This is a genomic window from Thalassotalea agariperforans, from assembly GCF_053470345.1.
In genome coordinates this window covers 1-55,252 of sequence record NZ_JBQMWH010000001.1, presented here as the reverse complement: position 1 = coordinate 55,252, position 55,252 = coordinate 1, and the positions used below count along the sequence as shown (strand labels likewise).

At 38.3% G+C, this 55,252-nt stretch carries 71 protein-coding genes and 2 rRNA genes (1 of these 73 cut by a window edge); 23 read left to right on the top strand and 50 right to left on the bottom strand.

The annotated features are described in order from the left end of the window. Positions 1-68, top strand: the final stretch of a protein-coding gene (ispB, locus tag ACSLUO_RS00365; RefSeq protein WP_448245329.1) for an octaprenyl diphosphate synthase. Its footprint begins 904 nt before the window's first position; the window shows 68 of its 972 coding nt (coding positions 905-972); its start codon lies beyond the left edge, outside the window; its stop codon occupies positions 66-68. Positions 69-80: 12 nt separating this feature from the next. Beyond that, on the top strand, positions 81-647 hold the full coding sequence (locus tag ACSLUO_RS00360; RefSeq protein WP_448245328.1) for a paraquat-inducible protein A: 567 nt from the start codon (positions 81-83) through the stop codon (positions 645-647). A gap of 189 nt (positions 648-836) precedes the next feature. Here the strand turns inward: ACSLUO_RS00360 and mdh are convergent, their stop codons facing one another. After that, positions 837-1,772, bottom strand: coding sequence for a malate dehydrogenase (gene mdh / locus ACSLUO_RS00355; RefSeq protein WP_448245327.1), 936 nt, complete (start codon positions 1,770-1,772; stop codon positions 837-839). Between the two features lie 184 nt (positions 1,773-1,956). On the opposite strand from mdh, the gene argR reads away from it, so the two are divergent. The 3 genes from argR to ACSLUO_RS00340 all read left to right on the top strand — a co-directional run bounded on the left by argR (position 1,957) and on the right by ACSLUO_RS00340 (position 4,528). Continuing rightward, positions 1,957-2,430, top strand: coding sequence for a transcriptional regulator ArgR (gene argR / locus ACSLUO_RS00350; protein ID WP_448245326.1), 474 nt, complete (start codon positions 1,957-1,959; stop codon positions 2,428-2,430). Positions 2,431-2,870: 440 nt separating this feature from the next. Continuing rightward, on the top strand, positions 2,871-3,497 hold the full coding sequence (locus tag ACSLUO_RS00345) for a KwaA family protein (RefSeq protein ID WP_448245325.1): 627 nt from the start codon (positions 2,871-2,873) through the stop codon (positions 3,495-3,497). Between the two features lie 2 nt (positions 3,498-3,499). Beyond that, entirely contained in the window at positions 3,500-4,528 is a 1,029-nt protein-coding gene (locus ACSLUO_RS00340; protein ID WP_448245324.1) for a Kiwa anti-phage protein KwaB-like domain-containing protein, read from the top strand. 155 nt (positions 4,529-4,683) lie between these two features. On the opposite strand, the gene ACSLUO_RS00335 is transcribed toward ACSLUO_RS00340, so the two are convergent. Continuing rightward, on the bottom strand, positions 4,684-5,175 hold the full coding sequence (locus tag ACSLUO_RS00335) for a DUF2938 domain-containing protein (protein WP_448245323.1): 492 nt from the start codon (positions 5,173-5,175) through the stop codon (positions 4,684-4,686). A 76-nt stretch (positions 5,176-5,251) separates the two neighbouring features. Here ACSLUO_RS00335 and ACSLUO_RS00330 point away from each other — a divergent pair, with 76 nt between their 5' ends. The 4 genes from ACSLUO_RS00330 to ACSLUO_RS00315 all read left to right on the top strand — a co-directional run bounded on the left by ACSLUO_RS00330 (position 5,252) and on the right by ACSLUO_RS00315 (position 8,028). Next, the gene (locus ACSLUO_RS00330) at positions 5,252-5,710 is read left to right on the top strand and encodes a helix-turn-helix domain-containing protein (RefSeq protein WP_448245322.1); all 459 of its coding nucleotides are present in this window, start codon (positions 5,252-5,254) and stop codon (positions 5,708-5,710) included. 37 nt (positions 5,711-5,747) lie between these two features. Beyond that, complete coding sequence (locus ACSLUO_RS00325) at positions 5,748-6,197, top strand: hypothetical protein (protein WP_448246143.1); 450 nt, start codon at positions 5,748-5,750, stop codon at positions 6,195-6,197. Then, on the top strand, positions 6,187-7,203 hold the full coding sequence (locus ACSLUO_RS00320; RefSeq protein WP_448245321.1) for a S41 family peptidase: 1,017 nt from the start codon (positions 6,187-6,189) through the stop codon (positions 7,201-7,203). The genes ACSLUO_RS00325 and ACSLUO_RS00320 overlap by 11 nt, the downstream gene beginning before the upstream one ends. 333 nt (positions 7,204-7,536) lie before the next feature. Further along, positions 7,537-8,028, top strand: coding sequence for a hypothetical protein (locus tag ACSLUO_RS00315; RefSeq protein WP_448245320.1), 492 nt, complete (start codon positions 7,537-7,539; stop codon positions 8,026-8,028). 89 nt (positions 8,029-8,117) lie between these two features. On the opposite strand, the gene ACSLUO_RS00310 is transcribed toward ACSLUO_RS00315, so the two are convergent. Together ACSLUO_RS00310 and ACSLUO_RS00305 are read right to left on the bottom strand one after the other, a co-directional pair. Then, positions 8,118-8,543, bottom strand: coding sequence for a potassium channel family protein (locus ACSLUO_RS00310; RefSeq protein WP_448246141.1), 426 nt, complete (start codon positions 8,541-8,543; stop codon positions 8,118-8,120). 35 nt (positions 8,544-8,578) lie between these two features. Further along, on the bottom strand, positions 8,579-10,186 hold the full coding sequence (locus tag ACSLUO_RS00305; RefSeq protein ID WP_448245319.1) for an NAD(P)/FAD-dependent oxidoreductase: 1,608 nt from the start codon (positions 10,184-10,186) through the stop codon (positions 8,579-8,581). Between the two features lie 144 nt (positions 10,187-10,330). Here ACSLUO_RS00305 and fdxA point away from each other — a divergent pair, with 144 nt between their 5' ends. Further along, positions 10,331-10,657, top strand: a complete 327-nt coding sequence (gene fdxA / locus ACSLUO_RS00300) for a ferredoxin FdxA (RefSeq protein WP_448245318.1) — start codon at positions 10,331-10,333, stop codon at positions 10,655-10,657. Between the two features lie 85 nt (positions 10,658-10,742). On the opposite strand, the gene ACSLUO_RS00295 is transcribed toward fdxA, so the two are convergent. From ACSLUO_RS00295 to ACSLUO_RS00275, 5 genes are all read right to left on the bottom strand, one after another. Further along, positions 10,743-11,690, bottom strand: coding sequence for a Dyp-type peroxidase (locus ACSLUO_RS00295; RefSeq protein ID WP_448245317.1), 948 nt, complete (start codon positions 11,688-11,690; stop codon positions 10,743-10,745). Between the two features lie 561 nt (positions 11,691-12,251). Continuing rightward, positions 12,252-13,529 carry an ammonium transporter AmtB gene (gene amtB, locus ACSLUO_RS00290; RefSeq protein ID WP_448245316.1) on the bottom strand — a complete coding sequence of 426 codons (1,278 nt, stop codon included), beginning with the start codon at positions 13,527-13,529 and terminating at the stop codon, positions 12,252-12,254. A gap of 13 nt (positions 13,530-13,542) precedes the next feature. After that, positions 13,543-13,881, bottom strand: a complete 339-nt coding sequence (glnK, locus tag ACSLUO_RS00285; protein WP_448245315.1) for a P-II family nitrogen regulator — start codon at positions 13,879-13,881, stop codon at positions 13,543-13,545. Between the two features lie 357 nt (positions 13,882-14,238). Next, positions 14,239-15,081 carry an HDOD domain-containing protein gene (locus tag ACSLUO_RS00280; protein ID WP_448245314.1) on the bottom strand — a complete coding sequence of 281 codons (843 nt, stop codon included), beginning with the start codon at positions 15,079-15,081 and terminating at the stop codon, positions 14,239-14,241. Positions 15,082-15,170: 89 nt separating this feature from the next. Next, a complete protein-coding gene (locus tag ACSLUO_RS00275; protein ID WP_448246140.1) occupies positions 15,171-15,992 on the bottom strand; it encodes a DUF2797 domain-containing protein in 822 nt (273 codons plus the stop codon). Positions 15,993-16,106: 114 nt separating this feature from the next. Between ACSLUO_RS00275 and ACSLUO_RS00270 the strand changes: the two genes are divergently transcribed. Together ACSLUO_RS00270 and ACSLUO_RS00265 are read left to right on the top strand one after the other, a co-directional pair. Continuing rightward, positions 16,107-16,391 (top strand): GIY-YIG nuclease family protein, encoded by a 285-nt coding sequence (locus ACSLUO_RS00270; protein WP_448245313.1) that lies wholly within the window; start codon positions 16,107-16,109, stop codon positions 16,389-16,391. 106 nt (positions 16,392-16,497) lie between these two features. After that, positions 16,498-17,205: a DUF3581 family protein gene (locus tag ACSLUO_RS00265; RefSeq protein WP_448245312.1), complete on the top strand. Its 708-nt coding sequence runs from the start codon at positions 16,498-16,500 to the stop codon at positions 17,203-17,205. Positions 17,206-17,262: 57 nt separating this feature from the next. On the opposite strand, the gene ACSLUO_RS00260 is transcribed toward ACSLUO_RS00265, so the two are convergent. Beyond that, a complete protein-coding gene (locus ACSLUO_RS00260) occupies positions 17,263-17,769 on the bottom strand; it encodes a hypothetical protein (RefSeq protein ID WP_448245311.1) in 507 nt (168 codons plus the stop codon). 136 nt (positions 17,770-17,905) lie between these two features. Here ACSLUO_RS00260 and ACSLUO_RS00255 point away from each other — a divergent pair, with 136 nt between their 5' ends. After that, positions 17,906-18,736 (top strand): DNA ligase, encoded by an 831-nt coding sequence (locus ACSLUO_RS00255; protein ID WP_448245310.1) that lies wholly within the window; start codon positions 17,906-17,908, stop codon positions 18,734-18,736. On the opposite strand, the gene ACSLUO_RS00250 is transcribed toward ACSLUO_RS00255, so the two are convergent. From ACSLUO_RS00250 to rpsJ, 33 genes are all read right to left on the bottom strand, one after another. Further along, positions 18,720-19,607, bottom strand: a complete 888-nt coding sequence (locus ACSLUO_RS00250; RefSeq protein ID WP_448245309.1) for a class I SAM-dependent methyltransferase — start codon at positions 19,605-19,607, stop codon at positions 18,720-18,722. The two genes, ACSLUO_RS00255 and ACSLUO_RS00250, sit on opposite strands and share 17 nt — an antisense overlap. 23 nt (positions 19,608-19,630) lie before the next feature. Further along, positions 19,631-21,055 (bottom strand): sodium-dependent transporter, encoded by a 1,425-nt coding sequence (locus ACSLUO_RS00245; RefSeq protein WP_448245308.1) that lies wholly within the window; start codon positions 21,053-21,055, stop codon positions 19,631-19,633. A gap of 44 nt (positions 21,056-21,099) precedes the next feature. After that, the gene (locus tag ACSLUO_RS00240; RefSeq protein WP_448245307.1) at positions 21,100-21,936 is read right to left on the bottom strand and encodes an HDOD domain-containing protein; all 837 of its coding nucleotides are present in this window, start codon (positions 21,934-21,936) and stop codon (positions 21,100-21,102) included. Positions 21,937-22,024: 88 nt separating this feature from the next. After that, positions 22,025-24,577, bottom strand: coding sequence for a sensor domain-containing phosphodiesterase (locus ACSLUO_RS00235; protein WP_448245306.1), 2,553 nt, complete (start codon positions 24,575-24,577; stop codon positions 22,025-22,027). Between the two features lie 57 nt (positions 24,578-24,634). Next, the gene (locus ACSLUO_RS00230) at positions 24,635-24,949 is read right to left on the bottom strand and encodes a hypothetical protein (protein WP_448245305.1); all 315 of its coding nucleotides are present in this window, start codon (positions 24,947-24,949) and stop codon (positions 24,635-24,637) included. A 143-nt stretch (positions 24,950-25,092) separates the two neighbouring features. Continuing rightward, positions 25,093-25,500: a 50S ribosomal protein L17 gene (rplQ, locus tag ACSLUO_RS00225; protein WP_448245304.1), complete on the bottom strand. Its 408-nt coding sequence runs from the start codon at positions 25,498-25,500 to the stop codon at positions 25,093-25,095. 40 nt (positions 25,501-25,540) lie between these two features. Then, a complete protein-coding gene (locus tag ACSLUO_RS00220; RefSeq protein ID WP_448245303.1) occupies positions 25,541-26,530 on the bottom strand; it encodes a DNA-directed RNA polymerase subunit alpha in 990 nt (329 codons plus the stop codon). Between the two features lie 26 nt (positions 26,531-26,556). After that, positions 26,557-27,177, bottom strand: a complete 621-nt coding sequence (gene rpsD, locus ACSLUO_RS00215) for a 30S ribosomal protein S4 (protein ID WP_448245302.1) — start codon at positions 27,175-27,177, stop codon at positions 26,557-26,559. 21 nt (positions 27,178-27,198) lie between these two features. After that, a complete protein-coding gene (gene rpsK / locus ACSLUO_RS00210) occupies positions 27,199-27,588 on the bottom strand; it encodes a 30S ribosomal protein S11 (RefSeq protein ID WP_193022430.1) in 390 nt (129 codons plus the stop codon). An 11-nt stretch (positions 27,589-27,599) separates the two neighbouring features. Further along, positions 27,600-27,956 carry a 30S ribosomal protein S13 gene (rpsM, locus tag ACSLUO_RS00205; RefSeq protein ID WP_448245301.1) on the bottom strand — a complete coding sequence of 119 codons (357 nt, stop codon included), beginning with the start codon at positions 27,954-27,956 and terminating at the stop codon, positions 27,600-27,602. A 152-nt stretch (positions 27,957-28,108) separates the two neighbouring features. Further along, positions 28,109-28,225 carry a 50S ribosomal protein L36 gene (gene rpmJ, locus ACSLUO_RS00200; protein WP_448245300.1) on the bottom strand — a complete coding sequence of 39 codons (117 nt, stop codon included), beginning with the start codon at positions 28,223-28,225 and terminating at the stop codon, positions 28,109-28,111. A 17-nt stretch (positions 28,226-28,242) separates the two neighbouring features. Beyond that, positions 28,243-29,568 (bottom strand): preprotein translocase subunit SecY, encoded by a 1,326-nt coding sequence (gene secY, locus ACSLUO_RS00195; protein ID WP_448245299.1) that lies wholly within the window; start codon positions 29,566-29,568, stop codon positions 28,243-28,245. Between the two features lie 8 nt (positions 29,569-29,576). After that, positions 29,577-30,011, bottom strand: coding sequence for a 50S ribosomal protein L15 (gene rplO, locus ACSLUO_RS00190; protein WP_448245298.1), 435 nt, complete (start codon positions 30,009-30,011; stop codon positions 29,577-29,579). A gap of 2 nt (positions 30,012-30,013) precedes the next feature. Next, a complete protein-coding gene (gene rpmD / locus ACSLUO_RS00185; protein WP_448245297.1) occupies positions 30,014-30,193 on the bottom strand; it encodes a 50S ribosomal protein L30 in 180 nt (59 codons plus the stop codon). 6 nt (positions 30,194-30,199) lie between these two features. Further along, positions 30,200-30,703 (bottom strand): 30S ribosomal protein S5, encoded by a 504-nt coding sequence (rpsE, locus tag ACSLUO_RS00180; protein WP_448245296.1) that lies wholly within the window; start codon positions 30,701-30,703, stop codon positions 30,200-30,202. Positions 30,704-30,712: 9 nt separating this feature from the next. Continuing rightward, positions 30,713-31,066, bottom strand: coding sequence for a 50S ribosomal protein L18 (rplR, locus tag ACSLUO_RS00175; RefSeq protein ID WP_448245295.1), 354 nt, complete (start codon positions 31,064-31,066; stop codon positions 30,713-30,715). Positions 31,067-31,075: 9 nt separating this feature from the next. Further along, on the bottom strand, positions 31,076-31,609 hold the full coding sequence (gene rplF, locus ACSLUO_RS00170) for a 50S ribosomal protein L6 (RefSeq protein ID WP_448245294.1): 534 nt from the start codon (positions 31,607-31,609) through the stop codon (positions 31,076-31,078). An 11-nt stretch (positions 31,610-31,620) separates the two neighbouring features. Then, positions 31,621-32,013, bottom strand: a complete 393-nt coding sequence (gene rpsH, locus ACSLUO_RS00165) for a 30S ribosomal protein S8 (protein WP_448246138.1) — start codon at positions 32,011-32,013, stop codon at positions 31,621-31,623. A gap of 15 nt (positions 32,014-32,028) precedes the next feature. Further along, positions 32,029-32,334 carry a 30S ribosomal protein S14 gene (rpsN, locus tag ACSLUO_RS00160; RefSeq protein ID WP_448245293.1) on the bottom strand — a complete coding sequence of 102 codons (306 nt, stop codon included), beginning with the start codon at positions 32,332-32,334 and terminating at the stop codon, positions 32,029-32,031. 11 nt (positions 32,335-32,345) lie between these two features. Beyond that, entirely contained in the window at positions 32,346-32,885 is a 540-nt protein-coding gene (rplE, locus tag ACSLUO_RS00155) for a 50S ribosomal protein L5 (RefSeq protein ID WP_448245292.1), read from the bottom strand. A 14-nt stretch (positions 32,886-32,899) separates the two neighbouring features. After that, positions 32,900-33,214, bottom strand: a complete 315-nt coding sequence (gene rplX, locus ACSLUO_RS00150) for a 50S ribosomal protein L24 (RefSeq protein WP_448245291.1) — start codon at positions 33,212-33,214, stop codon at positions 32,900-32,902. A gap of 12 nt (positions 33,215-33,226) precedes the next feature. Continuing rightward, positions 33,227-33,595 carry a 50S ribosomal protein L14 gene (gene rplN / locus ACSLUO_RS00145; protein ID WP_448246137.1) on the bottom strand — a complete coding sequence of 123 codons (369 nt, stop codon included), beginning with the start codon at positions 33,593-33,595 and terminating at the stop codon, positions 33,227-33,229. A gap of 264 nt (positions 33,596-33,859) precedes the next feature. Further along, on the bottom strand, positions 33,860-34,111 hold the full coding sequence (rpsQ, locus tag ACSLUO_RS00140; protein WP_448245290.1) for a 30S ribosomal protein S17: 252 nt from the start codon (positions 34,109-34,111) through the stop codon (positions 33,860-33,862). Next, positions 34,111-34,302 (bottom strand): 50S ribosomal protein L29, encoded by a 192-nt coding sequence (rpmC, locus tag ACSLUO_RS00135; protein WP_448245289.1) that lies wholly within the window; start codon positions 34,300-34,302, stop codon positions 34,111-34,113. The genes rpsQ and rpmC overlap by 1 nt, the downstream gene beginning before the upstream one ends. Further along, positions 34,302-34,715: a 50S ribosomal protein L16 gene (gene rplP / locus ACSLUO_RS00130; protein ID WP_448245288.1), complete on the bottom strand. Its 414-nt coding sequence runs from the start codon at positions 34,713-34,715 to the stop codon at positions 34,302-34,304. Before rplP ends, rpmC begins: the two co-directional genes overlap by 1 nt. A gap of 11 nt (positions 34,716-34,726) precedes the next feature. Then, positions 34,727-35,422, bottom strand: coding sequence for a 30S ribosomal protein S3 (gene rpsC, locus ACSLUO_RS00125; protein ID WP_448245287.1), 696 nt, complete (start codon positions 35,420-35,422; stop codon positions 34,727-34,729). An 11-nt stretch (positions 35,423-35,433) separates the two neighbouring features. After that, a complete protein-coding gene (gene rplV, locus ACSLUO_RS00120) occupies positions 35,434-35,766 on the bottom strand; it encodes a 50S ribosomal protein L22 (protein ID WP_448245286.1) in 333 nt (110 codons plus the stop codon). 11 nt (positions 35,767-35,777) lie between these two features. After that, positions 35,778-36,053 carry a 30S ribosomal protein S19 gene (gene rpsS / locus ACSLUO_RS00115; protein ID WP_184425255.1) on the bottom strand — a complete coding sequence of 92 codons (276 nt, stop codon included), beginning with the start codon at positions 36,051-36,053 and terminating at the stop codon, positions 35,778-35,780. A gap of 26 nt (positions 36,054-36,079) precedes the next feature. Next, positions 36,080-36,904 (bottom strand): 50S ribosomal protein L2, encoded by an 825-nt coding sequence (rplB, locus tag ACSLUO_RS00110; protein WP_448245285.1) that lies wholly within the window; start codon positions 36,902-36,904, stop codon positions 36,080-36,082. Between the two features lie 12 nt (positions 36,905-36,916). Continuing rightward, positions 36,917-37,219, bottom strand: a complete 303-nt coding sequence (rplW, locus tag ACSLUO_RS00105) for a 50S ribosomal protein L23 (RefSeq protein ID WP_448245284.1) — start codon at positions 37,217-37,219, stop codon at positions 36,917-36,919. Beyond that, positions 37,216-37,821, bottom strand: a complete 606-nt coding sequence (gene rplD / locus ACSLUO_RS00100) for a 50S ribosomal protein L4 (protein ID WP_448245283.1) — start codon at positions 37,819-37,821, stop codon at positions 37,216-37,218. Before rplD ends, rplW begins: the two co-directional genes overlap by 4 nt. Positions 37,822-37,838: 17 nt before the next feature. After that, a complete protein-coding gene (rplC, locus tag ACSLUO_RS00095) occupies positions 37,839-38,477 on the bottom strand; it encodes a 50S ribosomal protein L3 (RefSeq protein ID WP_448245282.1) in 639 nt (212 codons plus the stop codon). 14 nt (positions 38,478-38,491) lie between these two features. Then, on the bottom strand, positions 38,492-38,803 hold the full coding sequence (gene rpsJ / locus ACSLUO_RS00090; RefSeq protein WP_057179762.1) for a 30S ribosomal protein S10: 312 nt from the start codon (positions 38,801-38,803) through the stop codon (positions 38,492-38,494). Here rpsJ and ACSLUO_RS00085 point away from each other — a divergent pair. The 5 genes from ACSLUO_RS00085 (at position 38,802) to rluF (ending at position 43,272) form a co-directional block, all read left to right on the top strand. Next, entirely contained in the window at positions 38,802-38,948 is a 147-nt protein-coding gene (locus ACSLUO_RS00085; protein ID WP_448245281.1) for a hypothetical protein, read from the top strand. The genes rpsJ and ACSLUO_RS00085 overlap by 2 nt on opposite strands. Positions 38,949-39,145: 197 nt before the next feature. Continuing rightward, positions 39,146-39,370 (top strand): hypothetical protein, encoded by a 225-nt coding sequence (locus ACSLUO_RS00080; protein ID WP_448245280.1) that lies wholly within the window; start codon positions 39,146-39,148, stop codon positions 39,368-39,370. Then, positions 39,367-40,011, top strand: coding sequence for a DUF2959 domain-containing protein (locus ACSLUO_RS00075; RefSeq protein ID WP_448245279.1), 645 nt, complete (start codon positions 39,367-39,369; stop codon positions 40,009-40,011). Before ACSLUO_RS00080 ends, ACSLUO_RS00075 begins: the two co-directional genes overlap by 4 nt. A gap of 291 nt (positions 40,012-40,302) precedes the next feature. Then, a complete protein-coding gene (fusA, locus tag ACSLUO_RS00070; RefSeq protein WP_448245278.1) occupies positions 40,303-42,390 on the top strand; it encodes an elongation factor G in 2,088 nt (695 codons plus the stop codon). 144 nt (positions 42,391-42,534) lie between these two features. Next, positions 42,535-43,272, top strand: a complete 738-nt coding sequence (rluF, locus tag ACSLUO_RS00065; RefSeq protein ID WP_448245277.1) for a 23S rRNA pseudouridine(2604) synthase RluF — start codon at positions 42,535-42,537, stop codon at positions 43,270-43,272. 6 nt (positions 43,273-43,278) lie between these two features. Here rluF and ACSLUO_RS00060 read toward each other — a convergent pair whose 3' ends face one another. Both ACSLUO_RS00060 and ACSLUO_RS00055 read right to left on the bottom strand, forming a co-directional pair. Next, entirely contained in the window at positions 43,279-43,443 is a 165-nt protein-coding gene (locus ACSLUO_RS00060) for a hypothetical protein (RefSeq protein WP_448245276.1), read from the bottom strand. Positions 43,444-43,473: 30 nt separating this feature from the next. After that, on the bottom strand, positions 43,474-43,656 hold the full coding sequence (locus ACSLUO_RS00055; protein ID WP_448245275.1) for a hypothetical protein: 183 nt from the start codon (positions 43,654-43,656) through the stop codon (positions 43,474-43,476). Between the two features lie 502 nt (positions 43,657-44,158). Between ACSLUO_RS00055 and ACSLUO_RS00050 the strand changes: the two genes are divergently transcribed. Next, complete coding sequence (locus tag ACSLUO_RS00050; RefSeq protein ID WP_448245274.1) at positions 44,159-46,330, top strand: glutamine synthetase III family protein; 2,172 nt, start codon at positions 44,159-44,161, stop codon at positions 46,328-46,330. A gap of 157 nt (positions 46,331-46,487) precedes the next feature. Here ACSLUO_RS00050 and typA read toward each other — a convergent pair whose 3' ends face one another. Continuing rightward, entirely contained in the window at positions 46,488-48,305 is a 1,818-nt protein-coding gene (typA, locus tag ACSLUO_RS00045; protein ID WP_448245273.1) for a translational GTPase TypA, read from the bottom strand. A gap of 366 nt (positions 48,306-48,671) precedes the next feature. Between typA and glnA the strand changes: the two genes are divergently transcribed. The 4 genes from glnA to glnG all read left to right on the top strand — a co-directional run bounded on the left by glnA (position 48,672) and on the right by glnG (position 53,279). Next, positions 48,672-50,078 (top strand): glutamate--ammonia ligase, encoded by a 1,407-nt coding sequence (gene glnA / locus ACSLUO_RS00040; RefSeq protein WP_448245272.1) that lies wholly within the window; start codon positions 48,672-48,674, stop codon positions 50,076-50,078. 113 nt (positions 50,079-50,191) lie between these two features. Next, positions 50,192-50,704: a DUF4124 domain-containing protein gene (locus ACSLUO_RS00035; protein ID WP_448245271.1), complete on the top strand. Its 513-nt coding sequence runs from the start codon at positions 50,192-50,194 to the stop codon at positions 50,702-50,704. A 92-nt stretch (positions 50,705-50,796) separates the two neighbouring features. Then, positions 50,797-51,885 (top strand): nitrogen regulation protein NR(II), encoded by a 1,089-nt coding sequence (gene glnL / locus ACSLUO_RS00030; RefSeq protein WP_448245270.1) that lies wholly within the window; start codon positions 50,797-50,799, stop codon positions 51,883-51,885. Next, entirely contained in the window at positions 51,882-53,279 is a 1,398-nt protein-coding gene (gene glnG / locus ACSLUO_RS00025) for a nitrogen regulation protein NR(I) (RefSeq protein ID WP_448245269.1), read from the top strand. Before glnL ends, glnG begins: the two co-directional genes overlap by 4 nt. Before the next feature lie 88 nt (positions 53,280-53,367). Here the strand turns inward: glnG and ACSLUO_RS00020 are convergent, their stop codons facing one another. The 4 genes from ACSLUO_RS00020 to rrf (ACSLUO_RS00005) form a co-directional block, all read right to left on the bottom strand. Next, positions 53,368-53,772, bottom strand: a complete 405-nt coding sequence (locus ACSLUO_RS00020; protein WP_448245268.1) for a MerC domain-containing protein — start codon at positions 53,770-53,772, stop codon at positions 53,368-53,370. Between the two features lie 93 nt (positions 53,773-53,865). After that, complete coding sequence (epmA, locus tag ACSLUO_RS00015) at positions 53,866-54,837, bottom strand: elongation factor P--(R)-beta-lysine ligase (RefSeq protein ID WP_448246135.1); 972 nt, start codon at positions 54,835-54,837, stop codon at positions 53,866-53,868. An 82-nt stretch (positions 54,838-54,919) separates the two neighbouring features. Further along, positions 54,920-55,034: ribosomal RNA gene (rrf, locus tag ACSLUO_RS00010) — 5S ribosomal RNA — on the bottom strand. 127 nt (positions 55,035-55,161) lie between these two features. Beyond that, positions 55,162-55,252 (bottom strand): 5S ribosomal RNA (gene rrf, locus ACSLUO_RS00005); the annotation flags it as partial.

Genomic DNA, 55,252 nt, shown 5'->3' with positions numbered 1-55,252 from the left:
TACCTGACAATGACCACAAAGCAGCTCTGGTTGCACTTGCGCATATTGCCGCTAATCGAAGTATTTAAGGTTATTTATTGATGAAAAAACATCTTGGTTTTTTATTAAACCTGCTAGCAATAGGTTTATTTATTCCTGGCATTACCTTACCTATTTTTAATTTAGCCATGGACGTTACTGCTAAAGTAAGTGCCACCAGTTTAAGCTCAGACATTGTGAATAAAGAATTGTCGTTATTAGGTACCATTAACGAGCTTTGGCAAGATGAACGCATTGTTGTCGCGGTATTAATTTTTGCTTTTTCAATTGCAATTCCGCTATTAAAAACCACGTTGATCACCGTTGCTTATTTTATTAAAAATCAACAACTGGCTAAACGCATCGTCGATTTTATTAGCATTATTGGCAAATGGTCGATGGCAGATGTTTTTATCGTGGCGATATTTTTAGCCGTGTTATCTACCAATCATGCAGAAACCGCCAGTCACCAACAACTGAACCTTTTTGCCTTTAAACTCGATGTTGTTATAAGTAGTGAAACACTCTCGAACGTAGGGGTAGGTTTTTATTATTTTGCCGCTTATTGCATTATTTCAATACTTGGGACACAACTGAGCCAGAGTGCTTTGCGTAAAGCTGAAAGCTAAAAGCGGAAAGCTGGAAGCTGGAAGCAAAACACTAAACTCACAAACTCAGTTACTTACTTGAAGCTTAAAGCTTAAAGCTTGAAGCTTGAAGCTTGAAGCTTGATGCTTGAAGCTTTTAGCTTGTATGCGGGTATAAAAAAAGCCAAATCATTACGATTTGGCTTTTTAGCAAGAAGGCTAATCGAAAGATTAACCGTTGATGAAATCAACACCTTCTTGAATGTCGCTATTTAATGTAGCTAACATATCGTTTTTCGCTTTTTCTTCAAATGCACTTAATGCACCGTAAGATAAAATTTCAACTAAACCGTCTTTACCTAAACGAACAGGGTGAGCAAAATAAGGAGCTTCACCAGCATCGCTTTCTACGTATGCGTAATCAACAACTTCTTCACCTTGTAAGCCTTTAACTAAAGACATACAAAAACGCGCTGCAGCAGCACCCATAGACAAAGTAGCTGAACCGCCACCCGCTTTAGCATTTACAACTTCAGTACCTGCATTTTGAATGCGTGGTGTTAACGCTGCAACTTCTTCTTCAGAGAAAGTAACACCTTCAACTTGTGAAAGAAGAGGTAAAATAGTTGTACCTGAGTGACCACCAATAACTGGTACTTTCACATCAGCAACATTTAAGCCTTTTAATTCAGCAACAAATGCTTCACTACGGATAACATCTAAAGTAGTAATACCGAATACACGGTTTTTGTCGTAAGTACCCGCTGCTTTAAATACTTCAGCAACAATTGGCACAGTACCGTTTACTGGGTTAGTAATAATACCCACTAATGCTTTTGGACAGCTTCTAACAATACCTTCAGCTAATGTTTTGATGATACCTGCGTTAACAGCAAATAAATCAGAACGATCCATACCTGGCTTACGTGGCATACCCGCTGGAATTAATACAATATCAGCGCCGCTTAATGCTTGATCTAACGCATCAGCACCAAAACCTTCAACTTTAACAGCAGTTGGGATATGGCTTAAGTCAACAGCAACACCTGGAACAACTGGTGCAACATCGTAAAGTGATAATTCAGAACCTGCAGGTAACTGAGTTTTTAATAGTAAAGATAATGCTTGGCCGATACCGCCAGCTGCGCCTAAAACTGCTACTTTCATTGGTGTCTCCGAAATTTGAGTAATTACGTAAATATTTGTGTCGAAACCTTAATGCATAGAAGGTTAAAAGACAAATAATATTAGTTTATATCGAAAAGACATGTTAGTTATTTAGAGATAAAATTTACGTTTTTCGATATCATTAGCGCAATATTGTTTTAAAACAAATAAAAAAAGTAATTACATGGCAGCACAGCAAAAACAAGAAGCACTCATTCAAACCTTTAAAGACCTACTAAAACAAGAACAATTTGGCTCGCAAGGCGATATTGTTGAAGCCTTAAAAGCCGAAGGTTATGAAAACATTAGTCAGTCGAAAGTTTCTCGCATGCTAAGTAAATACGGTGCAGTAAGAACCCGCAACGCCCGCCAAGAAATGGTTTACTGTTTGCCCGCTGAATTAGGTGTACCAACAGCAACCAGCCCACTAGCGCAATTAGTGATTGATATAGAACACAACGACGTAATGATCATCATTAAAACTAGCCCAGGCGCAGCGCAACTCATTGCCCGTTTATTAGATAGTTTAAGTAAAAGTGACGGTGTATTAGGTACCATTGCTGGTGACGATACCATTTTTATTGCCCCAAGCGATGTTAAAGCGATTGATAAAACCATCAAACGTTTAGAACGCTTATTTTTAAAGAATTTATCTTAAGGTTAGGTAACAGGCCGTTTCAGGTTAGTGGCATTAAATTTCACCTAAAAAATATTACCCCCCGCTAGGCACTTAACAAATTGATATCAACGGCTGTGTTGAATTTAAAGCAGCCATTGATATTGATATAAAAATGGCTAGAGCCTAGATTGATACTTTTCCTGAGATATAGTTGAAATAAAGCATTTTCAGCTAATTTGTTCACCTTCACCGAAGAAACCTTTATTCAACCTTATTTTCTCAAGTACATTTTTATTAGAGTAATTAATTACTTGATATTATAGGACTATATCAGTAAGTTTTAGCCGGTTAATTAAAAAAATAGTCGGGTGATAGCTTGTTTAAAAAATGGCTTTTACGCGTATGATAGGCTGTTATACGTGTAAACAAGCTTGATGCGTGTGTTAGCCTAAGTGTCAATTTAAATATAGGATGAATAAATGATTAATCATAAGCCAAAGGAAATGGCTCCATCTCTTTGGGTTGAAGCCTTAATATTCTTGTCGGCATATTACCCTTTATTCTTGATTCTGCTTATTAGAGATATTTCAGATAAAACATCAGGTTTAAAGTTTGGTATTTTATCATGGGGCGTTCAAGTAAGTTGGTACGCTTTGGTTTTATTTTTTATTTCTTCATTTGCAAGTTTAATTGTCGCTCGCCTAATCCGTTCATTACTAACACATCAAGAAGGCGGAACCCCGATAAAAATTAACGCAGTTTCTCAGGTTCGGGGAGATATGCTTAACTATACGTTACCTTTTTTAATAGGTTTATTTGCTTTCAATTATGAAAGTATTCAAACAATCATTTCACTTTTAGTTTTTTTGATTTTTATATTCTCTTTCGTTCATAAAGAGCAGATCTCTCTTTTAAACCCTATGTTTTTATTAATGGGTATAAGGCTATATAAAATCAAATACAAAGAAGTTGGAAGAACATCTACTTATGAAGAAAATGTACTTTGTTTAGGAACTGTTGAAGTTTCCAATGAAAGTATTGAAGTAAAAGAAACAGCTGGAATTCACTTTATATTCCCCAAAAAAATTATACGGAGTAAGGATTAGACATGGAAAATTTAGAAGCTCAGCCTGTTGCTGTGCAAGCAGCGCAAAATCAATTAGATCAAGCATCATTAGATCGAAAATTAGAAGCATTACAAGGCTTAGATTTAGAAGATGCTGTTATAAATATCTATGTCGCTAAAATTAGTACTAAAAATAAAGAAAAGCGTTTTCTTGGTGTTAAAAGGTTAAAAGTAGAAAATGAGCATAAACAAAGCTTTAAAAGTTATGCTACTGAATGTATTGCTGGTAATGAGCACATCTGTGAACTACGTACAATTAATACCAATCAAGATAATAGATTTTTTCATGTAGAAAAAGCTGCAACAGACTTTTCTCAAATGGAAGAGTTAGTAACAACAGGGAATATTCCCTATGTTTTAGATCAATCTGAGTTAAATGATTATAACGCTTATGTCATACAGCTAACTTTTGGTGAACCTGAACAAAGCCTATTCGCTTTCAGATATATAAGCGGCTCATGGTCTGTTAATAAGACCTCGGGTAAATTCTTAAGTTTTGCTCCTATAAACAATGAACTCATCGTGTCTATTGATAATGATCCTCGCTTTCAAATAACTCCTTACATTGATTTTATCCAATTTAAAGATGATATGTTTATAGCGGATATAAAGCAGTTTGAAGTAGCAATGAATTATCATGAAAGGTTAAAAGAAAAGAAAACAGAAGCCATTACAGCCTTATGTGCCAGTTCAGCAATGGTCGCAACTTCTAGCGATACATTAACAACAGTTATTGGTAATGATAAACATTTAATGAGACAGCTAGCCTCAGTTCACGAAAAAGGTTATTACACGAACGATATTTGGTTAACTAAATTAAAGACTGTTGCAGACGATGCAGGAAATTGGAAAATAAAGTTCGATAATACAGGTAAAATTCTAGTAGAAGATAATAAAGACTATGTGAAAGAACTTTTAACATTATTGCAAAATAAGCGTGTAAAAACGGTTGTTGATGGTGTTATGTTTGATGTAGATGGAGAATTAGTGGCTCTTGAAGTAACTGAGTAGACGGGTGAAAACACGTATAACAAGGTGTTATAGCTACTTAAGGTTTATATAAATCTGGTTAAATTAAAGTTAGAAACGGAACAATTTCTTCAAGCTAATGGTATTAAAATGAATTATGTTCCTAACTCTTGTACTTTCGTTATTGAGCTATTTATTTATATCAAGCTAATAAATTTTACGGTTACGGCAGATAGATAAAGGCCAACGCCAAATACCGTATGATTAATAATACTATGTATTCTTACTGAGTTGGGGTTAGGTGTTCGGGATGCAGCAATACCGGCCCCCATTCCTGGTTGCAAGATAAAAAAAGGAGCAACGACTGTGGCAATGCCTAATATGAAAGCTGGCCCGATCGAAGGGTTATTGACCCATGCGCTCCCCCAAATAATGACTAATAATGCTGCGTATCCAATACCTATTAAATAATGGGCCGTCCATCCGAGTAATTGCTCTCCACGAATAGCGCTTGATTCTGCAATAGCGACGTGGCGAAACTTCCCTTGCCCCATGTAAGCTATCCAGCGCCCAACCATCCCCCAATTGGTTGGAGGAATGCTCAGTAAGTGTTTTCTGAGCAAAGACCATAAGTCCATTATTGCAGTTGCTCCAATTCCAATTAATATTACAAAAACTATGTTATCCATGATTACTCCATTTCTGGTTTTGATTCTAATGCTGTGCTAGTTTACAACCTCAAGTTAACTTTAAGTCAAGGGTTTTATGGATATTTCTAAGGTTGCTAAAAAATCGGGAGTTCCTGCCTCAACGCTGCGTTTTTATGAGGAAAAAGGGTTAATCAGATCCGTTGGGAGACATGGTATACGCCGAGTTTTTTCAGAAGGAGTACTAGAGCGACTAGAGTTGATTGCATTGGGTCGCGTTGCTGGGTTTTCGTTGGAGGAAATTGCAGATATATTAGGCTCTGAAGAGCAACCTATTATTGATCGGGGTTTGTTGCTTAGAAAAGCAAGTGAGTTAGATTATACTATTCAAAAGTTGGTGGCGATGCGTGATGGCCTTCAACATGCCGCTGCTTGTAAAGCCCCTAATCATTTGGAGTGCCCAAGGTTCCGTCGATTAATGAAACTAGCGGCAAATGGTGCGATTAAAGGTGAAGCTTCAAACAAACTAGTAAAACAAAAGAAATCTAACAAAACGTTGCACCGAACAAGCCGGTGAGCGTAGCGTTAAGCAAATACAGGATGTAAGTATTGTGATAAATTCAAGGATTAATAAACCTCTGATGTTCGGGGCTTTATTCAGCGCGTTTGCCGCCTTAGCTCATGTAGGGTGTATTGTATTCGGTGGTGATTGGTATCGTTTTTTCGGTGCAGGTGAAGAAATGGCGTTAATGGCTGAAGCTGGCGACGCCTACCCAACAATTGTGACGTCGGTAATTGTATTAATACTTTCTATTTGGTCTCTATACGGACTTTCAGGTGCCGGAATTATAGCTAAGCTCCCCCTAATTCGAATCGCCTTAGTTATTATTTCTTCTATTTATATTTTACGTGGAGTTTCATTCGTTTTCTTAATGCCTATGTTACCTGAAAATAGCCTAGTGTTTTGGCTAGTCAGTTCAACAATATGTTTAAGCATCGGTATGTTATATTCCATTGGCACTTACCAAAGTTGGTCAAAGTTAAGTGTAAAATATGCCAAATAAGCTACTTAAACGGAATTTGGAGGCTCCCATCAATAAATTCACTTATATTCTTTTAATTTGTGTTTTCATGGCTCATAACGTTAAATCAAATGAGCTGAATCAACCACCTAACACTCCACAGTTATATGTTGAAGAAGTTTTAAATTTAATAAAGAAAAATGCAATAACTAAAAATAGTGTAGATATGGAAGCCTTAGCTTTTAAAGTGAAAGAGTTATCCAAAAACGCTAAAAGTATTAACGAAACGTATCCTGCCATTAAGTTAGCGCTGAAGCTTTTACAAACGAACCATACATCGTTAAGTACGCCGGATGGAAAGTTAGCCGCTTATTACAGTGATTTGAAATGTGGCGAAGCCATTAATAACTTAGTGCCTAATTTAAATAACATCGGCTATATCAGAGTTAACGGATTTTCTTCACATGATCCTTGGGAGAAAGAGATATTTTCCTTCGCTTTGCATCGAAAAATAGCGGAACAAGATAACAAAAACCTACTTGGCTGGATTGTTGACCTTAGATGGAACAGTGGCGGAAACATGTGGCCAATGATTGCAGGTATAGGACCATTACTTGGTAATGGTACCTATGGGTATTTTATCGATGAAAATGAAAGTAGCTGGGGTTACCAAAATGGGGCTTCTGTGATAAATGGAAACCCTGTTGTTGCTGTTAGTTCTCCTTATAAACTACTTAACCCAACCCCCAAAATTGCTGTTCTGAGTAGCAAAAATGTAGCTAGTTCAGGTGAAGCTACTTTAATTTCATTTAAAAAACGTGAGAATGTTAAAGTATTTGGTACTAATACCTGCGGTCAATCAACTTCGAATAAAAGCTTTGTTCTTAGTGATGGTAGTCGGTTAAATTTAACGACTTCCATAATGGCAGATAAAAGTAAAAATCTGTACGGTGGTGTTGTTGATGTTGATGAATCAGTACCACAAGATAAAGTAATTGATGCAGCTGTTCATTGGCTGACAAGTCAACAACAGCTAACTAGTCGTTAAAGCAGGACAAAAACAGCTTGTTTTTATTTCTGCGTAGCTAATTTTAGCCAATTTTTTTGCCTGTTAATTAGGGGCTGTGGATCTTTATTTATATTTTAAGTGATAGCAAAGCGGAATGAACGCTGTTTGGTTATTCCAAATCAGTGAAATTCAATGACGCTAGTGCACAAAATAGTCATTGCCCTGTGGGCTGAGGCTAAAATTGCTTTACTGGGCGTTAAAATTATTGGTTTAGATGACTAAACGACATAATTTCAGCCTTGATTAAAACGACTTTATCTCTCAGCTGAATTATTAAACAAAGATAAACAGACCCTAGGTGTTATGCGTACAATGGAAGCTCGCTATATGTTAAAGAAAATGCAATGGATCGGTTATATTCTTCTTTTTATAGGTTTTATCGTTTTTATATTGGGCTTAAGTACTCATTACTGGCACCCTACAAAAGCTAAAATAAATGATTACTCAACGAATACAACTAAATATTATAATGGCTGGTTCCAGTATGGATATACTGAACCATTAGTAAAGAATGCGAGTTCCATAGATACTTGGCAAGCAGTTAATTATACCTATGAGGTTGACGAATATTTATATGAATCATCATTTATCGGCTTTTATTTACCATTAAATATTAAAATGCCATTTAATGAGATTACTTACTATTACGACGAAGCTGTAGTATATGTACTTCCGGTTATTCCTCAAATCTCAGTTCTTAAAGTTGGTGTGGATTTAAGATTAATCGCCATTTTATTTGGACTTGGTTTATCAATTTTGTATTTAAGGTATGCGCTTTTAAAGTTCATGGGTAAATACGCATAACAAGCTATTACTAGCCCCTTATGGGCGCTAGCATTCACGGAGAGTGTTTTGAAATTTAAATGTTCAAACATCAACGCTTACCATGCACCTTACTTGCTCTGCCAATGCCTTTGCATTTCAAAATATAAAAATGATGCTGTCCAAGTAATAAGTACCAAACCGGTTAGTGATTCAATACCGGTTAAGTACTTTACATAACCATTTGGCACAATATCACCAAAGCCGACGGTTGTATAAACAGTAAACGAGAAATATACGCAGTCCATCAAGCTGCCATCAAAATTTCCTGACAGCTCGCCCCAGCCTTCTGACAAATTCTTCGCATAATAGGCTAAAGCAAAAAGCCAAATTTCTATAACATGGGCAATTAAAGCAGCAAAAACACCAATAACAATGCGATATCGGTGTTTTACTTTCATTTTGGGTAAATAAATAACCATGCGGTAAATGCACTCATAATGAATAATTACAACCGAGGCTACAATTAAACTGTTTATGATAAAAACCCAAAACATCATCAGAAAAACACTCTATACCTATGTAATAAACGTTAATTAACCTGCTCATTAATACTTAGCGCCATGGCTTCGGCTACTTTAATACCGTCAATAGCTGCCGACATAATACCGCCAGCATAACCTGCCCCTTCGCCAGCTGGGAATAAACCTCGGGTGTTAACACTGTGATAATCTTTACCTCGTTTAATTTGAATAGGCGAAGAAGTTCGAGTTTCAACCCCCGTTAAAGTCGCTTCTGGTAAGGCAAAGCCTTTAATTTTTTTATTAAAAGCAGGTAAGGCTTCTTTAATAGCTTCAATACAAAAATCTGGTAATGCTGATGATAAGTCAGTTAATTTAATACCTGGTTTATACGAGGGCTCTACCACACCTAACTGAGCAGATGATTGCCCTTTTAAGAAATCTCCCACCAATTGTGCCGGTGCATCATACGTTTCACCACCTAAAGTATAAGCATGGCTTTCAAGTTGACGTTGAAATTCAATTCCCGCTAATGGCCCGCCTGGGTAATCACTAGGGTCAATACCTACAACTATCGCACTATTGGCATTCATTTCATTACGTGAATATTGGCTCATGCCATTGGTAACCACGCGTTTTTCTTCCGAAGCCGCAGCTACGACAGTTCCACCTGGGCACATACAAAAACTGTAAACGGTTCTGCCACTTTGACAATGGTGTACTAATTTATAATCCGCCGCGCCAAGAATAGGATGGCCAGCACTTGGGCCATACAGGGCATCATCAATTAGAGATTGTTTATGTTCAATTCTAAAACCTACTGAAAATGGTTTGGCTTCAACATACACGCCTTTTTCGTACACCATTTTAAAGGTATCGCGGGCGCTATGACCGATCGCTAAGGCAACATGACTTGTTTTAATGGTTTCACCGTTAGATAAGGTTAAGCCGGTGACTTTACCTTCTTCAAGCAATAAATCATCAACACGGGTACTAAAACGAATTTCGCCCCCTAACGCAATAATTTTAGCGCGCATTTTTTCAACCATGGTCACTAACTTAAAGGTACCAATATGCGGTTTGCTGATAAATAGTATTTCTTCGGGTGCGCCAGCTTCAACAAATTCCGTTAATACTTTGCGGCTATGAAAATGTGGATCTTTTACTTGGGTATATAATTTTCCGTCAGAAAACGTACCTGCACCACCTTCACCAAACTGAACATTCGATTCGGTATTAAGTTCTTTTTTACGCCAAAAGCCAAAAGTGTCTTTGGTTCTTTCACGCACTTCTTTACCACGGTCTAAAATAATCGGTCGATAGCCCATTTGCGCCAGCACTAAACCAATAAACAACCCACAAGGGCCAAAACCTACCACTACAGGGCGGTCAGTTAAATTTTCTGGTGCTTTGGCAACAAATTTGTAAGTCATGTCTGGCGTTGGTTTTAATGATTGTAAATCTTTAAATTTAACCAGTAATTCATCATCAATTTCTGTCGTAATATCAACCGTGTACATCAACATAATTTTTTTCTTATTACGCGCATCAATACCACGACGAAAAACATTAAAGGCAATTAATTGCTCTGCGGTAATTTCAAGCGTTGAAATCAGTGCATTAGCAAGATCTTGCTCGGTGTGATCAAGCGGTAATTTTATATTTGATAAACGAATCATCTTGGCGTGCCTATTATGTTGTAGCTGTGTTACTTGGTTATAGTAAAGGCGCTATTCTACTTTATAATTTAAGCGTTGTAATTGAGATTATTATCCGTATGATCTGGCAAAAAGTTCCCGCTATTTTTATGTATAGAGAAAACCATGGCCTTTGTAGTTACTGACAATTGTATAAAATGCAAATACACCGATTGTGTTGCCGTTTGTCCTGCTGATGCTTTTCACGAAGGGCCAAACTTCTTGGTAATTAATCCTGATAGTTGCATTGATTGTGATTTATGTACGCCTGAATGCCCTGCTGAAGCAATTTTTCAAGAAGATGCATTGCCACCAGGACAAGAAGATTTTAAAGCGTTGAATGCAGAATTAGCCGAGCAATGGCCAATTATTACCGAAGTAAAAGCACCGCCCGTTGATGCTAAAAAATGGGATGGTATTGCTAATAAAATTGAATTTTTAGAGCTAAGCTAAGCGGTATAATTGTGGTTGACCTTTAAGTTCAGTAAAGGTCAACACGTTCAAGTTAAAGCCAAGTTCAAACCTAATTAAAGCCTAATTAAAGCTCGGCCTCTTCGTCATCAAGATCTGCCAGTTTGGCGAGGAAATTCAAGCTAGGCGCAAAAAAAGCAGCTCCCGTTTCTGCTTGGGTATATTTTAATAAATGATCAAAATTGCCATCACCATCTGGATAAATCATCGCTTTTAGCATCATTTCAAATGGTTTAGCAGAATGACAATAAGAAACAAAAAACAGCCCCTGTAATTTCATATCACCGTACGGCATGCTTTGGCGCAAAATTTCAATGCTGTTACCTTCATCATCTTTTAAGTTTACTTTTTTGGTATGCGCCGTTGCTGGCTTATCTTCTGAGGCATATTCAATGTTATCAACCTTGGTACGGCCAAAAACATCTTCTTGCGTTTTTTGTTCGGTTGCTTGCCATAACTGCATATTGTGACGGTAACGTTGTACGTGTAAATAACTGCCAGCAGCAAACTCTTCATCTTCGTTATTAGGAATTAATGCCACTTCTCGTTTATGGAAACCTTTTGGGTTTTCAGTACCGTCAACAAAACCGGTTAAGTCACGACCATCTAAAAAGCGAAACGCACGTACTTGCTCAACTAAATCAACACTCCGTGCTAACAACTCAATAACTTTGGTGGTAACAATATGATTGACATCAGCGCGATCACTACGAATTTCAATATATAGATCAAAACTGGTCGATGGCGCAAAGCGATCATCAAACGCCATGGCTGAAAACGGCATTAACTCTTTCGGCCGTGATTTAGGATAAAGCTCATCCCAATAATTAGCGCCAATGGCAACAACACCGGTTAAATTTGCTTCTGAATAGTGGTCAGCGTAATTATCGAATAATTGTGGCAGTCGAGATAAGGCTTGTCGTAAATAGGTATTATCATCATCAATGACATTAAATAATAAATAATAACCATGTAAACTTGGCTCAGCACATATACCAAACTGTTCTCTTGCCATTTGTATTCCTTGATAACCTAAAAAAATTAACGTTATTGTTATGCTCTAATTTTACACAAAAAATTATCTTTGACAGCAATTGTTTAGCAAAAAATTAAAAAGATGATAAAAGCTGGATGCGGGATGCTAAATGCTTGAAGCAAAGAAAAGGCCTGATGCGAGATGCTTGAAGCAAGTAACTAAACTTGCAGATTTAGTGTTTTGCTTCCAGCCACTAGCTTTTAGCACAAAAAAAGCCTGATGCTAGATGCTTGAAGCAAATAACTGAGTTTTCCGGTTTTGCTTATGGCTTATGTCTTCTAGCTATTGGCACAAAAAAGCTTGATGCTAGATGCTTGAAGCAAGTAACTGAGTTTTCCGGTTTTGCTTTTAGCTTTTAGCTTTTAGCTTTTGGCTTATCGCTTCTGGCTTATCGCTTCTAGCTTATCGCTTCTGGCTTATGGCTTATGGCTTATGGCTTATCGCTTCTGGCACAGAAAGACATAAAAAAACCCTGCCAAGGCAGGGTTTTCAATTTTTACTACAGGTAGTTAACTAACTGAAGAATTACTTAGTAAATGATTACTTAGTGAATTCTGGGTATGCTTCCATACCACAATCAGATACATCAACACCTTCATATTCTTCTTCTTCGCTAACACGGATGCCCATAACCATTTTCAGTACATACCAAACTACGAAGCTTGTTGCGAATACCCAAACAAAGATAGTCGCTGCACCAATTAACTGGCCTGAGAATGAAGAACCGTCGTTAGTTACAGGAACTAACATTAAACCGAAGAAACCAACAACACCGTGAACAGAGATAGCACCTACTGGATCATCAATCTTAACTTTGTCTAAAGCAAGGATTGAAATCACAACAATCACACCAGCAATTGCGCCGAATAATGTTGCTTGTAATGGTGTAGGTGTAGAAGGCTCAGCAGTAATTGCAACAAGACCTGCTAATGCACCGTTTAAACACATGGTTAAATCAGCTTTCTTGAATAAGATTTTAGCAAAAACTAAGGCTGCTACAGCACCAGCTGCGGCTGCGGCGTTAGTATTTAAAAATACCATAGCTACTGAGTTAGCACTGGTGATATCACCAAGTTTTAATACAGAACCACCGTTAAAACCAAACCAACCCATCCATAAAATGAACGTACCTAAAGTAGCCATTGGTAAGTTAGCACCAGGGATAGCATTTACTTTACCGTCAGCTGTATATTTACCTTTACGAGCACCTAGTAATAAAACACCTGCTAATGCTGCAGCAGCACCGGCCATGTGAACAATACCAGAACCTGCGAAGTCAGAGAAACCTAAGTCACCTAAAGTGTAAAGACCAAATACCGCATCGCCATTCCAAGTCCAGCTACCTTCCATTGGGTAGATAAAACCTGTTAATACTACTGCGAATATTAAGAAAGCCCAAAGCTTCATACGCTCAGCAACCGCACCAGAAACAATTGACATTGCTGTTGCTACGAATACTACTTGGAAGAAAAAGTCAGAAGCATTTGAATAAACTGCACCGCCGTCAAAACCTGCTTCAGCAGACTCAGCTAATACCGTTGAAACTAAAGCATCTGCATCAGCAGCACCGTCTAAGGCAATACCGTTTAAGAAAACACCGCCACCGTACATGATGTCATAACCAATAACTAAGTACATGATACAAGAAATTGAGTATAACGCGACGTTCTTAGTTAATATTTCAGTGGTGTTTTTAGCACGTACAAGACCCGCTTCTAACATTGAGAAACCAGCGGCCATCCACATTACAAGGGCACCACAAACTAAGAAATAGAATGTGTCCATTGCATATTGAAGTTGAAAAATATTTTGTTCCATTTTTAAATACCCCTTATATTGCTTGAGTATCTAATTCGCCGGTGCGAATACGTACTGCTTGTTGAAGATCGTATACAAAGATTTTACCGTCACCGATTTTACCTGTGTAAGCTGCTTTAGTAATTGCATCAACTAAACGCTCAACCACGTCATCGTTAACAGCAACTTCTAATTTTACTTTTGGTAAAAAGTCTACTTGGTATTCTGCACCACGGTATAATTCTGTGTGGCCTTTCTGACGTCCAAACCCTTTCACTTCGCTAACGGTTAAACCCTCAACGCCGATTTCTGAAATGGCTTCACGAACATCATCAAGCTTAAATGGCTTTATGATTGCACTGACTAGTTTCATTATGTTCTCTCCTACGAGTATTTTTTGTTTTACTATTACAATACCTGTGCCAGTATTTTAAAAACAATAAAAACAACAACTTACACAATAAGAACACTAATTAAATAAAACCGAAAGCACTAACATGGCGCAAGCATGTTTTTACTTGCTCACTAATGGTGCGAAAAACAATCAATTCAACTTACAATAAAAATTGCACCGATATAGACCTTGGCTAATCTTTATACTGGTATCAAAGTTATATAGCTAACAGGAGGTTTTGGTAGGCAATTGGAAGATTTTACGATTTGTAATACACAAAATAAAAAAGCCGAATAATCAAAAATTATTCGGCTTTAAATTCACAAATATATGGGGTTAATACACCATCATGGCACTCGGCTTTAAAATAGAAAGAATACTAAAGCGCTCCATATTACAAAAAGCTTTTGCGTCTTCTAATAAATCATCAGTAATATTTAAATCTACTAATAATTCGAGTGGCACAAAGCTTTCAATTTCAGTATTTTCAAACAATAAGTTACGGATCATTAGGCGTTTAGCAATATACAATAACTTACTTTCGCCTGACATTAGCGGGGTGTTATCATCTTGATAGCGAATAGGTTCAATAATACTAAAAGGTAATTGCCATAATTTTAATAATTCAGCTGAACATTCACCAAAGGTAAAATCAAAAATTGCTTTTTGCTTACCAACAAATAAATTATTAGGCCGTGTTATCGCACATAAAGGTAATTGCTCAGGTAAAAATTGTTTTACCACCAATTCACCAATATTATGCAATAAACCGGTTAAAAATAACCGTTCGGTATTGGGCATATTTAACCGTTCGCCAAGATATTTTAGCAAAAGCGCGCAATCAACACTGCGTTCCCAAAACTCTTCTAAATAATCCGCATCGGTTGACAGTGACTTAAAGGCATCTGTTGCAAAGTAAGCAATCACCAAGGTATACACTTCAGTGATCCCCAATACCAAAACGGCTTTTGATATGGTATCTATTTTACCAGGGTAATTAAAAATAGAGCTGTTAGCTAACTTTAAAACACTCGCTGATAATGCTGGATCAATTAAGATAACATCAGCGATATCATCAATTGTCGAAGATTCATTATCCACTAGTTCTTTAATGCGGATAAATGAATCCGATAGGACAAAGATGTCACTGGCTTTTTCAGCATATTCAACTGCTTTCATAAAAAGCTTCCTACTTTTCTAAAAAATATTAAATGAATATCAGGGGCTATGTTTATTAGTATAGTCGGAAAAATCTAAAAACAAGCACGCTATTCAAATTCCGCTGATAAATGATATGAGCCAAACTTACGAATATTGATCACACCCGTATCAAAAATTAAATATTGCCCTTTTATACCAAGTAGCGTTCCTGACACTTCAGGGTTTTTATCAAAATTAAACGAGCTAATTTTAGGTAAATATTCGATAACAGGAAAACTTAAATCAACAACATCACTTTCTAATTCAACAATGGCATCGTCACCAAACTTCAAACGTAAATCAGCTAATGCCGCTGAAATTAATGGCTTAAGCTCTGCGGCTTTCGCTTTTAAGTCAAACTTTTCTGGTACACCTTTGAGCATAGCTCGCCAATTAGTTTTATCGGCAATAAATTTAGCCAAGGCTATTTCAACCAAGCCAGACTGTAAGCGAGTGCTTACTTTAAAAATAGGTAACGCTTGGGTAGCACCTTGATCAATCCAACGGGTAGGCACTTGCGAATGGCGAGTAATCCCCACTTTTAAACTTGAAGTATTTGCCAAATAAACAAAATGGTCAATCATACAATTAGCTACGCCCCATTCAGGTTCGCGGCAGGTACCTTGCTCAAAATGACAAGTCTCTGGTTTCATGATGCACATGTCACATTGTGCTAATTTTTGCATACAAGGAAAACAATAACCTTGAGAATAACTCTTTTTAATGCTTTTGCCACAATGACAACATTCAATTTTTTGTAAAAAGTTTAATTTAAGTTGTTTACCTACTAATGGATTGAGCTCAACTAGCTGCTCACCTAAAGGCAATTGGTAATGTACTAAACCTTGCTCATCAAGACGGGATTTTAATTTTCGGACAGGGCCTGAAATAACATTCACGGGATTTTCTCTCATTTTTTTAGCTATGGTATGAAATAATTAATCGTCACACCAGATGAAAATACGATATATTGCCCTGCTCATAGAAAGTAATTAGGGTCTTACATGACAAGCTCTTGGTACACTTATCTGGTTAGGTGTAATGATAACAGCCTCTATGCCGGTGTGACGACTGATTTAACACGCAGAGTAGCTGAACATAACAGCGAAAAATTAGGGGCAAAATATACCCGTAATAAACAACCCGTAAAGCTCGTATTTTTTGCTGAACAAGCTTCTCGTTCAACGGCTTGTCAATACGAATATCAACTAAAGCAATTATCAAAAAAACAAAAAGAAGCGTTAGTAGTTAACTTTCCATCAGAAAAACTCCCGCCAACTGAGTCATAAAACAGAGCTAGCTGAATAAAAACTGGTCTGCTTTGTCGCATATTGTTTCGATTAAACATGGTTCTCTGGTAGAATTCGCCGGTTTTTAATTTGAGTAATCTAAACTATGTTTATTGAAGAGTATTTCACCGAGTCAGCACTTGGTATCCAGTTTTCTCGTCAGCAAGGCTGTCAGTTTGCAAAAAAAATTGCCGATGATTTCAACCCTATTCACAATACTGACGCTAAACGCTTTTGTATTCCGGGTGATTTACTTTTTTCAGTGATCTTAGCAAAGGCAGGCTTGTACCAAAAAATGGACTTTACCTTTACGGGTATGGTTACTGAGAACATCGACCTAAAATTCCCTACTGAAATCAATGATCACTTTGCCATTGTTGATAACAATAATAAAGAATACTTAGACGTAAAAGCATCAGGAGAGCGCAGTAAAGATGATGCGTTAGTTGATGCCTTAACAAAAGCTTATGTCGCTTTTTCCGGCCATACCTTTCCACATATTTTAGTTGATTTAATGGCCAAAAATAATGTCATGATCAACCCTGCACGCCCGATGGTGATGTATCAAAAAATGTCGATTGAATTAAATCACTTTGATGCTACCGAGATTGAATTAAAACTGTCAAACTCAACTTTAGATCACAACGGTAAACGTGGCCAAGCATGTTTATACTTTGATTTACTTGCTAATGGCGAAGTCATTGGCCAAGGTAAAAAAGAAATGATGCTAAGTGGCTTACGTGAATATTGTGCTGATAGCATGATCGCTTTAGTAGAAGATTACGAAAACGTAAAAAAACAATACAAGCTTTAACGTTAGGCTTGCACTTTAGTGTTTTAAAGTGCCTATCGTTTGAAACAACAAAGCCAGTTAATCGCTGGCTTTGTTGCTTTCTAGGCGTTGATAGTACACTTCAAACAACTTTTGTTGCTTTTCTTTTTCAGCCAAACAATAAGCAAAGGTTTGGGTCGACTTAGGTCTTTTACACTTTTTTTCAGGCTGATAATAATCAAGCCAGGCTTGTTGTTTTACCCCGCTGTATTCTCCTTTCACTACCACTCCTTGCTGGCTTTCAAAAGCCGATCCCGCTTGTAACATAATGATTTTTTGCGAATGGCTTTTTCTTGGTTCTTTTTTGACTGCTGGTGTTTTTTTCTTCGCTTTTTTCGGCTTCAGCTTACCTTTTTTACAATCCATCCAGTTTTGCCAAGCCGCTAATTCTTGTTTCTGTAAAGTAGCACTTTGCCGAGCTGAGTGTGCTTGTTTTTGTTTAAGTTGAATTTTTTGGTACTTTTCACGGTAACTTGCACATTTATTCGCTAAAGCTTGCGCGCTAAGTAATGTAAAAAGTAAAAAAATAAATAAACGTTGAAACATTTTCCATCCTTGAAAATTATTAACAAACCAAGCACAAAGTATAGAACAGCCAATTAATTTTTAAAATTATCAAAGTTTCACTAAACTTACTTATCACAAATTCAGATTACTAATTAGAATAAAACAAGGATGTTTTATGAAACTATTACTGTTATTACTACTTACTCTTAGCTCATTATGTAATGCCAAACCAGCCCCGAATATTCAATTAGCCAAAAACTTCAGCGAGCAACCCATAATAATTGAACATTATTGGGTAAGTGAGAAACTCGATGGCATTCGTGGCTATTGGACAGGCAACAAACTATTAACTCGCCAAGGTAATCTCATCACCCCACCAGCCTGGTTCACCAATAATTGGCCAACAACCGCCATGGATGGTGAACTTTGGTTCGCGCGAAATAAATTTGAACAAACATTGTCATGCGTCAGTAAAAAACAAGCAGATGAACACTGTTGGCGAAAGCTTTCTTTCATGATTTTTGATCTTCCCACCAGCACTGCAAACTTTGCTCAGCGCGTTCAACTTATGCAAAAAATGGTCAATCAAACCGCTAACCCGCACTTAAACATGATCAAACAAGTAAAAGTGACCAGCTTAACGCAAATGCAGCAATTATTGGATGAGGTGACCGCTAAGCAAGGTGAAGGGTTAATGTTACATCATCAAGCTGCTCACTATAAAAATGGTAGAAGTGACCACTTACTCAAGGTAAAAAAACGTCATGATGCTGAAGCTGTCGTGATAGCGCATATTGCCGGTAAAGGAAAATTTACCGGCATGTTAGGAGCAATAAAGGTAAAAACGCCTGAAGGTATTATTTTTAAAATAGGCACAGGTTTTAGTGACGCTGAACGTAGCAACCCACCCGCTATCGGTAGCACGATTACTTATCAATATTTAAGTAAAACTAAAAATGGAGTACCTAGATTTGCCAGCTTTTTAAGGATTAGGGCTGGTATTTAAATAACAGGACTTTTAAACCTTTACCTTGATGCGCTTCTTTAAATACTGATGGCGTGGCAATTTTTTCAATATAAAGACATTCAGGACAAGCCTCGGCAACTTCATTTAGTAAAAATTGCTCGTCTAAATCAGGCGAGTTTAAGCACAATAATAACTCACTGTTGGGTTTCATAAATTGCGGAATACGACGTAAAATTTTGCCATAATCGCGCTGAATATTAACACTACCTTTTTGAAAAGAGGGCGGATCACAGATCAGCAAATCATAAGGCCCATATTTTTTAATACGACTAAACGACTTAAAAATATCAACACCTTGGAAAATCACTTTATTAAGATCTTGTTGGTTTAATCGATGATTTTCTCGGCCTTTAGCTAAAGAGGCTTTACTTAAATCAATATTCACTACCTGCTTAGCATTACCCGCTATTGCCGCAACAGAAAAAGCACAGGTATAAGAAAATAAATTTAAGACATTTTTGCCATCACTATGTGCTTTAACCCAATCTCGGCCGTTTTTCATATCAAGAAATAAACCGGTGTTTTGTGCTTTACCTAATTCAATTTGATAGTGTAAACCTTGCTCTGAAACAGTGGTATGCTCTACCGTATCACCTAATAGAACTTCGGTTGGTGACATGGCACGGCAGCGATATTGCACTTGTACAGAACGACAAGCCGAAATTTTAGCTTTTAATTGCTCTGCTTGGGTTAATAACCAAGCGGCATCTACTTCTTGATATAAGGTAATTAAAACTACCGGTGATAGCCAATCAACATTAATATGTGACAAGCCCTCATAAGCATGACCTCGGCCATGAAATAAACGCTGGCAATCAGCAAGTGACTGCCATTGAATATGTTCAAACATGAAAACAAATTTCCTGAGAAAAATTAAAGGCCAAAAAGATTATAAGCGAAGAATTTTTGTGCCACGGTATTAACAAACACAGCCAATAAAAGCAGCGGAATAAAAGTACTTAATGCGAAGTTAATGTATTTTTCGGCTAATGAATTTATATAGGTGGTATTACCGACAGAAAGCTCTTCAGATAGGCGATGTTTTTTCCAACGATAACTAACAAACAAACACACTAATAAACCGTTAAGCGGTAAAATAGTATCGTAAAAAACATCGTAAATAACATCAAAGAACGACTTAGGTGCCCCTGCGTAAGAGGTAATCTCCGTAAAAAATGACACCATACCAAACGAAACCGTTGCAAAAATAGTTAACACGCCTGCGGTCATTAATAAGGTTGATAGTGCTTTTTTCCGAGTTTGATTTTTTTCCGTTACAAGATAAGAAACAGGGACTTCTAAAATAGAGACTAAGGAGGTAATGGCAGCAAAAAACACCAATAAAAAGAAAAAGGCAGCCACAACACTCGCGGCAAAATAACCAATAGTGGCTTGCAAGGCTAAAAATATTTTGGGTAAAAAAACAAAAATTAACGAAACAGAACTGCTGGATAATTCTGCTGGGTTAACCTCCGGATTAAACGAAAATATCGCCGGTAAAATCATTAAACCGGCAGTAAAGGCGACCGCTGTATCAGTAATAGCAACTAACTTAGCAGAATTAACGATATTGGTTTGGCGATTAATATAAGAGCCATAAGTAATTAATATCCCCATTCCCAAGGATAGCGAGAAAAAGGCTTGTGATAAGGCGCTATTAACAACTGAGGGCGTTATTTTTGCAAAATCAGGAATAATAAAAAACTCGACTCCAGCCCAAGCGTTATCGCGTGTTAAAACAAAAATAACTAACAGCACTAACATAATAAATAACGCAGGCATTAATCGAGTTGCACTTTTTTCAATGCCATCTTTAACACCTGAAACTAGGATAAAACTAACAATAGCCGTGACCACCACCATAGCAATAAAAATATAAGGACTATTTATAAAATAAGAAAAACTATCTGGTGAGGCTAAAAAATCAAGCTTTCCTGCTAATACCATAACAAGGTAACTGAATATCCAAACGGTGATCACCATATAAAACACAGCGATCATAAAGGGAGTGATAACCCCTAAAAAGCCAGCAATACTCCATAGCCGGCTATTTTTACTAAGTTCGTTATAAGCACCAACTGGTTCTTTTTCTGTTTTTCGACCAATGGCCATTTCTGCCATCATGATCGGTAAACAAATTAAAAAAACAAAAACAGCATAGATGAGTAAAAAAGCGCCTCCACCATTTTTCGCTGCATTAACCGGAAAACCAACTAAGTTGCCAATGCCAACTGCTGAACCTGCTGCCGCTAAAATAAAACCAAACTTGGAGCTAAAATGTTCTCGCGCGCTACCCATATTTTCCTTCTTTTATCTTTTTTTTATCGTTGAAAACACTGTTGCTAGAAAAACTTAGCGTTCATAACAGTTAATATATTTTCAGCTTCTTTGCCGGCAAATTCAGCAGCTGCTTGTAGATCTTGTTGGCTTACCCCAAGGTTTTGACAAAGCTCTTCATCAATTAAATTTTCAATGGTAAAAATATCAGGGTGGCTATCAATCAGCGCTAATCGCGATGCTAAGTTAAGCACTTTTACATCTTTATTAATTTGAATAGTTTTGGCTTGATGATAATGCTTGATCGGTAAAATAATTTTTTCAGGGATTTCCCACAGTTTTAACATTTCTACCGTAATTTCGGTATAAGTAAAACCTAAGTAGTGCTTCTGTAACAACCAAGGCAACTTGCGTTCGTCATACTTTTCACAAGCTTTAGCTATTTTAGGCGAGGTTTTAGCGACCAACAATTCACCAAAGTTTTGTAATAACCCCGCGACAAACAAACGTTCAATGTCTCTGATATTGGCTTTGATCGCTAAGTTTTTACAAACTAAACCGGTATAAACACTCATGCGCCAAAAGCGTTTTAAGTCAATGGCTTGGTTAGAAAAGTGCTTAAAAGCACTCGCGGCAACATCAACTAACATCATGTTATAAAGCGACTGAGTACCGATAATGGTGATCGCGCGTGAAATCGTGCTAATTTCACCTCTAAAGCTATAAATAGCACTATTAGCAATTTGTAATAACCGCGAGGTCATTGAGGGATCAACACTGATGACATTGGCAAAATCTTCAATAACTGAAGCTTCATCTTCCATTAATTCTTTTACTTTGAAACAAGCATCTGGCAAAGCAAAAGAACCATTCGCATTTACTGCATATTCATGTGCGTTCATATTAAATACTATCAATTTATCTTAACAACAGAATAACTCATTGATGATTAATGGAAAACAAAAAGCATAATATTAAGCCTTTTTATCACTATTTAAGCGTTAATACGTTATTTGCTATAACATCAGCTGCCGACATTGGCTTGGCAAAATAATATCCTTGGCCATATTTACAATCCATAACATCTAACAATTGCGCATCCGCTTGATGTTCAATACCTTCACCGACGGTTGCCATATTTAAATTGGCAGCTAAGTCGATAATGGTTTTAATGATGGCTTTATGTTTACCATGTTCATGAATATTAGAAATAAATGAACGGTCAATTTTTAACACATCAATAGGAAAACGGTGTAAATAACTTAAACTAGAATAGCCCGTACCAAAGTCATCTAATAATATTTTTACACCAATATTTTTCAACGCCATCATATTGTCTAATACAATATCTTTATTATCTAATAGCGCCCGTTCTGTTAATTCAATGCGAAGCTGAGCCGGATTAATGCCCACGCGTTGAATGATTTGGAAAATTTCATCGGGTAAATTTGGGCTAAAAAAGTGATCACAGTATAGGTTACAGCTAATATACAGATCTTCACATTGATAGTGTTTTTCCCATACTTTTAAAGCCTGACACGATTTTTCTAACACCTGTAAGTCAATACTTTTTACTAACCCTGTTTCCTCAGCAATGGGAATAAAATCATTAGGGTAAACAAAACCGCGTTTTTCACTTTGCCATCGCGCTAATGCTTCAAAGCCTACAACTTGTTGATCACTTAATCTAACAATGGGCTGAAAGTGTGGAATAAATTCGGCAAATTTAATTGCTTGGCGAATATCTGCTTCTAAGGCTAAGGCATTTTGTACTTTAAGCTGCATACTGGTATCAAATACTTCGTAGCGGCCTTTGCCTTTTTCTTTGGCTTGATACATAGCAGTATCAGCATCACGAAGCATCACATCGGCAGTTTTATAACGCTCATCACTAAATAACACGCCAATACTTGTACCGATAAATACTGGTGTTTTTTCAATAATAATGGGTTCGTTGAGTAACGTGGTGATCCGTTCGGCAACATCAAACGCTTCAGAGGTATCGGTTAAATCTTCTATCAAAATAACAAATTCGTCACCACCTAAACGAGCAACAGTATCTTTTTCACGAACAATTTTTCTCAGCTCTTGCGCAACAATTTTTAATAATAGATCACCGGCATGATGGCCAAGGCTGTCGTTAACCACTTTAAAGCGATCAAGGTCTAAAAATAAAAGGGCAAACTGCAAATGGGGTTTACGTTTTTTACACGCAATAGCATGACTTAATAAATCTAAGAATACACTACGATTAGGTAAGCCTGTTAAGCTATCGTGTGAGGCGGCATAAGTTAATTGCTGCTCAGCATTGCGGCGCTGCTTAACTTCTTCCTGTAACGCTTGCGTACGTAATTTAACTTGTTCTTCTAGCAACTCGTGTGATTGTTTCTCAAACTCGATTAATTCACGCCGTTTCATGGCACTAGAAACATGACGTGCAACAAAATTCAATAACTCAGCGTCAGGCTCTGTATAAACGATGTTATCTTGATAACTTTGAATAACCATAGCACCAATGATTTCACCATCGGTGAGCAGAGGCACACCTAACCAAGACTTAGTTTCAGGATCGGGTTCACTGGTTTCCCCCTGTTCATATAATGCTTGTAAGGAGCTTTGGTTTAGTAACACGGTTTTTTTGCGTTTAACCACTAATTCAGTATAGTGATTTGATGCCATGCGACTTTCGTATTCGCCACGGCTAGTTTCATTATTTTGGTCGAGGGTAAAAACGAAACTTAAATATTCTGTTGCTTCATCATATTTGGCAATATAAAAATTTTCTGCGTTAATTAACTGCCCAACAATGTTGTGAACTTGATAATAAAATTTATCAATTTCAATACTCGAGTCATTCGACAATTCTGATATTTTAAATAAGGACTCTTGCAGTAACTCGGCATGTTCGCGCTCACGAATTTGCGCCATTAACTCACGAGTTCTCGCATCAACCGCCCTTTTCAGCTGCGCTTGATCATGAAAACGGGTAATAGCCGCATTCACCTGTTGTGCAATAAAGTTCAGTAGATCAAGATCTTCTTCTAAATCCCGATTTACCCGCTGGTAACTTTGCACAGAAATAATACCAACAACAATCCCCTGCTCCATCAAAGGTACGGCTAACCAATCCATGAGTTGTTCGTCGTAGTTTTGAATGATTTGTTGCTCAGCTAACGAGCGGATTGTTTCTGACGATAGCAATAAGGGCTTACCTTGTTCAATAAGATAATGAAACAAGCTCCCTTGAATTTCAGATAAAGGCTGTAAAGTATTCTTGAGCTGTTGCCTTTCATCAATGTGATAAACATATTCGATGGTTTCGAAAGTACGATCACATAAGGCAATAGTAAAGTTTTCAGCTCTCATTAACGAGGCTAAAATTTGATGAACTTGCCGATAAAAACTATCAATATCGTGACATTCATACAATAATTTATTTAAGGTAAATAACGCATCGTATCGTTCTGATAATTTATTATATTGTTGTACCAATTCTTGATGTTGTTCATCAAATTCAGGTTTATCTAATAACGAAGATTTCATATTTTAGTTACTACTGATTTAAATTATTATTTCCTTATAATTTTATATCCTTGGTGCTTATTTTTTACCTTGCTCTGTTTTTGTTAATTCTTTAGCTTCTAGCAAGACTTTCTCACGTTCGTCGGCAACCTGACAGTTATCTGACTTTTGATCATCACGATAATACCTGACCTCAACACAATCAAGTTGATAACGTCTTTCTAGTTCAGTTCTAACGATAGGCTTGCCCTTAGCATTAACGATTTGTCGTTGCAAATTCAGGCATTGTTGTACCTGCTCTGCTTTAACAACAACATCTTCGCATACTTGGGTCTGTGTGGCACAGCCTGAAGCAATCATAGCGCTAATTACAGTTACGATAAATTTATTCATGCTTTCCCTAAACATCTATTAAGAATTAGCTATTGTAGCCTGATTTATTACTAAGAATAAATGAATTATTACCCGATATTAATCAACGGCTAAAAACAAAAAACGGAGCCGAAGCTCCGTTTTTTCATTACAAGATTAAAAGCTTACGCTTCTGCACTTGCTTCTTCAACTGTTTCAACAGCTTCTTCAACTGCTGGACGGTCTACTAATTCTACATAAGCCATAGGTGCTTTATCACCAGTACGGAAACCACATTTTAAAATGCGAGTATAACCACCTGGACGTTCTTGGTAACGAGCACCAAGTTCATTAAATAAAATACCAACCACTTCTTGGTCACGTGTACGAGCGAATGCTAAACGACGGTTAGCAACGCTGTCTGTTTTAGCCAATGTAATTAATGGCTCAACCACGCGACGTAGTTCTTTAGCTTTAGCAACAGTAGTTTTGATAACACCGTGCTTTACTAAAGAGCTTGCCATATTGCGGAACATCGCTTGACGATGACTGCTATTACGGTTTAACTGGCGACCGCTTTTACGATGGCGCATAAGTTAATCCTTCTCTATAAACGATTAAAACAATGACAACTTAGTCGTTATCAGCGATACTTTCTGGTGGCCAATTCTCAAGACGCATGCCTAAAGATAAACCACGAGACGCTAATACATCTTTGATTTCAGTTAAAGACTTCTTACCTAAATTAGGTGTTTTAAGAAGCTCAACTTCAGCTCTCTGAACTAAGTCACCAATATATTGAATTGCTTCTGCTTTTAAACAGTTAGCTGAACGAACAGTAAGTTCTAAATCATCAACTGGACGAAGTAAAATCGGATCAAACTGTGGTTTTTCCTCTTTTTCTTCGACAACGCTAATGTCACGTAATTCAACAAACGCATCAAGCTGTTCAGCTAAGATGGTTGATGCACGACGAATAGCTTCTTCTGGATCTAACGTACCGTTAGTTTCCATGTCAATAACTAGCTTGTCTAAATCAGTACGTTGTTCAACACGTGCAGAGTCGACATCATATGCAATTCTTGCAACAGGACTAAACGACGCGTCTACAAGTAAACGTCCAATTGCACGATCTTCTTCTTCGGCATTTCGACGTGTAGAAGCAGGAACGTAACCACGGCCTAATTCTACCTTGATGCGCATACTGATAGCACCATCACCAGTTAAGTGACAGATAACATGTTCTGGATTCGCAATTTCTACGTCCCCATCATGTTGAATATCAGCAGCCGTAACTGGGCCTTCACCAGACTTAGTTAAAGTTAAAGTGGCTTCATTTTTGCCTTCTAACTTAACCGCTAGTCCTTTAAGGTTCAACAATATTTCGATGATGTCTTCTTGTACACCTTCTTTACTGCTGTACTCATGTAATACACCGTCAATCTCAACTTCAGTTACAGCACAACCTGGCATTGAAGATAAAAGAATGCGACGTAACGCATTACCTAAAGTGTGACCAAAACCACGTTCCAACGGTTCCAATGTTACCTTAGCACGCGTTGAACTTAACGTTTCAACGTCTACTAGGCGTGGTCTTAAGAATTCAGTTACAGAACCCTGCATGTTTGTCCTCTCTTAATGTTTAAACTTTACTTAGAGTAAAGTTCGACAATCAACTGTTCATTAATTTCAGCAGATAAGTCTGAACGATCTGGAACACGTTTGAAAACGCCTTCCAATTTCTTATTATCTACTTCAACCCAGACTGGCTTCTCACGTTGCTCAGCTAATTCTAAAGCAGCGATGATACGCGCTTGAGTTTTAGACTTTTCACGTATAGAAACTACATCTTCAGCTTTAACAGTGAAAGATGGAATATTTACTACTTTTCCATTCACTACAATCGCTTTGTGACTTACAAGTTGACGAGCTTCAGCACGTGTACTTGCAAAACCCATGCGGTAAACAACATTGTCTAAACGTTGTTCTAAAAGTTGTAACAAGTTTTCACCTGTATTACCTTTAATACGCGCAGCTTCTTTATAGTAGTTACGGAATTGTTTCTCTAGTACGCCATAAATACGACGAACCTTTTGTTTTTCACGAAGTTGTACACCATAGTCAGATAAACGACCGCGACGGGCGCCGTGCTGACCTGGAATAGTTTCGATTTTACATTTAGTGTCAATAGCTCTAACACCACTTTTAAGGAACAAATCTGTTCCTTCGCGGCGGCTAAGCTTTAACTTTGGACCTAAATATCTAGCCATGTTCTTTCTCCAACTATCCTATTAAACTCGACGTTTCTTAGGAGGACGACAACCATTATGAGGAATAGGAGTAACGTCAGTAATGTTGGTGATTTTAAAACCAGCAGCATTTAAGGCACGGATAGCAGATTCACGACCTGGACCTGGACCTTTAACGAATACTTCAATATTCTTCAAACCGAATTCTTGTGCAACTTTACCTGCACGGTCAGCAGCAACTTGAGCAGCAAACGGAGTAGATTTACGTGAACCACGGAAACCTGAACCACCTGCAGTTGCCCAAGATAAAGCATTACCTTGACGGTCTGTTAGGGTGACAATTGTGTTGTTAAAAGAAGCATGGATATGAGCCATACCATCGACAACTTGCTTTTTAACGCGTTTACGCGTACGAACTGGAGTTTTTGCCATTGTCTAATCCCCTACTTCTTGATAGGCTTACGAGGCCCTTTACGTGTGCGCGCATTAGTCTTAGTGCGTTGACCACGTAGAGGTAGACTGCGACGATGACGCAAACCACGATAACAACCAAGGTCCATAAGACGCTTGATGTTCATTGAAACTTCACGACGTAAATCACCTTCAACGGTGTATTTACCCACTTCGGTACGAAGCACATCAATTTGCGCTTCGTCTAATTCACTGATCTTAGTTGATTCAGCAATACCGGTTGCTGCACAAATCGCTTTTGCGCGTGTTGCACCGATACCATAAATCGCAGTAAGGGCAATTACTGCATGCTTACGATCAGGGATGTTAATGCCAGCGATACGGGCCACTAACACATCTCCTTTAATTAAAATTTAACAACTACAGGTTGAAAAGCCCGTTAGGATACTCAACCTGCCCATTTTTTGCAAATGCGAAGCGGCATTATACAGAATAATCTAGACAATACCACTTCTAAAAATTTGCGTTGTCGGGTTAATAATTAACCTTGACGTTGCTTGTGCTTAGGGTCGTTGTTACAAATAACACGAACAACACCAGCACGTTTAACAACTTTACAACTACGGCAAATCTTTTTTACGGATGCACGAACTTTCATCTTATACTCCGTTAAACCTAAAGGCCTGAGCCTTTCAGATTAGCTTTCTTAAGCACATTATCATATTGATGAGACATCAAATGGGTCTGTACTTGTGCCATAAAGTCCATAATTACAACTACGATGATCAATAACGACGTTCCACCAAAGTAGAACTGAACATCCCAGGCTGCCATCATAAACTCAGGTACCAAACAGATAAAGGTAATATACATTGCACCTGCTAAGGTTAAACGTGTCATTACTTTATCAATGTAACGAGAAGTCTGCTCACCCGGACGAATACCCGGAATAAACGCACCTGACTTCTTCAAATTATCTGCAGTTTCACGCGGATTGAAAACCAATGCCGTGTAGAAAAAACAGAAGAAAATAATCGCTGCTGCTAAAAGCATCATGTATAACGGCTGTCCAGGAGAAATCTGTAAAGATACTTCCTGAAGAAAATCAGCTACTACACCTTCACCTTGTCCAAACCAGCTCGCAAGCGTGCCAGGGAACAAAATAATACTAGAAGCAAAAATTGCAGGGATAACCCCAGCCATATTCACTTTTAGTGGTAAATGTGTACTTTGAGCTGCAAACACCTTTCTACCTTGTTGACGTTTAGCATAGTTAACAACAATACGTCGTTGACCACGTTCAACAAAAACAACAAAAAAGGTTACCGCAAACACAATAACGCAAATCAACAATAATACTAATAAGTGCAATTCACCTTGACGCGCCATTTCTGCAGTTTGACCTACAGCTGATGGCATACCAGCGACAATACCTGCAAAAATCAGGATAGAGATACCATTACCAATACCACGTTCCGTAATCTGTTCACCTAACCACATTAAAAACATAGTACCAGTAACCAAACTTACTACCGCAGCAAAATAAAAACCAAAGCCTGCATTAATTACAAGACCTGGCATCATTCCCGGTAAACTCTTTGCAACCGCAATTGATTGCACTGTCGCTAATAACAATGTGCCGTAGCGAGTGTATTGACTGATTTTACGACGTCCAGCTTCACCTTCTTTCTTAAGTTCAGCCATTGACGGATGCATTACCGTCAATAACTGCATAATAATAGAAGCTGTGATGTACGGCATAATACCAAGAGCCAACACAGAGGCGCGCTCAAGTGCACCACCGGAGAACATGTTAAACATCTCTACGATAGTGCCCTTTTGTTGTTCAAACAACTGAGCTAATACAGCGGCGTCAATACCAGGGATTGGCACAAATGATCCTAATCTAAACACAATTAATGCGCCTAAAACAAACCATAATCTTTGCTTAAGCTCTGACAAACCGCCTTGAGCTTTGTTATCCATTCCTGGTGTAGCCATAATCTGTATTATTCCTCGATTTTACCACCGGCAGCTTCAATAGCTGCACGAGCACCTTTAGTAACACCTAAACCACGAACCGTTAACGGCTTAGTGATCTCACCAGATAACATAATTTTAACTGTTTCGATGTTACGTGTGATTAGGTTTGCATTTTTAAGCGTATGGATGTCTACAACATCACCTTCAATAAGGTTTAACTCGTGTAAACGAACTTCAGCGCGAACTAAAGACTTACGAGAAGTAAAACCAAATTTTGGTAAACGTTGTTTTAAAGGCATTTGACCACCTTCAAAACCAGGACGTACACTACCGCCAGAACGAGACTTCTGACCTTTGTGACCACGACCACCAGTTTTGCCGATGCCAGAGCCGATACCACGACCACAGCGCTTTTTAGCTTTATTTGATCCTGGTGCAGGAGATAAAGTATTTAAGAACATAATTAATCCTCCACCTTAACCATATAAGAAACTGCGTTGATCATACCACGTACAGATGGAGTATCTTCTAACTCAACTGTATGACGAATACGACGTAAACCCAGACCTTTTAAAGTAGCTCTATGTTTCGGTAAACGACCAATAGAACTCTTAGTTTGTGTAATTTTTACTGTTTTAGCCATGGTCAATTACCCCAAAATTTCAGCAACGGTTTTGCCACGTTTAGCTGCAACAGCTTCTGGCGAATTCATATTCGCAAGAGCAGATACAGTAGCGCGAACTACGTTGATTGGGTTAGTAGAACCGTATGCTTTTGACAATACGTTCTGAACACCAGCTACCTCAAGTACTGCACGCATCGCGCCACCGGCGATGATACCTGTACCTTCTGAAGCAGGTTGCATATATACCTTAGAACCTGAATGACGACCCTTAACAGGGTGCTGAAGAGTAGTACCCTTCAAGTCAACGGTTACTAAGTTGCGACGAGCCTTTTCCATTGCTTTTTGAATTGCAGCAGGAACTTCACGTGCCTTACCGTAACCAAAACCAACGCGACCGTTGCCATCACCAACTACTGTTAGTGCAGTGAAACTGAAAATGCGACCACCTTTAACCACTTTTGAAACGCGGTTAACGGCAACTAACTTTTCAGCTAAATCACTTTGTTGTTGTGTATTTTCATTAGCCATCATCAACTCCTAGAACTGAAGACCAGCTTCACGAGCTGCATCTGCTAACGCTTTTACGCGTCCATGATAACGGAAACCACTACGGTCAAATGCTACGGCTGTTACACCTTTAGCAGTTGCACGTTCTGCGATTGCTTTTCCTACAGCTTCTGCTGCAGCAATGTTACCGGTTTTTTCTAATTGAGCACTAACTTCTTTGTCTAAAGTAGACGCTGATGCGATTACTTCAGAACCAGTTGGCGCGATCAATTGCGCGTAAATATGGCGAGGAGTACGGTGAACGACTAATCGATTCGCACCCAACTCGCTGATTTTAGCACGTGCACGCTTTGCACGGCGTAAACGAGATGTTTTCTTATCCATCGTATTACCCTACTTCTTCTTAGCTTCTTTACGGCGAACATTTTCGTCAGAATAACGAATACCTTTACCTTTATAAGGCTCTGGTTTACGGTATGCACGAATGTTTGCAGCAACTTGACCAACTAACTGTTTGTCAGCACCTTTCAGTACGATTTCAGTTTGGCTAGGAGTTTCAACAGTAATTCCTTCAGGAATTGCGTGATCAACCGGATGAGAAAAACCTAATGCTAAGTTCAAAGACTTACCAGCAGCTTTCGCACGGTAACCAACACCGTTTAAAACTAATTTCTTTTCAAAACCTTTACTCACACCTTCAACCATATTATTGATTAAAGCACGTGCAGTACCGGCTTGTGCCCAAGCAGCTTTACTTTCTTCAGTAACATTTGTTACTAAGTCATTCTCTTCTTGAGAAACACTTACTAACGCATGAATTGAATGAGAAAGTTCGCCCACTGGACCTTTAACTTTGATGTCTTGACCTGATAACGTAACAGTAACGCCAGCAGGAACAGAGACAGGTGCTTTAGCAACACGAGACATATTCTTATTCCTTACGCTACGAAACCAAGGATCTCACCACCTAAACCAGCTTTACGAGCTGCGCGGTCAGACATTAAACCTTTAGAAGTTGAAACAATCGCAACACCCATGCCCGCTAATACTTGAGGGATATCATTAGCCCCTTTGTATACACGTAAACCTGGACGTGAAACACGTTTAATTGTTTCGATTACTTCTTTTCCTTCGTGATATTTCAAAGCAACTTCTAACTGAGGCTTAGCGTCAGTAGAAACTGAAAACTCTGAAATATAACCTTCTTCTTTAAGTAAGTTAGCAATAGCTACTTTAAGCTTAGAAGAAGGCATTGTTACTGCAGTTTTAGCTGCAGATTGACCGTTGCGGATGCGTGTAAACATGTCCGCGATAGGATCAGTCATCATAATTGCATTCTCCCTTAATTACCAACTAGCTTTCTTAAGACCAGGAACTTCACCGCGCATTGTCGCTTCACGTAATTTAATACGGCTTAAACCGAATTTACGTAAATAACCATGTGGACGACCAGTAACGTTACAACGGTTACGTTGACGTGCTTTACTTGAATCACGTGGTAAAGATTGAAGTTTGATTACCGCATCCCAACGCTCTTCTTCAGAAGAATTAACGCTTGAGATGATTGCTTTTAACGCATCACGCTTTTCGGCGTATTGTGCTACAAGCTTTGCACGTTTTACTTCACGTGCTTTCATAGATGATTTAGCCATAACTTTACACCTTATTTCTTAAACGGAAAGTTAAAGGCAGTCAATAAAGCACGACCTTCTTCATCCGATTTCGCAGTAGTAGTGATAGTGATATCAAGACCACGAATCTTATCAACTTTATCGTAGTCGATTTCAGGAAATATGATTTGCTCACGAACGCCCATGCTGTAATTACCTCTGCCGTCAAACGACTTAGGGTTTAAGCCACGGAAATCACGAATACGAGGAACAGAAATAGAGATTAAACGCTCTAAAAATTCCCACATACGTTCGCCGCGTAAAGTTACTTTTGCGCCTATAGGATAGCCTTCACGGATTTTAAAACCAGCAACAGATTTGCGGGCTTTAGTTACCATCGGCTTTTGACCTGAGATTGCAGTAAGATCATTCGTGGCGTGCTCTAATACTTTTTTATCAGTAATCGCTTCGCCAACACCCATGTTAAGGGTGATCTTTTCAATCCGAGGGACTTGCATGACACTTTTATATTCGAACTTAGTCTTAAGATCGTTTACAACCGTATCTTTGTAAAACTCATGCAGTTTCGCCATCGTTTACTCCAATATTAAACTAATTCGTTATTAGACTTGAAAAAACGCACTTTTTTGCCGTCTTCAACTCTAAAACCTACACGATCGGCCTTGCCAGTAGCAGGGTTTACGATCGCCACGTTAGAAACGTGGATTGGTGCTTCTTTGTCTACGATGCCACCAGGTTGCTGTAACTGTGGTACAGGTTTCTGATGTTTCTTAACAAGGTTTACACCTTCTACAAATACTTTGCTTTTTTCAACAAGTACACGAGTAACTTTACCCGTTTTACCCTTGTCTTTACCAGCAAGTACGATTACTTCATCATCACGACGAATCTTAGATGCCATTATCGTGACTCCTTATAGTACTTCAGGAGCTAAGGATACGATCTTCATGAACTTTTCAGTTCTTAATTCACGTGTCACAGGCCCGAATATACGAGTACCAATTGGCTGTAAGTTAGCATTTAACATTACTGCCGAGTTGACGTCAAAACGAATGGCTGAGCCATCTGAACGACGTACGCCCTTTTTAGTGCGCACCACTACCGCGTTAAGGACATCACCTTTTTTTACTTTGCCGCGAGGAATTGCTTCCTTCACTGCAACTTTGATGATATCACCTATGCGTGCGTAGCGACGGTGCGAGCCACCAAGGACCTTTATACACTGTACACGTTTAGCGCCGCTGTTATCAGCAACATCTAGCTGTGATTGCATTTGGATCATTTTTTGTGCTCCGCTATTAATAAATTCAAGGCCAAAAATTCGACCCGTCACTGCCTTTCTAACCCAGCCGCAATTCGGCGGGCGCGAGATTATAACACCACAAAAATAAAAGTGATAGTTTATTTAGTTAAAAAATAACCACTTTCCTGCTGAGCTTGTATTTTCAGCATTTATTTGGATGATTTAATCCACTTAGGCGATAAAAAAGCCCTACTGCAAAATACAGTAGGGCTTTTAAATTCGTTTAAATAGTAAAAGCTAAAATTAAGCTTTTTCTACAACGTCAACTAATGTCCAAGATTTACTCTTAGAAATTGGTGCGCATTCACGAATTGTTACTAAATCACCAGCATTACATTGGTTAGTTTCATCATGAGCTTTCAACTTAGTTGAACGGATCATGAACTTACCGTAGATTGGGTGCTTAACACGACGCTCAATCAGGACAGTGATAGACTTATCCATTTTGTCACTGACAACACGACCTTGTAGTGTACGAATCTTAACTTCGCTCATTACTTACCTGCCTTTTCAGTTATGATAGTCTTCACACGTGCAATATTGCGACGTACTGTTCTTAGCAAATGAGTTTGTGCTAATTGACCAGTGCTTGCTTGCATGCGGTAGTTAAACTGCTCACGAAGTAAACCTAGTAATTCAGCATTTAACTCTTCAATGCTTTTTTCTTTAAGTTCGTTAGCTTTCATTACATCACCGTCCGAGTTACGAAAGTAGTTTTAAACGGAAGTTTAGCTGCTGCTAATTCAAAAGCTTCACGCGCTAATGACTCAGGAACACCTTCCATTTCATAAAGAACACGACCAGGAAGAATTTGGCATACCCAATATTCTACTGAACCTTTACCTTTACCCATACGAACCTCAAGAGGCTTTTTGGTAATTGGCTTATCAGGGAATACACGGATCCAGATTTTACCTTGACGCTTAACGTGACGAGTCATTGCTCGACGAGCTGATTCAATTTGACGCGCAGTCATACGACCACGTTCAACTGATTTTAAGCCGTAGGTACCGAAGCTAACTGAACTACCAGTTTGAGCAAGACCGCGGTTACGCAATTTAAATTGCTTGCGGAATTTAGTACGTTTAGGTTGTAACATAACTTATCTCCCTACTTAGGCTTGCGGCTGTTCTTTCTTTTAGGTTTAGGAGCTGGCGCTTCTGCCTGTAGAGGCATATTACCAATTACTTCACCTTTAAAGATCCAAACTTTAATACCGATAGTACCGTACGTTGTTTCACCACGCGCAGTAGCGTAATCAATATCAGCACGTAAAGTATGAAGAGGTACACGACCTTCACGATACCATTCAGAACGAGCAATATCTGCACCGCCTAAACGACCGCTAACTTCAACTTTGATACCTTTAGCACCTAAACGCATAGCGTTTTGTACAGCACGCTTCATAGCACGACGGAACATTACGCGTCGTTCTAATTGGCTACCAATGCTATCAGCAACTAATTGAGCATCCATTTCTGGCTTACGTACTTCGGCAATGTTAATTTGCGCAGGTACGCCAGCAATTTGAGATACTTTTAAACGTAATTTTTCTACGTCTTCGCCTTTCTTACCGATAACAACACCTGGACGAGCCGTGTGAATAGTTACGCGGATAGATTTAGCTGGACGCTCAATCACGATTTTTGATAATGAAGCACGCTTTAATTGCTCAGATAAATATGCACGAACCAAATGGTCTCCGTGAATATTGTTAGCAAAATCTTTAGTGCTTGCAAACCATGTAGACGCAAAAGGTTTAGTGATACCTAAGCGAATACCGGTAGGATGTACTTTTTGACCCATACTAATATCTCCTAGCTATCAGCAACAATCACAGTAATGTGACTTGTGCGTTTAATGATACGATCCGCGCGCCCTTTGGCACGTGGCTTAATACGTTTCATTGTAGGACCGTCGTCAACCATAATAGTTTTAACGAACAATTCATCAATGTCTGCACCTTCGTTATGCTCTGCGTTAGCAATAGCTGAGTTAAGCACTTTCTTTACTAATACTGCAGCAGATTTATTGCTGTAGTTTAATACTTCTAATGCTTGCTCAACGTTTAAACCGCGGATTTGATCCACAACTAAACGCGCTTTTTGAGCAGAACCACGGGCAAATTTATGTTTAGCAATAGCTTCCATTTAATTTCCCCTTATCTTTTCGCTTTCTTATCAGCGACGTGGCCGCGATAAGTACGAGTTGGTGCAAATTCACCTAATTTGTGACCGATCATTTCTTCGGTTACAAATACAGGCACGTGTTGACGGCCATTATGGACAGCAATGGTCAATCCGATCATATTTGGTATGATCATTGAACGACGAGACCAAGTTTTAATTGGTTTTTTATTCCCGCTTTCCAGAGCTTTCTCTACCTTCGTCAACAAGTGTAGGTCGATAAAAGGACCTTTCTTGAGAGAACGTGGCATGGTATTTCCTCTTTAATTAACTAGTACTATTTAGTACGACGACGTACGATGAATTTATCAGTACGCTTGTTCTTACGTGTTTTGTAACCTTTCGTAGGTACGCCCCAAGGTGAAACAGGGTGACGACCACCAGATGTTTTACCTTCACCACCACCGTGTGGATGGTCAACCGGGTTCATAGCAACACCACGAACGGTTGGACGAACACCACGCCAGCGCGTAGCACCAGCTTTACCTAACGAACGAAGCATATGTTCAGCGTTACCGATTTCACCTAAAGTTGCACGACAATCCGCTTCAACTTTACGCATTTCACCAGAACGTAAACGTAATGTTACATAAGCACCGTCTTTAGCAACTAATTGTGCATAAGTACCAGCTGCACGCGCGATTTGAGCACCTTTACCAGGCTTCAATTCGATTGCGTGAATAACACTACCTAATGGCATGTTGCGAAGTGGTAACGCGTTACCTGCTTTAATTGGAGCATCAACACCAGATTGGATTGAATCGCCAGCACTAACACCTTTAGGTGCTAAGATGTAACGACGTTCACCATCTGCGTATAATACTAAAGCAATGTTCGCACTACGGTTTGGATCATATTCCAAACGCTCTACTTTCGCAGGGATACCATCTTTTGTACGCTTAAAGTCAACAATACGGTAATGTTGCTTATGACCGCCACCAACGTGACGAACAGTAATACGACCGTTATTGTTACGACCACCAGACTTAGACTTAGTGTCTAATAATGGTGCGTAAGGCTTACCTTTGTGTAACTCAGAGTTAACCACTTTAACAACGTGGCGACGACCCGGAGAAGTTGGTTTACATTTAACTATAGCCATTTTATAACTCTCCTATTGCTCTGCGCCAACGAAGTCGATGTCGCTGCCTTCAGCAAGAGTAACGTATGCTTTTTTCCAGTCACTTCTGCGACCAAAACGAGCACCAGTACGTTTCACTTTACCTTTAACATTTAATGTGCGAACACCTTCAACAGAAACTTCAAACAATTTCTCTACAGCAGCTTTAATTTCAGCTTTAGTAGCAGTAGTTGCAACTTTGAAAACAACAGTGTTGTTTGCTTCAGCAGCAGTCGTTGCTTTTTCAGAAATGTTCGGTGCCAATAGCACTTTTAACAAACGTTCTTCGCTTATCATGCTAACATCTCCTCAATTTGCTTAACTGCAGCTGCAGTTATCAATACTTTTTCGAAACCAACTAAACTTACTGGGTCAATTGCTTGTACGTCACGTACATCAACTTTGTAAAGGTTACGAGCAGATAAGAACAAGTTCTCATCAACTTCTGGAGTAACGATTAATACGTCTTTAAGCTCCATACCTTTTAACTTAGCAACTAACTCTTTAGTTTTAGGTGTTTCAACTGCAAAATCATTAACCACAATTAGACGATCTTGACGAACTAATTCTGAAAGGATGCTAGCAATAGCACCACGATACATTTTACGGTTAACTTTTTGGCTGTGATCTTGAGGTTTAGCAGCGAATGTTACGCCACCTGAACGCCAAATTGGACCACGAGTTGTACCAGCACGTGCACGGCCAGTACCTTTTTGACGCCATGGCTTCTTACCACCGCCGCTAACTTCTGAACGAGTTTTCTGAGCACGAGTACCTTGACGAGCACCAGCTGCATATGCAACTACTACTTGGTGTACTAAAGCTTCATTGAACTCACGTCCAAAAGTTGCTTCGGAAACTTCAAGAGCGCCTGAAGCGTCTTTTAATGCTAATTCCATCACAAATCTCCTGGGCGTTAGGCTTTAACAGCTGGTTTGATGATTACGTTGCCGTTGATTGCGCCCGGAACTGCACCTTTAATAAGAAGCAAGTTACGTTCAGCATCAACACGAACCAATTCAAGGTTTTGTGTAGTAACTTTCACAGCACCCATGTGACCAGACATTTTTTTGCCTTTAAAGACGCGGCCTGGTGTTTGACACATGCCGATTGAACCGTTTGAACGATGTGATAATGAGTTACCGTGTGTTGCATCTTGCATGCTGAAATTCCAGCGCTTAATACCACCTTGGAAACCTTTACCTTTCGATGTACCGGTAACGTCTACTAATTTTGTGTCGTTAAATAACTCAACAGTGATCTCACTGCCAGCTACTAAACCTTCACCTTCACCAGCGGCTAAACGGAATTCCCACAAGCCACGGCCTGCTTCAATACCAGCTTTAGCAAAATGGCCAGCTGTTGGTTTGTTAACACGGTTTGCTTTTTTGTTACCAGTGGTAACTTGAAGCGATGAATAACCATCGTTGTCTACAGTTTTAACCTGAGCAACACGGTTTGCTTCAACTTCTAGAACTGTAACTGGTGTAGAAACGCCATCTTCAGAAAAGATACGTGTCATACCAACTTTACGTCCAACTAGACCTATAGTCATGTTAAAACCCCCTATTAACCCAAGCTAATTTGAACGTCAACACCAGCTGCTAAGTCTAAACGCATTAAAGCGTCAACAGTCTTTTCAGTAGGTTCAACGATATCAATTAAACGCTTGTGCGTACGAATTTCGTACTGGTCACGTGCATCTTTGTTAACGTGTGGAGAAATCAAGATAGTAAAACGTTCCTTGCGAGTAGGAAGTGGAATCGGACCACGAACCTGTGCACCAGTACGTTTAGCAGTATCAACGATTTCTGCTGTAGATTGATCAATCAAACGATGATCGAACGCTTTCAAACGAATGCGAATTCTTTGATTTGACATGGAATCAAATCCCCAATATATAAAGAACGAACAAAATACTGCCCATCACCTTCCTTTTGTAGAAGGGGGGAGTATCGCTAATAACATTCAACCCCCTATCGGGGTTGCTGTAGAAGTAACAATTCAATTTACCTTTGTTACTTAATTACACGCAGGCATAGCCAGACGTGGACGCGTATTATACTGGTTAAAAATAAAACTGCAAGCCTATTTTCTTATTTGTTTATTTTGCCTTTATTTATGTTTTTCTACTATATATAAGTTATTAAAAACTCTAGTTTCTTATTGTTTTCTATTTATCTAACTATTAAGCTTAAATTTTAAATTAGTAAAGGGTGTTCTATGTCAAGCCAAGGTTCAGGCGGCAATGTACTTGCTGCAATTTGTAATGTTTTTATTCCAGGCTTAGGTCAATTAGTACAAGGTAGAATATTAGCGGCCTTATTGTTTTTTGTCGGTGCCGGTATTGCTTATGCAACGCTTGTTATTGTAATCGGTTATGTTTTAGTACCGATTGTGTACCTTTGGGCAATTATTGACGCAGCTAAATTTAAATCAACCTCATGATAATAAAACGCGTATTGATAATTCTTTTTAGTTTTACCGCTTTATTCGGCTGTGAATCAACTTATTATGCTGCTATGGAAAAAGTTGGTCAGCATAAGCGGGATATTCTTGTTGACCGTGTTGAATCGGCTAGTGAAGCGCAGGAAGAAGCTCAAGCAGAATTTAAAGATGCTTTAACTCATTTATCATTATTGATAAATTTTGATGGCGGCGATTTAGCACAGCAATATGAACTTAGCCAAAGTCATTTTGATGCTAGTAAATCAGCCGCCGATGAAGTATCCAATAAAATACAAGCCATTGAAAATGTTGCTGAGGCATTATTTGAAGAGTGGCAAGAAGAAATTGACTTATATAGTAGTGCAAGTTTAAAAGCACAAAGCCAAGCGAAGTTGGCTTCTACACAACGACAATATCGTAGCTTACTTAAAGCTATGTATGCTGCTGAAAAAAGAATGTCACCCGTACTTGCTGCGTTACAAGATAATGTTTTATTTTTAAAACACAATTTAAACGCTAAAGCGATTGGCGCTATACAAGGAGAATATCAAACGATTAAACGTGATATTGAGCGCTTAATTAATGATATGAATGTTGCCATTAAACAATCGAATAACTTTGTCCAACAAATTACCGAATAAAGTGACTATGCTATTTATTAGTCACTTTTATATTTAGCTCGGATCGTTCTTTTCCCCTTTCTTCTATTTTTTAAGTCACAAAATCACTTAAAATAAAATAGTCACCTAGCCTCAACCTGCAATCCCTTATATAACATAGCACTCCACTAAACTATAACGTCTTAAAAATACTTTTTTTAGCCATGGTTAACATGACTATTTATAAAAAACTTTCCCTAACTTATGTTTGTTTCTTATAACTTCTGGTATACTCGCGCGGTTTTTATTCACTAACCTTATTAGAGCAAAGCAATGGCAGATTTAAGCAAATACAGAAATATTGGTATTTTCGCTCACGTTGATGCTGGTAAAACCACCACAACTGAACGTATATTAAAACTAACTGGTAAAATCCATAAAACTGGTGAAGTACATGATGGTGAGTCAACAACTGACTTCATGGAACAAGAAGCTGAGCGCGGTATTACTATCCAATCAGCAGCTGTTACCTGTGAATGGAAAAAGCACCGTTTTAACGTAATCGATACTCCTGGTCACGTTGACTTTACTGTAGAAGTTTACCGTTCATTAAAAGTATTAGATGGCGGTATTGGTGTTTTCTGTGGTTCTGGTGGTGTTGAACCGCAATCAGAAACTAACTGGCGCTATGCTAACGACTCTAAAGTAGCTCGTTTAATTTTCGTTAACAAATTAGACCGTTTAGGTGCTAACTTTTACCGTGTAACTGAACAAGTAGAAAAAGTACTTGGTGCACGTCCACTTATCATGACTTTACCAATTGGTGAAGAAGATGATTTCGTAGGTGTTGTTGACGTATTAACACAAAAAGCATACGTATGGGATGACACAGGTCTTCCTGAAAATTACACAATCGAAGATATTCCTGCCGACATGGTTGATGATGCTGCATCTTACCGTGAGCAATTAATCGAAACAGCTTTAGAAGCTGATGAAGATTTATTAATGGAATACTTAGAAGGTGAATTAACACCATCTGACGAACAAATTAAAGCATGTATCCGTAAAGGTACTAACGAATTATTATTCTTCCCAACATTCTGTGGTTCTGCATTCAAAAACAAAGGTATGCAGTTATTACTTGATGCTGTTGTTGATTACTTACCTGCTCCTACTGAAGTAAATCCTCAGCCATTAACTGATGAAGAAGGTGAGCCTACAGGTAAATTTGCTATTGTTGATGCAAACGAAACCTTTAAAGCATTAGCTTTCAAAATCATGGATGACCGTTTTGGTGCCTTAACTTTCGTACGTATTTACTCAGGTAAATTGAAAAAAGGTGACACCATCTTAAACTCGTTCACAGGTAAAACTGAGCGTGTTGGCCGTATGGTAGAAATGCAAGCGGACGATCGTACTGAGCTTACAGAAGCACAAGCTGGTGATATCATCGCAATTGTAGGTATGAAAAACGTTCAAACAGGTCACACATTATGTGATCCTAAAGATCAATGTACATTAGAAGCGATGGTTTTCCCTGCGCCAGTAATCTCAATCGCTGTTGCACCTAAAGATAAAGGTGGTTCAGAGAAAATGGGTATTGCTATTGGTAAAATGGTAGCTGAAGATCCAACCTTCCAAGTTGAAACTGATGAAGATTCAGGTGAAACCATCCTTAAAGGTATGGGTGAGCTTCACTTAGATATCAAAGTAGATATCTTAAAACGTACATACGGTGTTGACTTAGTTGTAGGTAAACCACAAGTAGCTTACCGTGAAACTATCACACAAGCTGTTGAAGATTCTTACACACATAAGAAACAATCAGGTGGTTCTGGTCAATTCGGTAAGATCGATTACCGTATCAAGCCAGGTGAACCAGGTTCAGGTTTCGTTTTCAAATCAACTGTTGTTGGTGGTAACGTACCGAAAGAATTCTTCCCTGCTGTTGAGAAAGGTTTCAAATCAATGATGGATACTGGTGTTTTAGCTGGTTTCCCTGTATTAGACGTTGAAGTAGAATTATACGATGGTGGTTTCCACGCGGTGGATTCATCAGCTGTTGCTTTCGAAATTGCTGCCAAAGGCGCTTTCCGTCAATCTATCCCTAAAGCTGGTGCTCAGTTAATTGAACCTATCATGAAAGTTGATGTGTTCACTCCTGAAGATCACGTTGGTGATGTAATTGGTGACTTAAACCGTCGTCGTGGTATGATCAAAGACCAAGAAGCTGGCGCCACAGGTGTTCGCATCAAAGCTGACGTACCTCTTTCAGAAATGTTTGGTTATATCGGATCATTACGTACAATGACTTCAGGCCGTGGTCAATTCTCTATGGAATTCTCGCACTACATGCCTTGTCCAAATAACGTAGCTGAAACTGTTATTGCTGAAGTAAAAGAGCGCAATGCTAAAAAATAATTAAATCGTCAATTGTCGATTTACTCAAAAAGGCCCTTTTAGGGCCTTTTTTAATATCCGCACTTTTTTCCTCTATCCGTTAGCACTTAATCCCCTTTCCACGTTATAATTTTGTTATCGCCTTCTTATTTTATTACGATCTACATGAATGACGCCAAACGCCTAAATAAATATATCAGTGAATCCGGTTTTTGTTCACGTCGAGAGGCTGACAAATTGATAGCAGCCAATCGTGTCACTATCAATAGTAAAGTCCCTGAATTAGGCACTAAGGTACTTCCTGGCGACATTGTAAAAGTTGATGGTAACCAAATTGGTACAACAGCTAATGATAAGTCTGACAGGGTTTATATTGCCTATAACAAACCTATCGGTATCACTTGTACAACAGAACGCCATGTCAAAGGTAACATCATTGATGCTATTAAACATAAAGAGCGTATTTTTCCCATCGGTCGATTAGACAAACCTTCAGAAGGTCTGATCTTTTTAACCAGTGATGGTGATATCGTGAATAAAATATTACGGGCTGAAAACGCCCATGAAAAAGAATATGTGGTTACCGTAGATAAGCCAATTAGTGAACGCTTTATTAATAGAATGTCGAAAGGGGTACCTATTTTAAATACCATAACCAAACCTTGCACCATAACAATGCAAAGCAAGTTTGTCTTTCGTATTATTCTAACCCAAGGTCTAAATCGTCAAATCCGCCGTATGTGTGAATACCTAGGATACGAAGTAACTAAGCTAAAGCGTTCAAGAATTATGAACGTGACTGTAGCCGGTATTAAACCTGGCCAATGGCGTGATTTAACGGCAGAAGAATTATCAGAAATTAATAAAGCTGTAGCTCACTCAAAAAAAACGGCAAGCTTATAATTAACACTAATCGTTAATAACCTGCGCACTATTAAAATTAATTTCGTTATTTCGCTCTGTTTGAATTTTTTCCATCATCCGCGATAACTCTCTGATGGTTTGAGTGTCTGCTTGGCCCGATTGAAATGAATCACTTAATTCTTTCAGTTGCTTTAATTGTTCTGGTGTCATGTTAAATCCCTTTATTTTTCAAGTAATAAACTAATAATTAGCGCGAATACTTTGTCTGCTTGCTTTTAAATGCTCAACTGAATGACTTGTCCGCCCTTCATCAATAAAACGGCTATACAAGATATTAAGTTCATGTTTTTCTGATGACGAAATAGCGCTTGCTACCATTTTTTCAAATAATTGATTTAATCGCCCAATATTTTGTTTATCCATAATAGCACCACAAAAAATATAATTATCAACGTAGGTGAATTACCGTTAATGATAGCAAACAGATGAAAGTTTGCCATTGAATGAAAACTTCACTCGTAAAAGTAATAGTAAGATAAATTAATTTATTAATTATAAAACAATAAGTTAACCGTAAATAACAAGATAACCAGCAAAAACTTTCAGACATGTCTTACAAATTTTAGGTCGCTAATTATCACGGCACTTATTTTTTTAACGTTTAATTAACAAATTAATAAAATGATATTAATTTTTGCTTAATTTCATCTTATCGAAAAGGTAATTGCCTTTAAAAATATAGATTTAAGTAACTCTTTTAATTATTCGGCCAATAGAATTTAAATACTGCACCAAAATGCATTCCAATTATTTAGAGTTTATGGTCTAATATTTGCTTTATTTTTACTGTTAAATACTAAATTTATTTTAAATACTGCGTTGTAAACTTAATACAACGCCTATTTTATAAGCCTAGGAGCCCAAAATGAGTGGAAACCAAACCCGCCTGCAAGCGATTGATCAAATCACTAACCGTGCACCATTATCGTTCGAAAAAACCGAGCCATTGAACCAAATTTGGGCAACGGACGTTTTTAACCTACAAAAAATGGAAGAAGCACTATCTAAAAATGCTTTTAAAGCCGTTAAAAAAACAGTTCAAACAGGTCAAGCATTAGATAAAGCTACTGCTGATATTGTTGCTGCAGCAATGAAAGATTGGGCTTTATCAAAAGGCGCGAAATTTTTCTCTCACGTTTTCTATCCAATGACTAACGCGACAGCTGAAAAACATGATGCTTTCATCATTACAAATTCTGACGGTGGTTCAATTAACGAATTTACAGGTACTTTGTTAATCAAAGGCGAACCAGATGGTTCTTCTTTCCCTAACGGTAGCCTACGTATGACCAATGCTGCGCGTGGTTACACAGCATGGGATCCAACAAGCCCTGCGTACATTCAGCAAACAGCTAATGGCGCAACATTAATGATCCCAAGTGTTTTCATGTCTTGGACTGGTGAAGCGTTAGATAAAAAGATCCCACTTTTACGTTCAAATTCAGCAATGAATGATGCTGCGCAAAAAGTATTAAAATTAATGGGCGAAACTGAAATCGCTGATTTAAATTCAAGCTGTGGTCCAGAGCAAGAATACTTCTTAGTTGATGAAAACTTTGCTAACAGCCGCCCTGATTTATTATTAGCTGGCCGTACATTATTTGGTGCTGCTCCAGCTAAAGGTCAACAATTTGATGATCACTACTTCGGTGCAATCCCTGCTCGTGTACAAGTGTTCATGCAAGATTTTGAAGACAAGTTATACAAATTAGGTATCCCTGCTAAAACTCACCACAACGAAGTTGCTCCAGGTCAGTTCGAAATTGCGCCATACTATGGTTCTGCTAACATCGGTGCAGATCAACAGCAATTATTAATGACAACAATGAAGCAAACAGCTAAAGAGCACGGCTTCTTATGTTTATTACATGAAAAACCATTTGCTGGTGTAAACGGTTCAGGTAAACACGTTAACTGGTCTGTAGGTAACAGCACACAAGGTAACTTATTAGACCCAGGTAAAACTCCTCACTCAAACCTAGAGTTCTTATTATTCTGTGGTGCGGTAATTCGTGGTGTTCACAAATACGGTCCATTATTACGTGCTGTAATTGCAACAGCATCAAACGACCATCGTTTAGGTGCAAACGAAGCTCCACCAGCAATTATGTCTGTATACTTAGGTGATCAACTTGAGCAAGTATTCAACGACATTAAAGACGGTAAGTTATTAGCTTCTACTGATGGTGGTGAAATGGATTTAGGTCTTGATCAAATCCTTAAGTTCGACCGTGATCCAGGTGACCGTAACCGTACATCTCCGTTCGCATTTACGGGTAACCGTTTTGAGTTCCGTGCTGTTGGTTCTTCACAATCAGTTTCTGGTCCATTAGTAGCAATGAACACTATGCTTGCTGATTCATTAAACTGGATCGCTGAGAAATTAGAAGCGGCATTAAAAACTCAAGACCAAACAGCTGCTGTTATCTCTGTATTAAAAGAGTTAATGGAATTACACGGCAATGCGGTATTTGGCGGTGACGGTTATTCAGAAGAATGGCACAAAGCAGCTGTTGAAGAACGTGGCTTATTAAACATCCCAACAACGGCTGATGCATTACCTCACTTAATGTCTGAAAACATTGTTGGTTTATTCGAAAGAACAGGTGTTTTATCTCCTGTTGAATTAGAAAGCCGTTACGAAGTTTACGCTGAGCAATATAACTTAGCGATTGAAGTTGAAGCGAAATTAGTTAGCGATATTGCAAAAACTAAGATCTACCCAGCTGCTATTGCTTATCTTTCAGAATTAACTCACGCTGCTTCTTCTGTATTAGACTTAGGTATTGAGTTAGATACTTCAGTAACTAAAGCTGTAGCTGAGCATGCAAACGGCTTAATGGCTGCTGTAACTAAACTTGATACAGAACTTGCTAAGCATGATTTTGCTGATACAGAAGCTCACTTACGCTTCAGTGCTGACGTTATTCGTCCATTAATGGATGAAGCACGTGTTCACGGTGATGCGCTTGAATTATTAGTAGCTGACGAGTTATGGCCACTACCTAAATACTCAGAAATGTTATTCATTAAGTAATAATATAATCAGAGTTAAATTCAATACTAAAAAAGAGCCGAAAGGCTCTTTTTTTTAGCCTGATTTTTACCTAATACCAATCAGTATAATCATTCTTTTTCAGGCATAAAAAAACCACTTAATGATAAGTGGTTTTTATTAAGACTAGCTAACTGAGTTATTTAACTGAGCGAGATTCACGTTTACGGTCACTCTCTTTCAAGAATTTTTTACGTATACGAATGCTATCAGGTGTCACTTCAACTAACTCATCGTTATCAATAAACTCTAACGCTTGCTCTAAAGACATTAGAATTGGTGGTGTTAATGTTTGCGCTTCATCAGTACCTGATGAACGAACGTTAGTTAATTGCTTACCTTTCAGGGCATTAACCGTTAAGTCGTTATCGCGGCTATGAATACCAATAATTTGACCTTCATAAATATCAACACCGTGACCAATAAATAAACGGCCGCGAGATTGTAAATTAAATAAAGCATTTGTTAAGGCTTTACCGGTAGCGTTAGCGATCATTACACCGTTTAGACGTTGACCAATTTCACCACCTTTATGAGGACCGTACTCTAAGAAAGTATGGTAAATCAAACCAGAGCCTGACGTTAATGTCATAAATTCAGTTTGGAAGCCAATTAGTCCACGGCTTGGCATAATAAAGTCCATACGAATACGGCCTTTACCATCTGGTGCCATATCAGTAAGCTCAGCTTTACGCACACCCATTTTTTCCATGATAGGGCCTTGATGATGTTCTTCAACATCAATCGTTACTGACTCATAAGGCTCTTCAAGCTGACCATCTACTTCACGGATAATAACTTCAGGACGAGAAACGGCTAATTCATAACCTTCACGACGCATGTTTTCAATTAGGATACCTAAGTGAAGCTCACCACGACCTGACACTTTGAATTTATCAGCATCATCTAACTGCTCAACACGTAAGGCAACGTTATGAACTAGCTCTTTATCTAAACGGTCTTTAATATTACGTGACGTTACAAACTTACCTTCTTGACCACAAAATGGTGAAGTGTTTACTTGGAATGTCATGTTAATAGTTGGTTCATCAACTGATAACGGTGGTAATGGCGCAACTTCATTCGGACAACAAATAGTATCTGAAATCTTTAGTTCACCTAAACCTGTAATGGCAATAATATCACCAGCATGAGCAATTTCACTTTCATGACGCTCTAAACCAAGATAAGTGTATACCTTACCTACTTTACCGTTATGTAATTTACCGTTAGCACCTTGAACCGTTACTTGTTGATTAGGTTTAACAGAACCGCGAGTAATACGGCCAACACCGATAACACCTAAGTAAGAACTGTAATCAAGCTGAGAAATCTGCATTTGGAATGCACCATCAGCATCTGCATTTGGTGGTGGAACTTGATCAATAATAGTTTCGAATAGCGGAGTCATGTCTTCACCAACAACCCCTTCTTCTAAAGAAGCCCAGCCATTGATTGCTGAAGCGTATACAACTTTAAAATCTAACTGATCGTCAGTAGCACCTAAGTTATCAAACAAATCAAAAACTTGATCCATAACCCAATCTGGGCGAGCACCTGGTTTATCAATTTTGTTAATAACAACAATTGGCTTTAACCCTTGAGCAAACGCTTTTTTAGTAACAAAACGTGTTTGAGGCATTGGGCCTTCTTGTGCATCAACAATTAAAAGCACAGAATCTACCATTGACATTACACGTTCAACTTCACCGCCAAAATCAGCATGGCCAGGAGTATCAACGATATTTACACGATATTCTCCCCAGTTGATTGCTGTATTCTTGGCTAGAATGGTAATTCCACGCTCTTTTTCAATATCGTTTGAGTCCATAGTACGTTCTTCTAGACCACTTCTTGCGTCTAACGTACCTGATTGACTTAATAACTTATCGACTAAGGTAGTTTTACCATGGTCAACGTGGGCGATAATCGCCACATTACGTAATTTCTCTAACACGGGCTTTGCTCATTAGGCTATAATTGGGCGCGAATTATACAGCAGAGCTTGAGATAAATATAGTAAAGTCACTATATTTAATCAGACTTTTCATCATCTAGTGATTAACACATCTTTCAGCTATTTAATTATCAGTAATAACAGTTATTGAATAAGTATCAGGACTTATATAACATGAGGTGAATCGTTAGCTTAGCACAGGGTTGATAGGCATAGCGGTAAGAAAATTAAATGGCAATTTATTTAAATTTTCTTGGCGTATATTACTGAATATAATAGGTTTTAGTTAATAACTATTTATTTTATAACAAGATAGTTAAATACCCTTTATTTAGCTATTGATGACAATTACATTGGAGACTATCAATGTCACAAGAAGTTTTAGACTTTATCAAAGAAAACGATGTTAAATTCGTTGATTTACGCTTTACCGATTCAAAAGGTAAAGAGCAACATGTTTCTCTACCTCACCATCAAGTTGATGAAGACTTTTTCGAAGACGGTAAAATGTTCGACGGTTCTTCAATTGCTGGCTGGAAAGGTATTAATGAATCAGACATGGTATTAATGCCTGATGCATCAACAGCGGTTTTAGACCCATTTACTGAAGAAGTTACCTTAAACATTCGTTGTGACATTCTTGAACCATCAACAATGCAAGGTTACAGCCGTGACCCTCGCTCAGTTGCTCACCGTGCTGAAGAATATTTACGTTCAACAGGCATAGCTGACACTGTGCTTATTGGTCCAGAACCAGAGTTTTTCCTTTTTGATGATGTCCGTTTTCATACCGATATGAGTGGTTCATTCTACAAAATTGATGACAAAGAAGCGGCTTGGAACTCAGGTACAAAATACGAAGATGGCAATACTGGCCATCGTCCAGGTGTAAAAGGTGGATATTTCCCAGTTGCACCAGTAGATTCATCACAAGATTTACGTTCAGCAATGTGTTTAGTGATGGAAGAAATGGGCTTAGTCGTTGAAGCGCATCATCATGAAGTAGCTACCGCAGGTCAAAACGAAATTGCTTGTCGTTTTAATACTATGGTTAAAAAAGCTGATGAAGTACAAATCTACAAATATGTTGTTCATAATGTTGCGCATGCTTATGGCAAAACAGCAACCTTTATGCCGAAGCCTTTAGTGGGTGATAATGGCTCAGGTATGCATGTTCATCAGTCATTAGCAAAAGACGGTGTTAATTTATTTGCTGGTGATAAATACGGTGGTTTGTCTGAAATGGCTTTATATTACATCGGCGGTATCATCAAACATGCAAAAGCACTAAATGCTTTTACTAACCCATCAACAAACTCATACAAACGCTTAGTGCCACATTTTGAAGCACCAGTTATGCTTGCATACTCTGCACGTAACCGTAGTGCATCAATTCGTATTCCAATTGTTCCTTCTCCAAAAGCAATGCGTATTGAAGCTCGTTTCCCTGATCCGGCAGCAAACCCATATTTAGCCTTCTCAGCGCTATTAATGGCAGGCCTTGATGGTATCAAAAACAAAATCCACCCTGGCGATGCTATGGATAAAGATTTATACGACTTACCTGCAGAAGAAGCGGCTGAAATTCCACAAGTAGCTAGATCACTTGAAGATGCCTTAAACGCGCTTGAAGCTGACAAAGAGTTTTTAACCGCTGGTGGTGTAATGGATGATGATATGATCGAAGCATACATCAAATTGAAGCGTGAAGAAGTAGCCTTAGTTAACATGACTACTCATCCACTAGAGTTCGATTTGTATTATAGCTGCTAGTATTAAATAGCCTTAAAATTGAAAAAGCTCACTAAATGTGAGCTTTTTTGTGGCTAAAAAATGGAATATTAGATAAATTAAACTTATATCGAATCAAAAGGACTGCTCATTTCGTGATAATTCGTATAATAACACTACTATTGATCACAATATCATTAGTATCACCCGCACAATCCAAATCAGCAAAAGTCTATGTTTGGCGTGATGAAGCGGGCGTGTTAGTTTTTTCTGATAGTCCACGCCCTGGAGCCGAAGTAATGGATGTCAAAGAAAGCGATAATGTCATAGGCTCTGTCGATACTTCCATTCTTGATATTAAACCTAAAGTGGTTGCTGAAACTTATGAAGTCACCATTACTCAGCCAGAAAACCATGCAACTATTCGCGACAATACTGGTTCTATATATATTTCAGGCCGTATAAAGCCAGTTTTTAAAAAGGGTTATACCATCCAACTTTACCTCGATAACAAACCTTATGATGTGCCTCAACCACAAGCCATGTTCATATTAAGAAATATTGATAGGGGCGAACATCAAGTAAAAATGGAATTAATTAACGATAAAGGCAAGGTTATTGCATTATCTAAAGCAATTACTTTTTATATGCATCGAGTTTCAAAATAATACGCCTTAAATAGGCTATTTCAGTGCATATGAACCATATTTACACTAAAATAAATTTTTAGTGTGCGCCAGTTTGGTGCAATTGAGGTTTTATGCTGCACGATTATCGAGATCTTCAAAATAAAAAAATGCTTTATCAGCAGCAGTTGCCTAATCAAATGGCAACCGCAGTGATTGTTTTAGACCAATCACTTGTTATTCAGTACGTAAATCCATCGGCAGAAGCATTACTCGTTAAGAGTTTTGATAAACTTTATGGTCATAAGTTTAATGAAGCTTTTTTTCATTGCTCTATTGATAACCTACGTTTTGAACAGTTAATTGCAACTGGCCAAGAGTTTACTGACAGTGATGTTGTCCTTGATTTTTTTTCACACGATAGTATCACTGTCGAATTAAGTGCTTCTTCTGTTGAGTTCAACCAAAAACCACACTTATTGTTAGAAATGAAACAAATAGATCAGCAGAAAAAAATCAGTGCTGATGCGTTTCAACAACAGCAGTGGGAATCAGCAAGAGATTTGATCAAAGGTTTAGCCCACGAGATAAAAAATCCTCTTGGGGGGTTACGGGGTGCTGCACAATTACTAAATCGTGAACTGACTAGTGAGCAGCAAGAATATACCGGTATGATCATTGAGCAGGCTGACCGTTTAACAAACCTAGTTGACCGATTATTAGGCCCGAATCAATTGCCTGAAATCAGAGAGCATAATATTCACAAGGTATTAGAGAAAGTCTATCAATTGGTAAAATTTGACAACCCTAAAAATATCAATTTTCACCGTGATTATGATCCTTCAATACCTGAAATATTTTTTGACGAAGAAAAACTACAACAAGCTGTATTGAACATTGTTCGTAATGCCATACAGGCAATTTCTACTAATGGAAATATCACCTTAAAAACACGCATTGCTAGCAATCAAACCATCAATGGTAAACGGGTACGCCTATGCATCAATATTAATATTATTGATGACGGCCCAGGGATCCCTGCTGCAATACAAGACACCTTGTTTTACCCTATGGTTACCGGCCGCTCAAATGGCACAGGCATAGGGTTGTCAATTTCACAAACCTTGGTTCACCAACATAACGGAAAAATTTCCTGCAAAAGTAGACCTGGCAGAACCAATTTCACCATTTTATTACCTATTTCAGAAGAGATTAACCAATGATAAGCGAACAAGTTTGGATTGTAGATGACGATAGTTCCATCCGCTGGGTACTAGAGAAAGCCTTATCCGGTGCGAATATTAGTGTCGCTTCTTTCGACAATGCCAATAATTTATTAATTGCCTTAGATCATAGTCAACCCGAAGTGATTATTTCAGATATTCGTATGCCAGAAATTGACGGCATGACGTTGTTAGGCAAAATTAATGCACAATTTCCAGAAATTCCAGTGATCATCATGACAGCGCATTCGGATCTCGATAGTGCAGTCAACGCATACCAAAATGGTGCATTTGAATATTTACCGAAACCTTTTGATGTTGATGAAGCACTATCGCTGACCAAACGTGCCTTAACTCATGCAAGAGAACAGAACGCGCAAAAAGGGAAACAAGATACTAGCTCAAGTGCAGTTGGTATTATTGGTGAAGCTCCAGCAATGCAAGAAGTGTTTAGAGCTATCGGCCGGTTATCGCGCTCAAGCATTAGTGTTTTAATTAATGGTGAATCAGGTACAGGTAAAGAGCTAGTCGCACAAGCTCTACATTCACATAGCCCAAGAAGTAAAGCACCGTTTATTCCATTGAATATGGCTGCTATTCCAAAAGATTTAATTGAATCGGAATTATTTGGTCATGAAAAAGGGGCTTTTACCGGCGCGAATGCGATACGTCAAGGTCGCTTCGAACAAGCTCATAATGGCACCTTATTTCTTGATGAAATTGGTGATATGCCGCTTGATATTCAAACACGCCTGTTACGTGTATTAGCTGACGGTCAGTTTTATCGTGTTGGTGGGCATTCACCAATAAAAGTTGATGTTCGTATCATTGCTGCAACTCATCAAAACCTTGAAGAACGTGTTCAATCTGGCGAATTTCGTGAAGATTTGTTTCATCGCTTAAACGTAATAAAAATTCACTTACCTAGCTTACGCGAACGTAAAGAAGATATTCACCAACTTGCTAAACACTTTTTAAAACATGCGGCAGAAGAGTTAAGTGTAGAAACTAAATCTCTACATAAAAAAGCAGTAGAGTTTTTAAAACAGTGTGACTGGCCTGGTAATGTTAGACAACTTGAAAATATTTGTCGCTTTTTAACCGTAATGGCAAGTGGTCAAGAAATATTAGTGGAAGATCTGCCAGCAGAACTTAAAGATACCCCTCGCCAAGTAAGTAGTGATGTGAGCTGGCAAAGCGCTTTAGAGATCTGGGTTGATGAACAATTAAACTTAGGTAAAACGGAAATTCTAGATCATTCATTACCTGAATTTGAACGTATAATGCTCAAACGGGCATTAAATTTCACGCAAGGTCACAAACAAGAAGCTGCGAAAAAACTGGGTTGGGGAAGAAATACACTAACAAGAAAACTAAAAGAGCTAGATATATAGTCTTATTCTAACTCTTGAACCATACGTAGCTTAGTAAAATAACTTTTGCCTGGCTACGTATGTTTGATTAAGGTGTGAAGTTAAAACACTAGCTACAACAACTTTCCTTTTCTGCTTCAGCTTCTTCTTCGTCATGACACTGTTTACAGCTATTACATAACCTAATATTTAAAAAATGTGCCGCAACAATTAAGCCACCACCAATAACAATAAAATAAGGCGCATAAGCTTCAGGAAAGTCATGTTTAATCCAATATATGCTTACCCCAAGGTATAACAAATAAAATGGATATAAACGTTTATGATAACGTCTAAAACCTGAGAACAACGCAACGGTACCTAATACTGCGGTTGCAACCAAGAAAAAATGTTCCCAAGTATGATCGGCTAAAAAGCTCAGCCCTAATAAAGGTAAAGCAGGTAATAATATTGGCAATAAAATGCAATGTAATGCACATAAAGAAGTTGCCGCTATACCAATTCTATCTAACATGATTAAAAAACCGAAAAATTTATCTTTTAAAGTGTGACTATATCACAAACGAGATAATATCACACTATAGTTTTTTCTCACTCCGTTAGATCTTTATGCTCGATTAACACCGAACGTTATTACTTTTTTAATATTTGTCTCGCCGGTTGCTAACATTAATAAGCGATCTATGCCTAATGCAACACCTGAACATTCAGGTAGACCTTGGGCTAATGCCATGATAAATCTATCATCAATGGGGCTTTCTGTTTTACCATGCGCTACACGTTTAATGTTATCTTGCTTAAAACGTTCGAGTTGGGTTTCCGCATCAGTTAATTCACTAAAACCATTGGCAAGCTCAATACCTTGATAATAACATTCGAAACGATCGGCAACCCTAGCATCTTCTCGATTAATTTTAGCTAAGCATGCTTGCGAGGCAGGAAAACCATAAACAAAACATGGCGAATTTTTACCAATATGTTGTTCAATGCATTCGGCAAAGGTAAATTGTAATAAGGTATCAATGTCTTCAACGTCTACTAACCAATCAGAAAACTTCTCATTGCGGCGCAGATAAGCTTTTAACTCAACAATTGTTGTTGATAAGGGGTCAATACCAGTATATTCCTGGAATACGTTCTGATAACTCACGTATTCTGCTGGTAGACAGCTTAAAGTACTAATGAGTAATGTTTCTACTTCTGCCATTAAATCATGATGACTAAAGCCTAGCCGGTACCACTCTAAAATAGAAAATTCAGGGTTATGAAAACGACCATAGGGTTCATCACGAAACGCTTTACATAACTGATATATATCACCATAACCACTTGCTAATAACCGTTTCATGGCAAACTCTGGTGATGTTTGTAAATATAAAGTTTGTCCAACCCCTGAGGAAAGAAAATTGTATTTAGTTGAAAAAGCATCAAGATGAAGATCACTGATGGTGCCTTGTGACATCAAGGGTGTTTCTACTTCAACAACATTACGATCATTAAAAAAAGTTCTGATCATGCTATAAACCTGTGCTCTCTTTTGAGCTGTTTGCCATGACATGCTAGCTTGCCAGTTCATCATCATCCCATTTTTACTATGATTTATTGTTATCTTAAACGAAAAAAGCCCTAGTCAACAGACTAGGGCTTAATGCTAAATAGGAAACTGGCAATGTCCTACTCTCACATGGGAACTCCCACACTACCATCGGCGCAATTGCGTTTCACTTCTGAGTTCGGCATGGGATCAGGTGGTACCACAATGCTATGGTCGCCAGTTAAAAACTGTGTGTTAACTTGATTACTTGTTAACTAAATTCATTAAAGTTAATCGAAACTAAATTTAATGAACTTTCATTTTTCAGCAAAAAGCCCGCAACGTTGTTGCGGGCTTCTTGTAATAGAAGTCTAGCGATGTCCTACTCTCACATGGGAACTCCCACACTACCATCGGCGCAATTGCGTTTCACTTCTGAGTTCGGCATGGGATCAGGTGG

Bases quoted from the DNA above. Each gene is read 5' to 3' on its own strand.
- ACSLUO_RS00060 (WP_448245276.1), bottom strand. From the start codon at position 43,443: ATGACACCAGAACAATTAAAGCAACTGAAAGAATTAAGTGATTCATTT.
- rpsE (WP_448245296.1), bottom strand. From the start codon at position 30,703: ATGGCTAATGAAAATACACAACAACAAAGTGATTTAGCTGAAAAGTTA.
- glnA (WP_448245272.1), top strand. From the start codon at position 48,672: ATGTCACAAGAAGTTTTAGACTTTATCAAAGAAAACGATGTTAAATTC.
- secY (WP_448245299.1), bottom strand. From the start codon at position 29,568: ATGGCTACACCAGGAATGGATAACAAAGCTCAAGGCGGTTTGTCAGAG.
- rpmJ (WP_448245300.1), bottom strand. From the start codon at position 28,225: ATGAAAGTTCGTGCATCCGTAAAAAAGATTTGCCGTAGTTGTAAAGTT.
- rpsD (WP_448245302.1), bottom strand. From the start codon at position 27,177: ATGGCTAGATATTTAGGTCCAAAGTTAAAGCTTAGCCGCCGCGAAGGA.
- rplD (WP_448245283.1), bottom strand. From the start codon at position 37,821: ATGGAATTAGCATTAAAAGACGCTTCAGGCGCTCTTGAAGTTTCCGAA.
- ACSLUO_RS00250 (WP_448245309.1), bottom strand. From the start codon at position 19,607: ATGTTTGAACATATTCAATGGCAGTCACTTGCTGATTGCCAGCGTTTA.
- rplN (WP_448246137.1), bottom strand. From the start codon at position 33,595: ATGATCCAAATGCAATCACAGCTAGATGTTGCTGATAACAGCGGCGCT.
- rpmD (WP_448245297.1), bottom strand. From the start codon at position 30,193: ATGGCTAAAACAGTAAAAATTACACAAACTAAGAGTTCTATTGGTCGT.
- ACSLUO_RS00305 (WP_448245319.1), bottom strand. From the start codon at position 10,186: ATGATTCGTTTATCAAATATAAAATTACCGCTTGATCACACCGAGCAA.
- ACSLUO_RS00050 (WP_448245274.1), top strand. From the start codon at position 44,159: ATGAGTGGAAACCAAACCCGCCTGCAAGCGATTGATCAAATCACTAAC.
- rpmC (WP_448245289.1), bottom strand. From the start codon at position 34,302: ATGAAAGCTAACGAACTTAAAGAAAAAAGCATTGAAGAGTTAAATGCT.
- rplC (WP_448245282.1), bottom strand. From the start codon at position 38,477: ATGACTATAGGTCTAGTTGGACGTAAAGTTGGTATGACACGTATCTTT.
- rpsK (WP_193022430.1), bottom strand. From the start codon at position 27,588: ATGGCAAAAACTCCAGTTCGTACGCGTAAACGCGTTAAAAAGCAAGTT.
- rpsJ (WP_057179762.1), bottom strand. From the start codon at position 38,803: ATGTCAAATCAAAGAATTCGCATTCGTTTGAAAGCGTTCGATCATCGT.
- ACSLUO_RS00280 (WP_448245314.1), bottom strand. From the start codon at position 15,081: ATGAAAGCAGTTGAATATGCTGAAAAAGCCAGTGACATCTTTGTCCTA.
- ACSLUO_RS00235 (WP_448245306.1), bottom strand. From the start codon at position 24,577: ATGAAATCTTCGTTATTAGATAAACCTGAATTTGATGAACAACATCAA.
- ACSLUO_RS00320 (WP_448245321.1), top strand. From the start codon at position 6,187: ATGCCAAATAAGCTACTTAAACGGAATTTGGAGGCTCCCATCAATAAA.
- rplQ (WP_448245304.1), bottom strand. From the start codon at position 25,500: ATGCGCCATCGTAAAAGCGGTCGCCAGTTAAACCGTAATAGCAGTCAT.
- rplP (WP_448245288.1), bottom strand. From the start codon at position 34,715: ATGTTACAACCTAAACGTACTAAATTCCGCAAGCAATTTAAATTGCGT.
- rpsC (WP_448245287.1), bottom strand. From the start codon at position 35,422: ATGGGTCAAAAAGTACATCCTACCGGTATTCGCTTAGGTATCACTAAA.
- rpsQ (WP_448245290.1), bottom strand. From the start codon at position 34,111: ATGAGCGAAGTTAAGATTCGTACACTACAAGGTCGTGTTGTCAGTGAC.
- rpsS (WP_184425255.1), bottom strand. From the start codon at position 36,053: ATGCCACGTTCTCTCAAGAAAGGTCCTTTTATCGACCTACACTTGTTG.
- rplE (WP_448245292.1), bottom strand. From the start codon at position 32,885: ATGGCGAAACTGCATGAGTTTTACAAAGATACGGTTGTAAACGATCTT.
- ACSLUO_RS00315 (WP_448245320.1), top strand. From the start codon at position 7,537: ATGGAAGCTCGCTATATGTTAAAGAAAATGCAATGGATCGGTTATATT.
- glnL (WP_448245270.1), top strand. From the start codon at position 50,797: ATGCTGCACGATTATCGAGATCTTCAAAATAAAAAAATGCTTTATCAG.
- rplB (WP_448245285.1), bottom strand. From the start codon at position 36,904: ATGGCTATAGTTAAATGTAAACCAACTTCTCCGGGTCGTCGCCACGTT.
- ACSLUO_RS00230 (WP_448245305.1), bottom strand. From the start codon at position 24,949: ATGAATAAATTTATCGTAACTGTAATTAGCGCTATGATTGCTTCAGGC.
- rplW (WP_448245284.1), bottom strand. From the start codon at position 37,219: ATGATAAGCGAAGAACGTTTGTTAAAAGTGCTATTGGCACCGAACATT.
- ACSLUO_RS00330 (WP_448245322.1), top strand. From the start codon at position 5,252: ATGGATATTTCTAAGGTTGCTAAAAAATCGGGAGTTCCTGCCTCAACG.
- amtB (WP_448245316.1), bottom strand. From the start codon at position 13,529: ATGGAACAAAATATTTTTCAACTTCAATATGCAATGGACACATTCTAT.
- ACSLUO_RS00055 (WP_448245275.1), bottom strand. From the start codon at position 43,656: ATGGATAAACAAAATATTGGGCGATTAAATCAATTATTTGAAAAAATG.
- ACSLUO_RS00240 (WP_448245307.1), bottom strand. From the start codon at position 21,936: ATGAACGCACATGAATATGCAGTAAATGCGAATGGTTCTTTTGCTTTG.
- glnK (WP_448245315.1), bottom strand. From the start codon at position 13,881: ATGAAACTAGTCAGTGCAATCATAAAGCCATTTAAGCTTGATGATGTT.
- ACSLUO_RS00310 (WP_448246141.1), bottom strand. From the start codon at position 8,543: ATGTTTTGGGTTTTTATCATAAACAGTTTAATTGTAGCCTCGGTTGTA.
- rpsN (WP_448245293.1), bottom strand. From the start codon at position 32,334: ATGGCTAAATCATCTATGAAAGCACGTGAAGTAAAACGTGCAAAGCTT.
- ACSLUO_RS00085 (WP_448245281.1), top strand. From the start codon at position 38,802: ATGGAATCAAATCCCCAATATATAAAGAACGAACAAAATACTGCCCAT.
- argR (WP_448245326.1), top strand. From the start codon at position 1,957: ATGGCAGCACAGCAAAAACAAGAAGCACTCATTCAAACCTTTAAAGAC.
- rplX (WP_448245291.1), bottom strand. From the start codon at position 33,214: ATGGCATCTAAGATTCGTCGTGATGATGAAGTAATCGTACTTGCTGGT.
- rplR (WP_448245295.1), bottom strand. From the start codon at position 31,066: ATGGATAAGAAAACATCTCGTTTACGCCGTGCAAAGCGTGCACGTGCT.
- ACSLUO_RS00265 (WP_448245312.1), top strand. From the start codon at position 16,498: ATGTTTATTGAAGAGTATTTCACCGAGTCAGCACTTGGTATCCAGTTT.
- ACSLUO_RS00360 (WP_448245328.1), top strand. From the start codon at position 81: ATGAAAAAACATCTTGGTTTTTTATTAAACCTGCTAGCAATAGGTTTA.
- ACSLUO_RS00075 (WP_448245279.1), top strand. From the start codon at position 39,367: ATGATAATAAAACGCGTATTGATAATTCTTTTTAGTTTTACCGCTTTA.
- ACSLUO_RS00020 (WP_448245268.1), bottom strand. From the start codon at position 53,772: ATGTTAGATAGAATTGGTATAGCGGCAACTTCTTTATGTGCATTACAT.
- rluF (WP_448245277.1), top strand. From the start codon at position 42,535: ATGAATGACGCCAAACGCCTAAATAAATATATCAGTGAATCCGGTTTT.
- ACSLUO_RS00295 (WP_448245317.1), bottom strand. From the start codon at position 11,690: ATGGCAAGAGAACAGTTTGGTATATGTGCTGAGCCAAGTTTACATGGT.
- ACSLUO_RS00340 (WP_448245324.1), top strand. From the start codon at position 3,500: ATGGAAAATTTAGAAGCTCAGCCTGTTGCTGTGCAAGCAGCGCAAAAT.
- ACSLUO_RS00080 (WP_448245280.1), top strand. From the start codon at position 39,146: ATGTCAAGCCAAGGTTCAGGCGGCAATGTACTTGCTGCAATTTGTAAT.
- rplF (WP_448245294.1), bottom strand. From the start codon at position 31,609: ATGTCTCGTGTTGCTAAAGCACCTGTCTCTGTTCCTGCTGGCGTTACT.
- rplO (WP_448245298.1), bottom strand. From the start codon at position 30,011: ATGTTCTTAAATACTTTATCTCCTGCACCAGGATCAAATAAAGCTAAA.
- fdxA (WP_448245318.1), top strand. From the start codon at position 10,331: ATGGCCTTTGTAGTTACTGACAATTGTATAAAATGCAAATACACCGAT.
- ACSLUO_RS00335 (WP_448245323.1), bottom strand. From the start codon at position 5,175: ATGGATAACATAGTTTTTGTAATATTAATTGGAATTGGAGCAACTGCA.
- epmA (WP_448246135.1), bottom strand. From the start codon at position 54,837: ATGATGAACTGGCAAGCTAGCATGTCATGGCAAACAGCTCAAAAGAGA.
- ACSLUO_RS00345 (WP_448245325.1), top strand. From the start codon at position 2,871: ATGATTAATCATAAGCCAAAGGAAATGGCTCCATCTCTTTGGGTTGAA.
- glnG (WP_448245269.1), top strand. From the start codon at position 51,882: ATGATAAGCGAACAAGTTTGGATTGTAGATGACGATAGTTCCATCCGC.
- rplV (WP_448245286.1), bottom strand. From the start codon at position 35,766: ATGGAAGCTATTGCTAAACATAAATTTGCCCGTGGTTCTGCTCAAAAA.
- ACSLUO_RS00220 (WP_448245303.1), bottom strand. From the start codon at position 26,530: ATGCAGGGTTCTGTAACTGAATTCTTAAGACCACGCCTAGTAGACGTT.
- mdh (WP_448245327.1), bottom strand. From the start codon at position 1,772: ATGAAAGTAGCAGTTTTAGGCGCAGCTGGCGGTATCGGCCAAGCATTA.
- ACSLUO_RS00255 (WP_448245310.1), top strand. From the start codon at position 17,906: ATGAAACTATTACTGTTATTACTACTTACTCTTAGCTCATTATGTAAT.
- ACSLUO_RS00270 (WP_448245313.1), top strand. From the start codon at position 16,107: ATGACAAGCTCTTGGTACACTTATCTGGTTAGGTGTAATGATAACAGC.
- ACSLUO_RS00245 (WP_448245308.1), bottom strand. From the start codon at position 21,055: ATGGGTAGCGCGCGAGAACATTTTAGCTCCAAGTTTGGTTTTATTTTA.
- fusA (WP_448245278.1), top strand. From the start codon at position 40,303: ATGGCAGATTTAAGCAAATACAGAAATATTGGTATTTTCGCTCACGTT.
- ACSLUO_RS00260 (WP_448245311.1), bottom strand. From the start codon at position 17,769: ATGTTTCAACGTTTATTTATTTTTTTACTTTTTACATTACTTAGCGCG.